The organism is Longimicrobium sp., assembly GCF_036399255.1.
In the GTDB taxonomy this organism is placed as follows: Bacteria; Gemmatimonadota; Gemmatimonadetes; order Longimicrobiales; family Longimicrobiaceae; genus Longimicrobium.
In genome coordinates this window covers 1-54,544 of the sequence record NZ_DASWNM010000076.1, presented here as the reverse complement: position 1 = coordinate 54,544, position 54,544 = coordinate 1, and the positions used below count along the sequence as shown (strand labels likewise).

Here is a 54,544-nt window from a genome sequence, read left to right as displayed (position 1 = left end):
AACGTCCCCGACGCGGAGACGGCGCTCGCGGACCTCCTGGCGCAGTGCGCGGCCAGCGGCTGGGCGCGCGAGCCCGAACCCGATGAACCGCTGATCCCGGGGCTGCGGATGATCCACCTGGAGCGGGAAGGCCGCGAGCGCATGATCAACGTCGTGTCGATCGGCGAAAACGCGATGATCTCGCTGGTGGACAGCGCCCGCGAGTAGGTTCGCGGGGCTGAGGTGGAGGGAGAAACGAGAGCGCCGCCCGCGGATCATGCCGCGGCGGCGCTCTTTCGCTTCCATCGGACGGGCTTTCTGGCCTTGGACGGGCGGCTGCCGTCCGCCCCGGTCAGGTGTGCTTCCGGGGCGCGGGGCACACCTGGTGCTCCGGGTCCCACCACAGCACGCGAAGCACTCCGCCTTCGCGGATGCCGATGATGCGGCGCTTTCCGGTGATCCGCAGCGAGTAGACGTGGTCCGCGTCGTCCTGCTGGATCTCGACCAGACGGTCACGGGCAGGCTTGCCGAGGCGCGCGGTTTCAATGGCGTGGCTGCCGGTCTCCGTGATGGCGTGCCACGTCATCGTCTCCATCTCCTTCATCCGCTGCAGCACCTCTCGCAGCGCATCGCCGCTCAGCGCGCTCCAGCACCAGGGGCCACCCAGGTCAACGATGCGGAACGCCCACAGGGGAAACTCGCCGCCGTAGTCCGGGGCGCCGCCCCGCGGATTCTTGCGGTTTTCTCCCACAAAAGCAGACCGGGGCGACTTGCTGGCGCCCCGGTCCACGAAAGGAGAGGAAGGGCGTTTACCCTTCTTCTCCTTCATCGTCCGGCAAGCTGCTGTAGTACTCGCTCATGGACGCAAGGCTGATCACGGCGTTTCCGCGCTCGCCGTCGGGCAGCCCCCTGCGCGCAAGGCGCCAGGGGTCTTCCTTGTGCGTCATGTCGCTGAGCGTCTGCGCGTTGCGCTGGCCGTAGTACTCCAGGACCGCGTCGACGGTGCTCCGCTGCTCGTCGTCGAGCGCCTTCGCGCTTCCCCGCGGCCACGAACGCACCTCGAACTGTCCGCGGTGCACGTCGTACAGCTCGCGGACCACGGGCCCGTTGGCCCATGCCTCGATGGCTTCGGGAAACAGAGGCTGGTCGTCCCAGACCGTGGACCACGCCTGTGCGTAGTACACCAGCTTCTGCAGCTTCATGGCGGAGAGCGGGCCCTGCCTGCCCACGATGTATGCGGCAACATCATGTGCAGAAACCATCGCTTCCCTCCTTTCCGCTATTCCGTGTGCGAACAAAACCCGAACATCAATCTACGCAGTCCCGTCCAGTCCGTCAAGACTGGACGTCAGGCGAACGCGAGCGACTGCGCGTTGTGGTACTGGTTGGCGGCCTCGATGAAGTCCTCGAACAGCCGCAGGGTGCCCGCGTGGTTGTCCAGCAGCATCTCGGGGTGCCACTGCACGCCCACCAGGAACTGCCCCTCGCGCGTCCCCTCCAGCGCCTCGACCAGACCGTCCGACGCCCAGGCGGTGGCCACCAGCCCCTCGCCCACGCGGTCCACCGCCTGGTGGTGCATGCTGTTCACCATCACCGCGTCCTCGCCCATGGCCGTGTGCAGCCGCGAGTCGGGGGCGATGCGGATGTCGTGCGCCAGGTAGTCGCGCGCCCACCCCGCGCCGGGAAAGTAGTCGTGCTTGATGGCGCCCTGGAACAGCCCCTCGCAGTCCTGCACCAGCGTGCCGCCCGCGGCCACGTTGATCACCTGCAGCCCGCGGCACACGCCGAACACCGGCTTGCCGTCCTCCATCGCCCACCTGGCGAACTGGATCTCCACCACGTCGCGCGGCGGGTCCGTGCGGCCGCACAGCTCGTGGCGCTCGGCGCCGTAGCTGGCGGGGTCCACGTCCACCCCGCCGGCGATGAACACGCCGTCCAGCCGGTCGTAGATGGCGCGCAGCGTCTCGAGGTCGTCGTCCAGCAGCGGCACCATCCAGGGGATCGCGCCCACCTGCGTGCAGGCGTGAAAATACCGCTGGTTCATCACCCACGACGCCGGAAGGTCTTCCGGAATGCGGTCGATGGACTGCAGGGTCTGCGTGGCAATGCCGATGACGGGCCGCTGGCGCATGCTATACAACCTGATGAGGATACGCGACTTACGAAAACGCAACGAATCGGCCGGGGAGGGCAAGATCGGGGCCGCGCGTGTAGTATCGCGCATCCGCCACGTTCCGGCAACCATCCCGTACCCCGCTGCACTACATCCGTTTCCCGCCGCGCACCGGCGGCTCCGGGATCGTCATCCAGCCACGGAGGGGACGCGGCGATCAGATGCCGGCGCGGAAGTGCAGGTCAGTGCCGCCGCTTCTCCCACTCCGCCCGCGTCAGCTTTACCTCTACCCGCCGCGTTCGGATGTCGCCGGGGTCGTCGCGGCTGGGCTGGTAGACCCTGGCGATGAACGGAGGCGGGGTCCGCTCCAGCACGGCGGTGATCTGCGGAAGGCAGCGGAGGAAGTTGCGGGCCTTTTCCTCCGCGGTCAGGTGTCCGCCGGCCAGGCAGAACACCGCCGCTCCGGAGGTCATGATGGCTTCGACCTCCAGCTGGTCGCGCGAGATGCGATGTCGGGCGAGAGGATGGGCCAGCCACGGCGCGCCACCTCGGGCATCCAGGCCACGTCCGCCGCATCCTGCCGAAAGTGGTCCTGGTGCAGGTGAACGACGATCCCTTCGGCGCGCAGGATCGAGGGAAAGATCTTCACGCCCAGGTTGCGGTCCGCGAAGAACTCCAAGGCTACGCCGCGCGCTCGAAGACGATGGCCGCGACGATCCTTTCCTCCGAAAGCCCGTAGTCCGCCACCAGGTCCGCGATGCTTTCGCCCGCGTCGATCCGCTGAACCAGAACGGAGGTCTGGATGCCGGATTCCACCACGGTGGGCCGTCCGAACGCCACCCGAGGATCGATGACCACGGGGGGGGCCTTCTTCTCACCGGGAACCAGCGGGTACAGCCGGATGGGAATGGCGCTGCTGTCCCGCTCCACCCGTTCCAGCTGGGCGGCCAGCAGCTCCTTTACGGCAAGCTGGCCGGACTTGCTCAGGTTTACGAGCTGGCCAAAACGGTCCAGGAAGATGTCACCCCCCGCCGTCTGCATCTCCTTGCTGAGCAGAAGGCGCTGGATGCCCAGCTCGCGCTCGGCGTACGTAATGGCCGGGCGCACGTGCTTCATGGGCACGTCGTGGCGGGTGCGAAGCGCGCGCAGCACGTGCGCCTCGACCAGGTTGTAGAACGACAGCCGCCGGCGGTCCGGGTCCGCGGGCGTGATCAGCGGCTCGAACGCCGCGCCCCCGGTCTGCGCACGCGCGGTATGGCCCGCGACCCAGGAACGGAGGGTCGCGGGCGGAACGTCGATGAAGCGCGCCGCATCCGCGACGCCGTATGCGGGCAGCTCGCGCGGATCACGCCCGTTGTACATCGTCGAAGAAGGCATCTATGCCCTGGTTCGTGGACCCGACACTCAGCACCCGTAAATATACCGAATCGCAGCCAGACCATGCCAGATTTCATGCTTCTGGCGTTCGCGAAGAACTCAGAAGCCGGCGGGGAGGCGCGCGGGGGCCAGCTCGTGGGCAGGGGCGGCGGACGCGGCGGCGGCGGAGTCGTGGCGCACGTGGTTGACGGGGGAGCCGCCGCGCTTGCCCAGCACCAGGTCGGCGTAGCCGTTGGCGGGGTCGCCGCCGGCGCCGCGGATGCGGGCCACGGTGCCGGGGCCGCGGTTGTACGCCGTCAGCGCCTCCTCCTGGTCGCCGTCGTACACGGCGATCAGCTCGCGGAGGTAGCGAAAGCCCAGGCGCAGGTTGGTGTCGCGGTCCAGCAGCTGCGCCCGGGTAATGCCGGGCTGCAGGTACTTGGCGGTGGCCGGCATCACCTGCGTGAGGCCCAGCGCGCCCGCGGAGCTCACCGCGTCGGGGCGGAACGCGCTTTCCACGCGCACCAGGCGAAAGGCCAGCTCGGTCTCGATCCGCTCCGCGCGCGCCGCCCGCTCGATGGCGCCCGCCAGCTCGGTGCTGATGCCGTACCGGCGCGCGTACGCGGCCACCATCCGCTCCCGCGCCTCGGCCGCGCGCGTGGCGGCGACGGCATCGCCCACGCGCGACCACACGGCGGCGGCCACGGCGCGGGTGGGCGGCAGCAGGGCCAGCAGCACCAGCAGCGCCGCCACCCCGGCCGTCCGCGCGGCGGACGGCCGGCCCAGCGGCCCGCCGGCGCGGCGGGGGCTGCGCCGGGGTGCGTTGATGCGTCTGCGCGGCGTGGGACGGCTGGACATCGGCCTCGTCTGGGTCGCTGGATCGCCGGGGGATGCCACCAAGCTACACGGATCACGCTTCATGCGGAACCTTTACGGCGTTTCAGGGGCGTACGAACCGGCGCTCAGGCGAGGCAGAATCACGCTTCGGCACCGCTCGTGCATCCCCGCGCAGCAGAACCCAACCCGGAGGAGGGTCCATGTCATCGTTCGCAACGTTTCTGGTCGGCTACGTAGTCCTGGTGATCGGCCTGGCCATCGCGGCCAGCCTGCTGGGTGTGGAGACCACCTGGATTGCCGTGGGCGTGATCGTGCTGCTGGGAATCGGCATCATCTCGGCCACCAACCGCACCAAGCCGCGCGATCCGCCGCCGCCCAGCACCTACTGAGCGGCCGGTTCGCCTTACGCAGTGCCCGCCCCGTGATGGGGCGGGCTTTTGCCTTGTCACCCATGGAGGAAGCGATGCCGGACGGAGTGCCCGTGGAGTACCCGGTCGAGGTGGCGTGGGAGGGCGGAATGCGCTGGCGCGGCGGGCCGGAGGGTGGCCCCACGCTGCTGACGGACGGCGAGCGCAAGGCGGCGCCCAGCCCGGTGGACACGCTGGTCGTCTCGCTGGCGGCGTGCTCGGCCATCGACGTGGTGGATTACCTTGAAAAGCGCCGCACGCCGCCCACCGCCGCCAGCGTCTCCGTCCGCTTCTCTCGCGCCGCCGAGCATCCGCGCCGGCTGACGGACGTGCACCTGATCTACCGCGTGTCGACGGATTCGCCGCGCGAGCACGTGGAGCGTGCGGTGCAGCTGTCGTTCGACAAGTACTGCTCCGTCGCGGGCTCGCTGGCGCCGGACACGCGCATCGACTGGGAGATCGAGATCTCTCCTCCGGCGGGCGGGGAGTGAGGCGACAGCAGGGAATAGGGAACAGGGAATAGGGAATAGCCGGCACGGGCAGCCGCGCGCTGGCCGCAGGCGGTCTCTCGACCCGTTCAGTTGGTGGGGAAGTCGGTGTACGCGGGGGGGACGGCGGGGGTGAGCCAGACGCCGTTGTCGCTGCGATGGAAGGGGTGGCCGGCGCGGTGCATCTCGCCGGCGCGGACGCGCAGCACTACGGGGCGCCCGTGCCGCCGCCCGACGTTCACCGCCGTGGCCTCGTCCGCGGAAAGGTGCACGTGGGTGCGGCGGCCGGGGATCAGCCCCTGTTCACGGATGGAGTCCAGGTTCCGGTCCGCGGTGCCGTGAAAGAGCACCTCGGGCGGCTCCACGGGCGCCAGGCCCAGCTCTACCGACACCGAGTGGCCCTGGCTGGCGCGGATGCGCAGGCCGTCCGGGCTCAGGGCGAACCGCTGCTTGTCGTTGTCGGCGACCACACGCTCCAGCGTCGGCCGGTCCAGCGCGACACCGGCCCGCGTCGCGGCGGCAAGCAGGTCGTCCACGTCCACCCATCCCGCCTCGTCCAGCCGCAGCCCCACGGACTCCGGCGCGTGCCGCAGCACCCTGCTCAGGAACTTGCTGATCCGAACCAGCGACGCATCCATGTCCTGATCCGCTCTTCTATTGGGATTTGCGCACGCACCACGTGGTCATGGCGCGCAGGTTCTGCACGTTGGTGGTCTTGATGGGGTCCAGCAGCACGCCGCCCAGCGCCTCCGTCCGCGCCAGCAGCCCGGCCTCGTCCACCAGGAACCGCTCCGAGCCGTCCGGCAGGTAGTGGCGGCCGCCGCCCAGCGGCCGCACGCGCGCCTCGATGCCGATGCTGCTGGCCAGCCGCGCGAACAGCAGGCCGCCGGGCCGCAGCACGCGCCACATCTCGTCCACCATCCGCCCGAAGTGCGCCTCGTCCGCCGCAAAGTGCAGCACCGCGCTGCTGATCACCGCGTCCATCGCGGCGTCGGCGAACGGCAGCGCATCCACCTCCGCCACCTGGAAGTTCTCCGCCGGCAGACCGGGCGCGAGCTCCGCCGCCAGCCGCCGCACCCGCTCCACCGACCGCGCATCCCGATCCACCCCGTGGACCGCAAACCCGCCGCGCAGCAGGTAGACCAGGTTGCGCCCGCCGCCGCATCCCGCGTCGAGCACCGTGCGCACGCCGTCGAAGCGCCCGCGCAGCAGCTGGTCGAACAGGTAGATGTCGATGTCCCCGAACGCCTCGCGCAGCGCGGCGGAGGGCGGAGCACCGGATGCGGCGGCGGTGGGCGTCATCGGAGGTTCGCTGGATGAGATCGATGCCCGTGTGCGTCTGGAACCCTGACGCGCGGGCAGATAGGTCGGGCGTTCCGAACGTCTGCCTACCCCAGCACGGCGGCGCCGGCGGTGGCGCCGGCGCCAAAGGAGACCAGCAGGATGGGGCGGCCGTCGGCGGCGCGGCCCGAGCGCAGCGCCTCGTCCAGCGCAATGGGGACGGTGGCCGCGCCGGTGTTGCCCAGCCGGTCGATGTTGACGTACACGCGCGCCGGGTCCAGCCCCATCTCGCGGATCAGCGCCTCGATGATGCGCAGGTTGGCCTGGTGGGGGACGACCAGGCCCACGTCGTCCAGCCCCAGCCCCGCGGCGCGCAGCGCGGCACGCGCCTGCTGCGCCATGGTCCGTACGGCGGCCCGGAACAGCCGCGTCCCCTCCATCCGCAGCAGGTGCGAGCGCTCTTCCAGCACCCGCGCGTCGAACGGGTGCAGCGAGCCGCCGCCGTCGCGCTTGAGGGCGTCCGCCAGCCGCCCGTCCGCCCACCACGAGGTGGCGCGCACCGCCCGCGGCCCGGCCCCCCGCGCCAGCACCGCCGCGCCCGCCCCGTCGGCGAACAGCGGGCCGGTGGAGGGATCGGTGCGGTCCGTCACCGTCGACAGCTTTTCCACGCCCACCACCAGCGCCACCTCGCCGCGCCCGGCGCGCAGGAGCGAATCCGCCAGCACCAGTGCGTAGATCCACCCCGCGAACCCCGCCTCCACGTCGAAGCACGCCGCCCCCCACGCGCCCAGCGCCGCCTGCAGCTCGCACGCGGTGGGCGGGGTAAGGTGGTCCGGCGTGGTGGTGGCGACGATGATCACGCCGACGGCGTCCGCCCGCACCCCCGCGTCCGCCAGCGCCGCGCGGGCCGCGTGCCCCGACATGGACGCCGCGCCCTCGTCGTCCGCCGCCACGCGCCGCTCGCGGATGCCGGTGCGGCGGACGATCCACTCGTCCGTCACCCCCGCCAGCGCGGCCACCTCGGCGTTCCCCAGCACCCGCGCCGGCAGGTACGCCCCCGTGCCGGCCAGGCGCACGGGGGCGGATGGATCAGCGCCCATCCGCCCCCGCTTCGCCATCGATCAACGCCACCCCACTCGTCCGCACGACGCTTCCCGTCACCGCAGCGCGCGGTCGATGAGCGCGTCAAGCCGGGGCTTGGGCAGCGCGCCCAGCTCGCGCCCCACTTCGGCCCCGCCGCTGAACGTGATGAGCGTGGGGATGGAGGCGATGCTGAACTTGCGCGCCAGCATGGGGTTGGCGTCCGTATCCACCTTGGCCACCAGCACCCGGCCGCTGCGCTCGCGGGCCACCTGGTCCAGCACGGGCGCCATCATCTTGCAGGGCCCGCACCAGTCCGCGTAGAAGTCCACCACCACGGGCACCGCCGAATCGGCCACCACGCGGTCGAACACGGCGTCCGTCAGCCGCATGGGCCGGTCGAGCACGATGGGGTTGCCGCACGCGCCACATTTGGGCCCGTCCGCCGCGCGGGCCAGGTCCACGCGGTTCAGGCGCCCGCAGTGGGCGCACGCCACCGTCGCCTTTTGCTGCGCCGTCTGCATTACTGCCCTCCTTCTCCCGTTCCCCGCTCCACCGGGTACTCCTCGCCCCGGCGGCTCCAGTCGATGAACGAACCGTCGTACATCACCACCGGGCGCCGCAGGTAGCGGGCCTGGTAGTAGATGTGGCTGGCCTGCACGCCGGTGCGGCAGTACGCCACGATGGTGTCGCCCAGCGCGGCGTCGGCCAGCGTGAACGGCGCGTGCAGCACCTCGGGCGAGCGCAGGCGCAGGTCCTGGTCGCTCACCAGCGCCGTGCGCCAGAAGATGTTGTGCGCGCCGGGAATGTGGCCGGGGCGGGTGATCCCCTCGCCCGGCGTGTCGCCCGTGAACTCGGCGGGCGGGCGGGCGTCGATGAGCACGATGGTGCTGTCGTTGCCCAGCCGCTCGCGCACCCAGTCGGCGTTCACCACGATGTCGCGCCGCGCGCGCACGGTCAGCGCGCCCGGCCGCACGCTGGGCGCCTCGGTGCTGACGGGATTGTTTTCGCTGCGCCAGCGCTCCAGCCCGCCGTCCAGCAGCGCCGCGTCGGTCTTGCCCAGGTAGTCCAGGGTAAAGAACGCCCGCGCCGCCGCCAGCCCCGCCAGGTCGCCGTAGAGGACCACGCGCGAGTTGTCCGAGACGCCCAGCGCCTCGAAGGTGCTTTCCAGCTGCTCCACCGGCGGCAGTTCGTTGGGCACCCCGCCCTGCTCGGTGACGATGGAGGAAAGCGGCAGGAACCGCGCGCCGGGAATGTGGCCCGCGTCGTACGAGGCACGGTCGCGGCCCACGTGGATGATGACGGTGCGCGGGTCGTTCAGCCGGCGCGCCAGCCCCTCGGTGCTCACCAGGAGCGAGTTGTCCCACTTGGGGAGCGGGTTGGTCTTGGGCATGGACACCAGGCAGCCCGCCGTGGCGGCCAGGATGGCTGCGCTGGCAAGCAGGGAAAACGGCTTTCGCATCGGCGGTCCTCGCGTGTGTTCGCGGATATCGGTTGGCGTGCTGCCCTGAGCGTTACGTCACGCAACGCCATGGCGCAAGGGAAGGGCCGGAAGGTTCCGTAAATGAGACACCCGGGCGCGGGGAGACCCTTACGTGAGCGGGTGAAGGGGTGAGCGGGTGAGCGGGTGAGCGGGTGTGGGCGCGAGTGGGGCGTGCTCCGGCCCAGCACGGGCGCACAAGCACGGGCGGCTAAAGCCGCACGCTGGGACTGCGATAAGCCCCGCCCAAGGCTCGCAAAGCTCGCCCGGCGGGGCTTCACCTGCTCGCGTCCGCGGGGCCGGCGCGCCGGGCGAGTGCCGCGACGATACCGGCGGAAAGCGTGGGAGGTGTTTGCGACGTTTGTACCCTCTCCCACTTGTGGGAGAGGGTGCGAGCCTAAGCGAGCGGGTGAGGGTCCCAGCGGACGCAGCGCGATGCGTTTTCGATGGATTGACCTCGTGCGGCGCGGCGAGGTATCATCCGGCGGTCATCTCACGGGACCATCCCCTGCGGAGTCCGCGATGCGCAAGCCATTCGCCCTGCTCCTGGTCGTCATGCTGATCGCCGTGACGGCGTGGTGGACGATCGAGAACTTCGCGGTTTCGATCGTGCCTGGATGGCACACGCCGATCCTGGCACCCTGGTCGGTCCTCGCCCTCCTGGGTATCGCGGTGCTGCTTGGGATCGCGTTTGTGACCCTGTTCAAGCTCCTGGGCGGCGGGAAGAGCTCCCGCTAGACCGTTTCACGGACGAAGCCCCGTTCGGCGAGCGTGAGCGAGCCGAGACGGGGCTTCTGGCATTTCTAGCCGCGGGCTTTAGCCCGTGGCGGCCTCCCCGCCGGAACCCTCCGCCGAGGCGAGCAGCTCGCTTACGGGAAAAAGGGTGTGCACCGCGTAGCCACGCGCCTCGATGGCCTCGCGGCCGCCGCCCTCGCGGTCCACCAGGGCGATGATCCCCAGCACGATCCCGCCCTCGGCTTCCACCGCATCGCAGGCCTGCAGCGCGCTCTTGCCGCTGGTCACCACGTCCTCGACGACGACCACGCGCGCGCCGGAGGCGAAGCACCCCTCCACCCGCTTGCCGGTGCCGTGCGCCTTGGGCTCCTTGCGCACCGAAAAGGCGTGCACCGGGGCGCCGGCCAGCCACGAGGCGTGCGCGATGGCGTACGCCACCGGGTCCGCGCCCATCGTCAGCCCGCCGACGGACTCGGGCGCCAGGCCGGCGGTGCGCAGAAGCTCCAGGCCCAGCCGCCCCACCAGCGCCTGCCCCTCGGCGTGCGTGGTGGTGGTGCGGCAGTCGATGTAGTAGCGGCTGCGCGCGCCCGACGCGAGCACGAAGTCGCCCGTGCGGAACGAGCGCTCCAGCAGCAGCGCCTTCAGCCGGTCGCGGTCGCTCATGGGGCCACCGGCGGCGGCGTGGGGAGCGCCACCCACTCCTCCAGCGTGCGCGGCGCCGGATACGGCTCGCCGAACTTTTCGTGCAGCGCCTGGATGGCGGCCACCACCCCTTCGTCGCTGCGCACGTCCGAGTCTCCCCCGAACTCCAGGAACTCGATGTACGTGTCCTTGTGGTCCGCCGAGGCGAACGCCCACGCGTGGGCCCCGCGCAGGCTGGCGGCGTGGTGCAGCTTGGCCCACAGCTCCGCGTACTCGGGTATGCGGTCCTGCGGCACGTGGCGGCGAATGCTCACCAGCCGGCGGAGCGTGGTATCCATCGGAAAACCGACCATGGACGTGAGTGAGTGCGATTCGCGAAATCCCCGGACCGGCCGCTGGACGTCGGGGGGGCTGGGGGATGATGATCATCATCCCCCGTGCTCCCCGCCCGCTCCCGCGCGTTCTCCCGGTCAGCGCGCAACTTCGACAGCCGCTCCATCCGCCGCAAGAGCGGCGCGGCGGACCTTTTGCGCAGGGAGCCCGGTATCCCGCGCATGCCACGGATCGGGCGGTCGCCTTCCGCCGCCCGATCCGGCGATTTGCATCACCCGACAAGGATCACACGTCCTTTGCGATATCCAGCTCGTTCCATCCTCCGCTCCCGCGCGCTTCCATGGCACGCGGCGCTCTTCATCGCCCTCCTGGCGTGCCTCGCCCTGCCGCGCGCGGCGAATGCGCAGGAGACGGCGACGGTCGTGGGCCGGGTGCTGAGCCCGGCGGGCGAGCCGCTGGCGGGCGCCACGGTGACCGCCACGCCCGCGGGCGGGGGCCGCGCGCGCCGCACCACCTCCGGCGACGACGGGGCGTACCGGCTGACGGGGCTGCGGCCCGGTGCGTGGACGCTGCGCGCGTCGCGGCTGGGCTACGCCTCCGCCGTGGAGCAGGCGACGCTGGCGGCGGGGGAGCGGCGGGTGGAGCTGCGGCTGGGCGACCAGGCGCTGGTGCTGGACCCGGTTGAGGTGCGCAGCCGGCGCGACACCGAGCGCGAGCGCACGCGGTTCGAGACCGAGGCCGGTGTCACCACGCGCGTCATCACGGGCGACGAGATCAAGATGCTGCCGGGGCTGGGCGAGGCCGACGTGCTGCGCGCGGTGGAGGTGCTCCCCGGCGTGGTCACCACCTCCGATTTTTCCAGCGCCTTCAACGTGCGCGGCGGATCGTCGGACCAGAACCTGATCCTGCTGGACGGCTTCACCATCTTCAACCCCTTTCACCTGGGCGGCCTGTTCAGCGTCTTCAACTCCGACGTCATCGCCCGGGCAGAGCTGCTGTCGGGCGGATTTGGCGCGGAGTACGGCGGGCGCGTGTCGTCGGTGCTCACGGTCGAGACCGACGCGGGCGACGGGGAGTTCGGCGTGGACATGGGCGTCTCGATGCTGGCCACGCGGGTGGCGGTGCGCTCCGGGCTCCCCGGCGGCATCGCCCGGGCGCTGGGCGGCGAGCGGGGGCAGGCGTACGTCTCGGGGCGGCGCTCGTACTTCGACGCGCTGCTGCGGCCGGTGACGGACTTTCCCTATCACCTGACGGACCTGCAGGCGGGCGCCACGATCGAGACGGGCGGCGGCGGGCGGCTGCAGCTGACCGGCTACCTGGGCGAGGACGTGCTGGATCTCTCGGACTTCGACCCGCCGGGGGACGATGACGACGCGGGTGACGTCCTGCGCGTGCGCTGGAACTGGGGGAACGACCTGGCCGGCCTGCGCTGGACGCAGCCGCTGGGCTCGCGCTGGGTGTCGGAATCGCGGCTGAGCTTTTCGCGCTACGCCGAGGCGCTGACCTTTCCGGACTTCGACGACACGCGCTTCAGCTCCAGCATTACGGAGGCGGCGTTCCGGCAGGACTTTACCCGCCAGTTCAGTGGCGCGCTCACCGCCCAGGCCGGCGGCGAGGTGACGCGGATGGAGTACGGCAACCGCGCCGACGCCGGCGGCACCACCTTCTTTGCCAACGGGCGCGACGGGATCTTTGGCGCGGCGTACGGGCAGCTGCGGTGGCAGCCCTCGGCCGCGTGGATCGTGGAGCCCGGCCTGCGCGCGGACCTGGCCCGCGGCGGCGCCGGTGCCTGCGGGGACGGCGACGTGCCGGCGGTGGAGGACGCGGGCGAAGGCGGCACCTGCCTGCTGCTGTCGCCGCGGCTGGCGGTAAAGCGCTTTCTGGGGTCGCGGAGGGACGCGGCGGTCAAGGTGGCCGTGGGGCGCTACGTGCAGTTCCTGCACTCGCTGCGCGACGAGGCGCTGCCGGTGAGCAACGACCGCTGGATCCTGGCGGACGGCTACGTGCCGCCCGTGGTGAGCGACCAGGTGCAGCTGGGGGTGGAGAAGTACTGGGGCGACACGTGGTACGCATCGGCCGAGGCGTACTACCGCTCCTACGACGGCGTGACGGACCTGAACCCGGCGGACGATCCCAACTTGGCCAGTGACGACCTGCTGCGGGGCGACGGCCGCTCGTACGGGCTGGACCTGCTGGTGCGCCGCAGCACCGGCCGGCTGACGGGGTGGACCACCGTCAGCCTGCTGCGCGCGGAGCGCACCTTTCCCGACCCGCTGGCCGCGGGGTTCGAAGGGGTGCCGCAGACGGTGACGTTCTCGCCCGTCTTCGACCGGCGGGTGGACGTGGACCTGGTGCTGCAGTACGACCTGCCGCGCGCGGTGCAGGCGGGGCTGCGGTGGAACTACGGCAGCGGCACGCCGTACACGCGCCCCGCGGCGCAGATCGTGGGGTTCGAGACGGACGTGGCCGACGGCGGCTACCGCCTGCCGCGCCCGGAGGGCGAGGACCCCGACGTGCCGTACTACGTGGTCCCCGGCGACCGCAACCGCGAGCGCTACCCCGCGTACCACCGCCTGGACCTGACCGTGCGCCGCCCCTACGTGCGCCGCTGGGGCACGTTCACCCCGTACGTGCAGGTGCTGAACGTGTACAACCAGCGCAACGTGCTGTTCTACTTCTTCAACTACGACAAGAGCCCGCCCACCCGCAGCGGCATCAGCATGTTCCCCCTGCTCCCCAGCATCGGCGTGGAGGCGAGCTTCTGATGAAGCACGAAAAAAATCCTGTGGAAGTACAGCCGCGTAAAACTACGGTATACAGACCCAAATCTCGTGACGAGATTGCCCGCAACATGGCGGCAATTCGATCAACCGAGAACCGCATTGAGTCAGCGTTGCGAAGCCGAGTCCACAAGATGGGCTTGCGATACCGGAAATACGTTAAAGAGCTTCCCGGCAAGCCAGACTTTATCTTTCCGAAAGAGAGAATTGCCATCTTTGTAGATGGCGATTACTGGCACGGCAGAATCATTATTGAAGAAGGCCTTGAGGCGCTTGAGGCGAGACTCCAAACCCCGAACAAGCAGTATTGGCTAAAGAAGCTCGCTGCCCGAGTTGTCCGGGACCGTGCAGTTACGCTCGCATTGGAGGAAAGCGGTTGGGTGGTGCTACGCTTTTGGGAATCAGATGTAAAGAAGGATATTGAACGGGCTGCAGGGTTAATCGCAGATCAAGTGCGTGCGCGGCGCGCACCCAGATAATAACCGGTCAACCGGCGGAAGGCTCGACGATCTGTTTCAACCAATCCGAAAGGCTGTACAGCCTTTTGCTTTTGATCCGGTCAAGTACAGCGGCAGCCGAGCGTTGAGGTGAAGGCCCATACGCTGCCACTAGTCCATCAGTATTCACATGTACAACGTGAGAAAACAGAAGCCTGTTCCCTCGTAAATTGTCGCAGGCAGCGACCAACCGGGCCGGATCAAACTCGTTTGTCACCAACACGTAGTCAAACTCCTGCCCCGCCTGTTCTAATCGCTCATACACATCGTAATCAGTAACGAACTGCTCCTCGCGATCAGCACGAATCGACCACTTGGCAGTAACCAGCGTGCGATGACCAGACGCTGGTTTCACAATAGCCAAGTCAACGCGCTTTGCCTTTTCGTTACCTCTGGATGGATAAAATCCCGGCAGGTCCTGCAGTAGCTTTCTTGTTTCTGCTGTAATTGGCTCAGACGGTGTTAGTCTGCTGACGATCGACGCCAGCACATCTTCAAAACCTTCTCCGACTAGGTTCTTTCGTTTGTTTTCTTGTGTCAGATATGTGTGGATCCGGTCGGTAAGCGCCCGCCATATGCTTGCGGTCGGCTGCTCTTGCAGGTATGCGCCTAACTCCTCCCGAATTAACGAGACAAGTTCGGGATCATCGCCGGGCTCCGGAAATCCCAGCCCCTCGTAAGGTGCCCTTTGTGCCTGAGCGGAAACGACATCCCTTCTCTGCTGCGAGTTCACAGCGCTTGCCAAGTCCTCGATAGCTCGCTGGAACAGCCAGTCGATCTGATCTGCAAGGCGCGCCGGTGTGGTACCCAAGGCGCTCGCAACCCAGGCATGGAAAGCGAGCGAGCGTCCATACCAGCGCCGCCCGGGCTGGCTTTTGTCGCTCTCATAACAATGTGCAAGCCCGGTCGTTCTGTCGATCCACAGGAGCAGGCGGTACACATGCTCCCATGCATCGGTTGCGGTGGGAGCAGGGTGCGCCGCAAACCATACGTCGAGCAGGCGTTTCCGATTCTCCGATCCGAACGGGTTGAGTACAACCGACGGAGCCGGGAGGGAGGAAAATGATTCCTGTGACAGGTGCGTCTCCTAAGCTGTATGCCGTCTGACAAGCATGTCGCTCATTGCTTGCTGCAGAGCCACTGCAGCAGCCCGCGCGAGCAATGGCGGAACTGCGTTCCCTACTTGCCGGTAACGCGAGTGAGCCGGACCGCCATCAACCCGATTGGGTACCGATCCTTGGCGGACGTCAGTAGTGAAGACAAAACGATCCGGGAATGACTGGAGGCGCGCGAACTCCCTAACGGAAAGCGAGCGCGGGAATTGATAATGATAAGCGGAATCGGCCTTCGTGTTCAGAGTCCACGCCCAAATTCCTGGGTGCAAGCGGCGATATGCATAGAAATGGCGGCGCGAAAGCTTGCCGGAGCCATTGTCTTGGCCCCAGCGTTGTCCTGTTATATACCTCTGCAGCAGCTTTTCTTCCAGATCTCTATAGTTCCCGCCTGGTGGAATGTTCTCTAGCCGGAGGCGAGTGTCGTCCTGAATACGAGGGACCTGCACGTTGATGACGAGATCTCCGGCGTCTTCACGCATCAGACGCTGGTATGCGGATGCTGGGGAGCGTAGACGCTCATATGAGAGAACGTCTTTTCGATTCCCTACCGGAAGATCGGATAGGTCTGAGAGAGCCTGCTCCACCGTCACAACCGCGGGATCAGCGGGATCGGCAAGCGCAGTGCCTACTCCAATTCTCAAGGCATCTTCCTGAACAATCACCTCGTAATGCGTGTTCGCAGCACCCTGCCGCCGCTGGAGACCGATTCGTTCGGTAGCACCCGTCCCCTGAAGAGCAGGAGGATCACATCTGAGTGAATGATGGACTCCGAGAAACAGCAGGCGCTTCCGAGTTTGGGGCACACCAAAGTCGGCGGCGTCCACAACCTGCGGTATGACCCGGTATTCCCCATTCAACGACAGATCACGAACAATTTGGTCCCGCACTCCCATCTGATCCATCCCCGTGACATTCTCCATCAAGAATGCATAGGGAAGTGTGCGGCTTACAATGTCAACGAACTCTCGGTATAAAGAATTTCTCGGATCGTCAATGATGCGGACATGGTTGCGCACTTGAGAGTACGCTTGGCATGGAGGTCCCCCTACGATGACGTCGGCCGAACTAGCTACCTCGAGGATTCTTTTGCGAACCTCTGCCGTCCGAATGTCCCCCACGACTGTTGTGGCTTCAGGGAAATTTCGCGCGTAAGTCGCGGCGGCATCTGGGTCAATTTCCAGTCCGGCAACGATGCTGTAGCCTGCTTGGCGGAATCCTTCGGAAATGCCTCCAGCTCCCGCAAAGAGGTCGATGACCCTGTACGGAGTACGCTGAGGGAAGGCATCTCGCTCGCGAACTAGCGCGATTGTCCTCGAAGGCACCGTCTCTCACTAGCAGGTTTGCAGCACGGCAATCGCGCTGGCGTGGATAGCTAGGATGTGGCTGTCCAGAGGACATGCACAGAATCCAAATTAGCGGGGGCCCGGTTCCAGCGCTATATCCGTTTTCAGTTCTGTGTCGGGGGGCGTCCTCTGGGACTTCAAATTATTCGGAGGCGAGTGTGAGCCGGCTTGCGAGGTAAAGAAGAGGCCGCCGGCAACGCATTGTAGCGCTCCTCACGGGCTGCACATCGCGGAGGTGGCGGTGGCGCCCGGACGACCGGATAGTGGTGGAAAAACGAGAGGACGCGGAGGCGTGCTGCCTTCTCCGCGTCCTCTCTCCGTTCCTCCGCGTGAGATCCCTCTCGGTCCGCAGCCCGGTGTTCGTGCGGGACCGGCCGCGGCCTACTCGGCGACGGGGGCCTGCAGCTGGAGCGCGGCGGCCGCGCGCTGCACGACGGGCGTGGTGCCGGGCGCGCACGTCTGCACGAGGATGCGCGCCGCGGCGGTGCCGTGCGACGAGGGGGAGCGGCGGCCACTCGACGGGCTCGCCGCGGTCTGCGGGGCGTACATCGCGGTGACGCGCAACGTGCGGGTCGCCTCGCCGGCGTCCAGGATCGCGACGGTCAGCCGGTCGTGGTACACCACTTCGGAGAGCGGGGAATTGCTGGCGACCGTCGTCTTTTCCGCGGCGATGAACCCGGCGCCCTGGTCGGCGTTGGTCACGTTGAAGCCCATCTCGTTCACCGTGCGAAAGGCGCAGCCTCGCGGCCGGCGCCCCGCGCGGCACGGACCGCGCGGGGGATGCCCGTGTAGAAGCAGGGCTCGGAAGGATGACGCGGCAACCGCACTAGGGCAGGGAATGCAGTTGAGGACGATGATTGCGACGGCCGCCGCAGCACTCGCGCTTTCCGCGTGCACCATCGCGGACGTGACGGTGGCGCCGGGGGACGACCGGCTGGTGGTGGAGGCGGTGCTGCGGACGGACACGCGCGGGCAGTTCATCCTGCTGCACCGCGGGGTGCGGTCGGGCGTGGCCGAGGGCGAGGTAGACGCGACGGTGGTGGTCACCCGCGGCGACGGCGTCAGCATTCCCTTCTACGAGACGGCCGACCCCTGCTACGCCATCGACTCGGCCTACCTGCAGGCGGAGGACCCGGTGGACATCCGCGGCACCTGCTACGCCTCGCCGCGGTCGCTGGGCAACTGGGTGGTCCCCGGCGCCACGTACGACCTGAGCGTGCGCACCCTGCGCGGGGAGGAGGCGCGGGGGCGCACCACGGTGCCGGGCGCCTTTACGCTGCGGGGCGTGTCGGTGTCGCGACTGGAGCACGAGCCGGCCCTCCCCTGCACGCTCCCGCCGCTTACGCCGCTGCCGCTTACCTGGACGCAGGCGGCGGGGGCGTGGGGATACATTGCCCCGCTGCGCATCTGGGGGCTCAGCCGGGTGCTCCCCGACACCTTCAACGCGCCGGACCCGCTGCAGCTGGTGGGTGTGTCGGTCTCCGCGGCGGACACGTCGCTGGTGCTGCCGGGCGAGTTCGGCGTGTTCGACAGGTTCGACTACGACCAGAACCTGCTGCGGCTGCTGCAGACGGGGCTGCCCGCCGGCACCACGGCCCGCGTGGTGATCGCCGCGGGGGACCGCAACTACATTAACGGCGTGCGCGGCGGCTCGTTCAACCCCTCGGGCCCCATCCGCATCTCCAGCATCGTGGGCGACGGCGTGGGCGTGTTCGGCTCGCTGGTGCCGCTCACCACCATCCTGGAGGTGGGCACGCCCGGCCCCGGCGCCATCCGCTGCGGCGAGTACCAGGAGGCGTCGCCGCCCGTCGTGGGCTCCGCCCCGTGAGATGAATCCCGAGTTCCGGTGTGTCCCACCCCAAACGTGGTCTCATTCAGATTCTCGGCCCGATTGTGCGTTCTCCCACAGCCCGTCTCATCCTCATGCCAGATCCTGAAAAAGAATGATCGTACAGAGGAACAGAGTCAGACAGAGGAAACGAGATCATGCTTCCACTCGCTTTCTCTGTCTGACTCTGTTCCTCTGTACCCTACAGGTGTTGCTTTTCCGGGTCTGTATCAGCTCGGAGAAAAGAGAGAGGACGCAGATGAAAGTCTCATCCGCGTCCTCTCTCCGTTCCTTCGCGGGATGCGTTTCTACATGCTGAACGCGTAGACGATCATCACCGTGGCGCGGACGATCTGCTCGCCGGGGTTGATGGGGGTGGGCGCGCTCTGGGCCACCGCGTCCATCATCATCTCCTGGCGCGCCATCACCGGCGGGCCGTAGCCCACGTCCAGCGTGGCGGCCTCGCGGATCATCCCCAGGCTTACCCCCATGGCGGCCGCCAGCGCCTCGGCGTCGGCGCGGGCGCGGCGGGTGGCGTCGGCGATGGCCTGCTGCCGGTAGCGCGCGGGGTCGCGCAGGCCGAAGCGCACCCCGTGCACGCGGTTGGCGCCCGCCCCCAGCGCCGCGTCGATGATGCCGCCCACGCGCGCGATCTCGTAGGTGGTGGCCGAGACGGTGTTCATCACCCGGTAGCCGCGGATGCGGGGCTCGCCGCCCTGCTCCACCGGCCGCGGGTCGTAATCCGGGAACACGTTGTAGTCGCGCGTCTCGATGCGCTCGCGCGGCACGCCGGCGCGCACCAGCGCGGCGATCACCCGCTCCATAAGCTGCGCGTTGGCCGCGGCCGCCTCCTGCGCGTTGCCGGCGGAGGTTTCCACCGCGAAGTCCGCCATGGCCTGGTCGGGCGCGGCGCGCACCTCGCCCGTCCCGGTCACCCGGATGGAGGGGTGCGGCGCGGGGGGCGGCACCTGGGGCTGCGCCGCCGCGTCCGTGGACAGTCCCAGCACGGCCGCCGCGGCGGCCAGCATCGTCGTCATCTTCATCCCGTTCCTCTTGTTCTGGATTGCGTGCGCGCCGCACCGTCGCGGCTCGCGTGCAGGTACCCGCCGCCCCGCGCGCAGGTTGCGCGCCGCAGGGGAGATGGGGGAAAAGAGGTGGGCCCGGAGCGGGGAGGCTCCGGGCCCGGATTGGGGGGCGGACAGCGTCAGACGGCGTGGAGGGCGGGTGCTGCGGTCGACGAGGAAGGCGGGGTGGTGCGGATGCTCTGAAGACTTCGGGCCACCGTTCGCTGACCCCCCCGGGTCAGGTGCCCCAACTGGGCGCTTGCGGCCTCCTTAAGGGCAAGGCCGGGGCCAGGGTGCCAGGATCTACAACGTCGTTGATGTACAACGACTTACAGAACACTTGCCACGGCGAGGGCGGGATTTCGTGGGGAGAAGAGGGGACGATGTGAGACGTGGATGCCCCATAGGTGTTTTCACCTGTATACAAAACGCGACGAGACATACGAGAAAACAGGTACGTGAGTGTGCCTGAATCCGGAATTTTGCCTCTGTTACCGCATCAGCCACGGGTGCGGAAACGGGCGAGGTGGACGGACAGGGGTCCCGCCGCCCGTCCGGGGATGGTAAGTTTGCGCGCGGGCGGCGGATGCGGCCCGGCGGCTCCACGGTGATCGAGGTACGGCGGATGGCGGGAAAGAAGTACGGGATCCGGGAAGTGTTCGCGACGCTGCAGGGCGAGGGCGCGCAGGCGGGAACGCCCGCCGTGTTCCTGCGCTTTGCGGGGTGCAACCTGGGCTACGACGTGTGCCCCTGGTGCGACACCGACTGGGTGAAGGCCGCGTACACGCTGGACCTGGAGGGAACGCTGGACTTCGTGCGCGCCACGGCGGAGCAGGGGTTTGGCGGAGAAAAGCCGGGGCTGCTGCTGGTGGCCACGGGCGGCGAGCCCAGCCTGCAGTTCGACCGGCCGCTGTCCGACGCGCTGCGGGCCCGCGGCTACCGCATCACCATGGAATCCAACGGCTCGCGCCCCGTGGACCGCTCGCTGGTGGACTGGCTGACCGTTTCGCCCAAGCAGGCGCAGTTCGCCCAGAAGGAAGGCGACGAGCTGAAGCTGCTCTATACCGGCGGCGCCGCGCCTGGGATCACGCCGGACGTGGACGCGGTGCGGCGGATCGCGGACGGGACGCGCTTCGGGCAGTACTTTCTGCAGCCGGTGGACGTGCCCGTGCTGGGCGGGCCAAACTATGGCGAAACCATCGCGGCGGTGATGGAGCTGGGGCCGCCCTGGCGAATGTCGGTGCAGACGCACAAGGTGGCCGGGATCCCGTGACGCCTCCCGTGCTCCAGGGCTGAGGCGTGCGCGCGTTCTACACGGACCGCTTCGTCCTGCCGCTGCCGGTGGGACATCGTTTCCCGATGGTAAAGTACGCGCGGCTCCGCGAGCGCTGCCTGGCCGAAGGCGTGCTGCGCCCAGGTGACTTGATCGAGCCCTCCGCGGCCGCGTGGGACGCGCTGGCGCTGGTGCACGAGCCCGCGTACCTGGCCGCCGTCCGCGAGGGGGCGCTGACGCCGCTGGAGCAGCGCCGCATCGGCTTTCCGTGGAGCCCGGAGATGGTGGAGCGCTGCCGCCGCTCCACGGGCGGCACGCTGCAGGCCGCGCGGGCCGCGCTGGACGAGGCGGCGGCGCGCGGCTGGGGCGTGGCGGTGAACCTGGCCGGCGGCACGCACCACGCCTGCCCGGACCACGGCGAGGGCTTCTGCGTCTTCAACGACGCCGCCGTGGCCATCCGCGTCCTGCAGCGCGAGGGGCGCATCCAGCGCGCGGTGGTGCTGGACTGCGACGTCCACCAGGGCAACGGCACCGCCGCCGCCTTCCGCGCCGATCCCTCCGTCTTCACCTTCTCCATCCACGGCGCCAGGAACTTTCCGTTCCGCAAGGAGCGCGGGTCGCTGGACGTGGAGCTTCCCGACGGCGTCGGCGACGACGTCTTTCTGGCCGCGCTCGAGATGCACGTCCCGCAGATCCTGGACGATTTTCGCCCGGAGCTGGCGGTCTACCTGGCGGGTGCGGACCCGTGGCGCGAAGACCGCTTCGGGCGGCTGGGGATGAGCAAGGAGGGATTGATGGCGCGCGACCGCCTGGTCCTGGGCGCCTGCCGCGACGCCGGCATCCCCGTGGCCGTGGCGATGGCCGGCGGCTACGCGCGGGACACGGAGGACACGGTCGACATCCACGTGCGGACCATCGCAATCTGCGCGGAGATGTGGGCATGGGATAGTGCCTAGTGCCGGAGTACCTAGTGCCTAGGGATAGCACCTGTGCCAGAGTACCTGGTGCCTGGTACCTTGCTGCTGACACTCTCGGTACTCGGTACTCGGTACTCTGGCACTAGGTACTTCTCCTCCCTCACCGCGAATCGTTGACCCGCCGGGCGATCCGCGCCGCCACGCCCATCGGCAGCATGCGCGCGAAGGTGCTCGTCACGCGGTTGGCGAAGCCGGGGGCCACCTGCGTCTTGCCCGCGTCGAACGCGGCCAGGCCGGCCTGCACCACCGCTTCCGCCGTCAGCACGCCGGGCTGGCCCAGCTGCACGCGCGTGCCGGCCACCGCCTGGAATCCGGTGGGCGTGGGCCCGGGCGAAAGGCAGAGGATGCGCACGCCGGAGCCGCGGTTCTCCTCCGCCATCGCCTCCGAGAGCGAGAGGACGAACGCCTTGGTGGCGGCGTAGACGGACTTCATGGGCACCGGCTGGAACGCGGCGACGGAGCCCACGTTGATGATGCCGCCCGACCCGCGCGGCCGCATCTGTCCCAGCGCCAGGTGGGCCAGCTGCAGCACGGCCGTGCAGTTGAGCGCCACCATCTCTGCCTGCCGGTCCGCCGGCAACTCGTCGAAGCGGCCGTGCAGGCCAAAGCCGGCGTTGTTCACCAGCAGGTGGATGGGGCCCTCGGCGCCCGCCTCCGCCTCCGCCTCCGCCTCCGCCCACGCCCGCGCCGCCTCGCCGGGGCGCGACAGGTCCGCGGCCACCACCGCCGCGCGCACGCCGTGCCGCGCCTGGATCTCCCCCGCCAGCGCCGCCAGCCGGTCCGCGGAGCGCGCGCAGAGCACGACGTGCATCCCCCGCCCCGCCAGCGCCCTCGCGAACGCCTCCCCGATTCCCATCGACGCGCCCGTCACCAGCGCCCACCGCCCCCGGTAGTCGAAATGTCGGCTCATCATCTCTCCCGGCGAAGTGACCTGCGGATACGACACGGCCCGCAAACGGTTGACCATCGCGTGCGGGCCCTTGATGATCCGCCTCCAGGAGCGAATGAATTCGCCGCTGGAACAGCGCGAAATCCGCCTGCGCGGATTGTGGCCGCGAGATCCGCGCGCGCGACGGATCACCAGGATGCGGACGGTAGATTCCTCGGTCGCGCGCCGGGTCCAGGGGTGGCGGACGGTGCGGTGCGGCGCTCCCTCGGAATGACAGAGTGGGGTGCGGAGCGGGGGCTTGGCATCACCGCCCGTGCGCGGAGCGCGCCCATGGGGTTGAAGCCTTCAGGAGCGAATGAATTCGCCGCTGGAAAATCGCAAAATCCGCCTGCGCGGATTGTGGCCGCAAGGTCCGCACGCGCGACGGGTCACCAGGATGCGGACGGTAGATTCCTCGGTCGCGCGCCGGGTCCAGGGGTGGCGGACGGTGCGGTGCGGCGCTCCCTCGGAATGACAGAGTGGGTGCTGATGGTGTGCAGCCGGTGCGCATACCGTGCGCGGAGCGCGCCCATGGGGTTGGAGCCTTCAGGAGCGAATGAATTCGCCGCTGGAAAATCGCAAAATCCGCCTGCGCGGATTGTGGCCGCAAGGTCCGCGCGCACGACCGGTCACCAGGATGCGGACGGTAGATTCCTCGGTCGCGCGCCGGGTCCAGGGGTGGCGGACGGTGTGGCGCGGCGCTCCCTCGGAATGACAGAGTGGGGTGCGCAGCGGGGACTCGGCATCACCGCTCCCGTGCGCGGAGCGCCCATGGTGTTGAAGCCCCGCCTGGCGAGCTTTGCGAGCCTTGGGCGGGGCTTGTGGCCGTTCCAGCCGCGGGCTTTAGCCCGCGTGCTGAGGCGCCGCACCCCCTACCAGCTCGGGTCCGTCTCGAACAGGCTGTCGATCTGGTCCGCGGGGACGGGGCGCGAAAAGAAGAAGCCCTGCCCGTACTCGCATTTCAGCGTCCGCAGCTCGCCCAGCAGCTCGGCGTTCTCGATCCCCTCGCTCACCACCGCCACCCCCAGCGCGTGCGCCATCGCCACGATGGTGCGCACGATCTGCAGGCCGCCGCAGTCGGGCCCGCTGACGAACGAGCGGTCGATCTTGAGCGCGTCCAGCGGCAGACGGTGCAGGTAGCTGAGCGACGAGTACCCCGTGCCAAAGTCGTCCACGTGCAGCTGCACGCCCAGCGCCTTCATCCGCCCCAGCGTCTCGATGACCCGCGACGAGTGCTGCAGGATCACGCTTTCGGTGATCTCCAGCTCCAGCGTTCCCGGCGCGATGCGCGTCTTGACCAGAATGGCCTTTACCCGCTCTACCAGGTCCGGCTGCGCGAGCTGCCGGGCGCTCAGGTTCACCGCCATCTTCAGCGCCTCCCCGCCGGGCCGCTCCTGCCAGCTCCGCAGCGTGCGGCACGCCTCCTCGAGCACCCACAGGCCGATGGGCAGGATGAGCCCCGTCTCTTCGGCCATGGGGATGAAGTCGTCGGGGAGCACCAGGCCGCGCTCCGGGTGCTGCCAGCGGGCCAGCGCCTCGAACCCCGAGATGCGCCCCGTCGCCAGGTCCACGACCGGCTGGTAGAACACGCGCAGCTCGCCCCGCTCCAGCGCCCGCCGCAGGTCCGTCTCCAGCTGCAGCCGCGCCATGGCCTCGGCGTGCATGGCCGGGTCGAACACGTGGTAGCGCCCGTCGCCCGCCTCGCGCGCGCGGATCATGGCGATGCCGGCGTCGCGCAGCACGTCCTCGGCGCGCTCGTACACCGGCCCGCTCAGCACCACGCCCACGCTGACCCCCGAGAACACCTCGCGCCCCGCCGCGCGCAGCGGCTGCACCAGCATCTGCCGCACGCAGGTGGCCACGCGCGTGGCCTCGCCCACGCCGCGCACCCCGTCCATCAGAATGGCGAACTGGTCGCCGCCCACGTACGCCACCATGGCGTCCTCCGGCGCGCACTCGCGCAGCCGCGACGCCGCGCCGGCCAGCAGCTCGTCGCCCGCGGCGCGGCCCAGGCTGTCGGTGACCAGCTGGATGCGGTCCAGCTCCACCGCCAGCACCGCGAAGCGCTGGCCGTCGCGGCGGGCCAGGTCCAGCGCCAGCTCAAGCCGGTGCGCCAGCAGCCCCCGGTTGGGGAGCTGCGTGACCGGGTCGTAGAATGCGTTGCGCAGCAGCTCGCGCTCCAGCCGCTTGCGGTGCGTAAGGTCTTCGCAGCAGGTCACCAGCGCCACCGGTCGCCCCGCCGCGTCGCGCACCACGTCCGAGCGCAGCAGCACGGGAAAGACGGAGCCGTCCTTGCGCACGTTCACCGTCTCGCGGCTCCAGCTGGTGGCCTCGTTCATCCGTTCGGCGTCCAGCGGGCGCGCGTTCTTCGCCGGGGCAAAGACGCGCGCGTGGCGGCCCACCAGCTCGTCGGGGGTGTAGCCGTGCATCCGCGCGTCGGCGGGGTTGCTGTACAGAATGCGGCCGCGCGTGTCGGTGATGGTCACGCCCAGCTGCATGGTTTCCACCGCCTTGCGCAGCATCCGCAGGTTCACGCTGCCGCGCGCGCTCTGCGCCGCCCGGGCCAGCGCCTGCTCCATGGCCGGCGTTCCGTCGCGCGACGACACCAGGAGCGAGGCAAAGCGGGCCAGCGAGGCCAGCAGGTCCACCTCCTCCGCCGTCCACGCGCGCGGGCGCTCGTCGGCCACGCACAGCGCCCCCGCCATCCGCCCGTCCGCCCGGCGAAACGGGATCCCCGCGTACCCGATCTCCCCCAGCCACACCGCGGGGTCGCGCCGCACCGCCGGGTGCTCGCGCGCGTCCTCGATGAGCAGCGGTTCGCCCGAGAGCACCGCCACCCCGCACAGCGAGCGCGCCAGCGGGGCCTCGCGCCGCGGGCGCCACGCGTCACCGGCGCTCCCCGCGCTGAACGGCCGCTCGGCGTCCACCAGCGAGATCACGGAGACGGAGGTGTCCAGAAGGCGCGCGGCAAACCCCGCCAGCCGCTCGAAGCCGGCCTCGGGCGTGTCGGAGGAGTAAAGGAGCGTGCCGAGCTCTGCGCCGCCGGCCGCGTGCAGAAGCATCACGGGCGTGCCTGGGATCTGAGGGGGACAGCCGCGTTCCGGAGATGGCGCAGGCAGGATGCGTGCGCGTTCGCCGGAAAGGGAGGGAAAAGGATTGGGTGTGGATGATGACGACGAATAGTAACGGCCGGTCACACCACGCGGAATGGTTTTCGTAAACAAAGCGTCCACCCCGGCGCCCCGGCGTCCGCACCGTTCCTTCAGGTTCGTTTCCGATATGGATTTCCGTGGATGAGGGGCAAGATGCGTACACGACCATTTACAGGAGAAAAGCACCGGCCGCAACGCCGGATTCCGGTGTTTTCCTCATGAAGCGGTACGGAGCCGGCGGAAGCCGTCTTTGTTCTCTTCTCGCGATCTGCACGTGAACAGGCGGAACGCATCGCGGCGATCGACAAAAAGAAGTCTCACCCAGAGGCCGCAGAGGCCACAGAGGAAATTTTCCCTCTGTGGCCTCTGGAACCTCTGGGTGAGACCCGTCTTTTTGTGGGGATTACTGCTGGCAGGGCGCGTTGGGGTCCTGCCGCGGCCCGTTCACCACCAGCCGCGCCGGCCGGTTGGCCACCTCCGTCGCGATGTCGCGAAGGAACGACGCCACGCGCGCGGAGTGGTCGTAGTCGATGTACTGCGGCTCGTCCGTCACCATGTGGTAGTGCGGATGGTATCCCAGCGAAAAGTAGGTGATGGGAATGCCGAACCGCGCGTACATGAAGTGGTCGCTGCGGCAGTAGCGGTTGGCCGGGTGCCCCGCCGTGTCCCACGCGTAGTCCGGCTGCATGGGCGGGGTGCGGCGGCCGTTCAGCGCGTCGATCAGGTCGCCCAGCTCCGTCGAAAGCCGCCGCGAGCCGATCATCTGGATGCTGTACGGTCCGCCGCCCGCCACCTCCGACGCGCGCCCGTGCCCCACCATGTCCATGTTCAGCACGGTGACGATGGAGTCGCGCGGCACGGTGGGGTTCTCGCTGAAGTGCTGCGAGCCCAGCAGCCCCGCCTCTTCGGCCGTGTGCGAGATGAACAGGATGGAGCGCCGCGGCCGCTCGCCGCGCGAGGCCAGCTCCTCGGCGATCTCCAGCAGCGCCACCGTGCCGCTGCCGTCGTCGTCCGCGCCGTTGTAGATGCTGTCCATGCGCGTGCCGTCCGCGCCCAGGCTGTCGCGCAGCGCCCGGATGCGCGCCCACTGCGCCGGCGTGGGCGTGCCCACGGGGTCGTTGGCGCCCTGCGGCCGCATGACCGTGTTGTACGCCACGGTGCTGTCGTGGTCGAACGCCCGGTCGCTGATCCCCTCGTGGTCGTTGTGCGCGCTGATCCCCACGTACTGCCGGTTCACCGCCGGGTCCGAGCCGCGCAGCACGGCGATCACGTTGCGCGCCGGCGCGTCCACCGGGCGCGGGGCGTAGTTGAAGCCGCCGCTGACCCGCGCGCGCCCCGCGGCGCCGGGCTGCAGGGTGGCCGGCGCGGCGCCCAGCATGCGCTGCGCCACGGCCGCCGTCACCAGCAGCCCCGCCGGCCCGCGCGTGGGGATCTGGCTGATGTCCAGCAGCCCCGACTGCTGCGCGAACGGCAGGTTGCGCAGCCCCTGCGACGAGATGTCCAGCGACGCCACCACGACGGCCGCCGCGCTGGGAAGCCGCGGCTGCGGCGCCAGCCAGACGCGGTAGTTGGTCTGCCCGTTCACCACCGGGGGAAGCACGACCACGATCTTGCCTGCCGCCTGCGCGTCGCTGATCATCGCCCCGCCCAGCGTGCCGCCAAAGATTACCGGGGCGTTCTGCACCTGCATCTGCGGCACGTACGCAAAGCGCGACTCCATGTGCGGCAGCGGCACGTAATCCTGCCCCAGCTGCAGCGCCGCCCCATCCACCGAGAGCGACGCGCCCGGCGCCAGGCGCGTGACCGTGAGCGGAATCGTCTGGAAGAAGGTGCCGTTCTCCCCCGCGGGCTCCAGCCCCATGCGGCGGAACTCGGCGGCGATGTACTCCGTGGCCATGTAGTTGCCGCGGTGCCCCGCCTGCCGCCCCATCATGCTGTCGTCGGCGATGGTGTACAGGCGGCTCATCATGTCCTGCGCGGTGATCTGCGCCGTCGTGGGCCGCGCGGCGTACCGCGGCGGCAGCGCGCCGGACGCCGTCTGCGCGGCGGGCGCGGGTGCCTGCGCCGGGGCCGGGATGGACTCGGAAGGCTGCGCCGCGGGCGTACAGCCGGACGCCAGCGCCGCCAGCGCCAGCGTGGCGCGCGCAAGGGATCGGTTGATGGGCACTGCTCTCTCTCGCTCTGGTCTGCCGGTGTTGATGGGATACCGGCGAAGATACAGCCGCCGCCCCGCGCGGCAAGCTCGGAAAAGGATGCGCCTCACGCAGACGCGCGGAGGCGCAGAGAGCCGTGCACTCTCCGCGCCTCCGTTTTCCCAGGTGATGTAGATGGAACAGGGCGTTGGCCTGGCTTCCTGAGTCCAGCGGCCGCTCAACCCACCCCTGCTGGTGAAAACAGCGTTGTCATTCCGAGGCCCGGCCACGCTGCAATCGGACGATCCCGCCGCGGGTTGCAGGGCCGAGGAATCTACTGTCCGCTCGCGCGAGGCCGGACGCGGCAGCCCGCGCCACCACCGCGGCGGCGAAACAGCCAGACAGGGCCAGTATGGGGCGTCGCGGCAGTCTACGAGGAGGCGGAAGGTAGATTCCTCGGTCGCGCACCGGCTTCTGTGATCGCCCAAGGTGCCGAGTGGGCGCTCCCTCGGAATGACAGATTGGGGTGGGCCGCGTTTCCATTCCTGCTGGATGAAAACGGTGTTGTCATTCCGAGGCCCGGCCACGCTGCAATCGGACGATCACGCCGCAGGCTGCAGGGCCGAGGAATCTACCTTCGGCTCGCGCGAGGCCGGACGCGGTAGCCCGCGCCACCGCTGCGGCGGCGAAACAGCCAGACAGGGCCAGTGTGGGGCGTCGCGGCAGTCTACGAGGAGGCGGAAAGTAGATTCCTCGGTCGCGCACCGGCTTTTGTGATCGCCCAAGGTGCCGGGTGTGCGCTTCCTCGGAATGACAGATTGGGAGGGCCAGGTTTTCCATGCAGTCCAGCGGCACTCCGCCCACGGGCGGTTCCGCAACATCCATCAGGGCTTTCTCTGGCCGATCAGACCGTCAGCCCTCCGTCACCGGGTCGTTCACCTGGCCGATGAACAGCAGGGCGCCCGTGGTGTCGTCGCGGATGGCGAAGATGAACGGGCGATCCACGGTGAACTCCCTCGTTCGAGGCGGGCCACCCCGGGTCTTGACCTCGACCAGCGTCACGGCCGCGGCTTCGGTGCCTTCCTCGTTCACCTCGATGAACACCTTCTGCAGCACGGCGCTTACGTAGGGCTCCTCCGCCGCCACGTACTTCGCGGGCAGCATGGCGTCCAGCTCCGCGCGTCCGGCGGCGAACGCTCTCTTCATTCCCATCACCGCCAGAGGCTCCTTCAGAGAGGACATCCCGTTCAGCCGGTACCGGGGCATGGCGACGCGCACCTCCTGCGTGCGGAATTCGGCCATCCATCCCCGCCACGCCTCCACCGCCAGCATCTCCCGCAGGCCCGTGAGCCCCTGCTGGTGATCGGGCAGCAGCACGTACATGGCGATGCGATCGCCGCGGTACGGGAGCCGCACGGCCTGAAAGCCGCCGCCGCGCAGGTAGCCGCAGCGGCCGGTGCGCGACATCATCGGCCGCTCCACCGGGCCGGACGGGGCGTGGAAGGTGCCGGGGCGCGTGGCCGCCGCGCTGAACTCCTCCTTCCAGCGCCCCTTGAAGTAGACCGCGTTCAGCAGGCAGAGGATCACCAGGGGATTGATCGGGTCGCGCATCATCTCCTTGATGCGCCCGCCCGTGCTGCGCGAAACCCACTCGTTGACCGGCCCCGCAGTGCCGAGCGCGGCGGCTTCCGCGCCATACGAACGCCGGACCCCCTCCACGAACGCGGGCAGCAGCGGCGCCCGCGCCCACAGCGAGTTGGCCAGGGCCAGCTCCACCTCGTCGTTCTCCAGCGCGGCGGCCAGGGCGGCGTTGGCCGCGTTCAGCGCGTCCAGCCGCAGCCCCGTCGCCAGCGTCTGCTCGATCTCGGCCAGCGTGTCGCCGGTGGTGCCGTTGGCCAGCATGCCCAGCGCCAGCCCGGCGCTCAGGGGCGAAACGACGACGTTGCCCTCCGGCGCCGCATGGCCCAGCCGCCGGAACAGCTCCATTCCAAAGGCGGCGTAATCCACGCCCCGTGGCACCGCGGGGGCGCGAGACGGTCCGTCCGCGTTGATGGTCTGCTGGTCCATGTGCCGATCGTCCCCCGTGCCGATGCGATTGCCAGGAAAACACGAGCCCGTGCCGCACAAGGTAGCGCGGCACGGGCTGGTTCGGCCAATATTTTCGTGCGGCGGATTCCGATCTTTCCGATCAGTCCTCGGTGACGGGATCGTTCACCTGGCCGATGAACAGCAGGGCCCCCGTGGTGTCGTCGCGGATGGCGAGGATGAACGGGCGGTCCACGACGAACTCGGCGGGCGGCGGGGGCGCGCTGGTGGCGCGCATCTCGATGCCGGTGACGGCGGCGGCCTCGGTGCCCTCCTCGTTCACCTCGACGAACACCTTTTGCTTGGCCTCGCTCACGTACACGTTGCCGCGCGCCAGGTACTCCGCCGGCAGCAGCGCGCCGAAGTTGGCGGCCGTCTGGCTGAACGCGTCCGTCATCCCCAGCGCCGCCAGGGGCGCGTTGAGGCGCGACTCCACGTTCACGCGGTACTTGGGCATCACCACCCGCACCTCGCGCGTGCCGAATCCCTCCATCCACCCGGCCCACGCCTGCGGGGTGAGCCCCCGCCGCAGCGCCGCCACGCCGGACGACGCGTCCGGCAGCAGCACGTACATGGCGAAGCGGCCGCCGCGGTACGGCAGGCGAACGGCCGAGAAGCCGTCGCCGTCCAGATAGCCATACGAGCCGGTGCGCGTCATCATGGGCCGCTGCACGGTGCCGCGGGGGGCGCGGAAGGGCAGGGGGCGGGTGGCGGATGCGCGGAACTCGTCCTGCCAGCGGCCCTTGAAGTACACCGCGTTCATCAGGTACATCACCACGTCCCCGTCGATCGGCGGCTCCACCATCCGCGTGATGCGCCCGTTGGTCTTGTCGCTCACCCAGCGGTTGATGCGCGCCGCCGCCTGCGGCGAGCTGAAGTCCAGCGCGGCCACCTCCGCCTGGTAGTAGCGCTGGTTGCGCTCCATGAACGAGGGAAGGAACGGCACCCCCTGGCGCGCCCACAGCGAGTTGGCGATGGCCAGCTCCACGTCGCCGCTGCGCAGTGCCTGGGCCAGCGCGGCGTTGGTGCCGTTGAGCCCGTCCAGGTCCATCCCCGTCCCCAGCGCCTGCTGGATTCCGGCCAGCGTTTGCCCCTGCGCGCCGTTGGCCAGCATGCTCACCGCCAGCCCCGCGCTCAGCGGAGAGACCACCACGTTCTGGTCCGGCCGCGCGTCGCCCAGCTGGCGGAACAGCCCCAGCCCGAACGCCGCGTAGTCGGCCGGCGCCAGCGCGGGGATCTGCGCCGGCGGCAGCTGCCACGGGGTGGTGTCCAGCGGGCGTGCGTTCGCGGCGCTCTTTGGCGGCTCCTTCATCGGGGACTCCTGGGCTGACACGCACGCGGCCGCCAGCGCGGGCAGCGCCGCCACCATGAGCGGACGAAGAAGAAAGCTGCGCATGGATCACTCCCGGAAGACGCTTCTGTCGATTGGTCGGCCCAAGTGTACCCGGCGCATGGGGGTAGGGGTTCCGCGGCGCGGACATTTGCGACGGACGGGGAGTGCGGGAGTGCGAAAGTGAGTGCGTGAGTGCGTGAGTGCGTGAGTGCGTGAGTGCGTGAGTGCGGGAGTGCGTGAGTCGACGGAAGAGGAAGTTGATGGGGATTGCGGCAACACTTCGATGCTGGCTCAACTGCCTTGCGGTTTGGATCTCGCATATCTGGATCACGGCGCTACGTCATTCCTCCTCCGGTCGCTACGCCAATCCTACTATCATTTCTACGTCGATTATATTTACAATTCTACGCTGATCCTACTATACTCCCTACGCCAATCCTACTGCCCAGCTGGTTGTGTCAATGATCCTGGAGGATGTTCATGGCGGAACGCAGCCCGCGCGATGAGGCGCTCGCATGGTGGGAAGAGCAGATCGAGCGCGAAAAGTACGCAGGCGCCGCGGAGGATCTTCCCCCCGCGGCCGCTGAAAGATACCTGCGCGACAACGCGCTGCTGGCACTGACGCCGGGCGGATGGGGGTGGGTGGTTCTGGGCCCCGCCCATCCCGAGGCCGACTCGGCGCTACGCCAGAACTACTGGCGTCTGGTCAGTGAGGCGCTGCGGATCTATGCGCCCGCCGTCATCGACAGGATCTCAGCGGTGCGCCTGTACATGGGCGAGGCGTCCACCCCGCCGCTGCTGCACGTAACCCATGCGTCCAGCGCCAGCGAGCGAAAGCTGGAGGTGGTTCCCGGCCTCACCGTTTACCTGCGCCCGGCGGCGCCTCGGCCAGAGCCCCGCATCGTCGCGGAGGAAATGGTGGTGGACGGCGTTACCCTGCACGTTTCTCCACCGGTGCGCGTGCTGCTTTCGCTTACGGTAACGGACATCCGCGACCATCGCGACCTGGTGCTCACCTGGCTGCAGAGCCTGGTGCTGGCGCAGCCGGAGCTGGAGCAGGCGTACGAACGCAACCCTCGTCCCGTGCTGCTGGAGCGCATCGGGCACCTGGCCGAGGCGGTGGGCAACCGGCGCCTGGCGGAGCAGGTGCGCAGAATCGCGACGGCATTCCATCGCACGCGCCCCAGCCGCACGCACACGGGGGTGGGGCGGGACCTGGTGATTCCGCGCTACATCTCTGCCCAGCCGTCGCTGCGCGAGCCGTGGCTGGACCGCTTTCGCGCCAAGCTGGCCCGCGCCGCCGAAGTAAGCGCCGAAGTGATCCGCGAAACCGGGGTGGACCTGTCGCCCGCGCCCGTCGATTCCATTCTGCGCCAGGCGCGCACGGCCAAGGCGGAGGACACGTACCACTCCACCACCATCGAGGGCTACCGCATCACGCGCGAGCACGTGCGGGCAGTGCTGGCCGGCACCGCGCTCGACAGCCCCGACCGGGCCGAGATGGAGCGGCTGATGGCGCTGCGGGGCTACTCCCAGGCGTTCGAGCGCACGGTGGCGTTCGCCGCGGAGGCCGACGGCGGCGCGCGGCTGTCGGAGGGGATGGTGCTGGACCTGTTCGTGGAGCTGTGGGGTCCGTCGGTGGATGCCGAGATCATGACGGCCGCCGAGCTGCGCGGATGGCGGCAGGCGCCCGTGTACATCCGCGGCAGCGCCTACGTGCCGCCGGCTCCGGGAAAGGTGCCGCAGATGATGCGCGTCTGGGCCGATTCGCTGAACCAGCTGGAGATGGACGCGGTCTCGCGCGCGGCCGTGGCGCACTGGGCCTTCGTGCACGTGCACCCGTTCATGGACGGCAACGGGCGGCTGTCGCGCCTGCTGATGAACCTGATCCTGTGCTCGGCCGGGCTGCCGTGGACCATCATCCGCGCGGAGGAGCGGCGCGAGTACTTCGACGCGCTGGAGCAGGCGGACATTCGCGAGGACTACGCGCCCTTCGCGCGGTTCGTGGCCACCCGCGTGGCGCGCGCCGCGGAGATGAGGTAACGGATTGGCGTAGCGCAGTATGTAGGACTGGCGTAGCGGGAGCAGTAGGATTGGCGTAGCATGGAAAGTAGGATTGGCGTAGAGAAAATAGTAGGATTGACGTAACGGCATCAATCCGCCTCGCCAATGCCTTCGAGTGCGGCGCGGACCCAGTCGACGAGGGGGAGGGCGGCGCGGAAGGAGTCGGTGACGTACGCGAGCGCGCCGTCGTGGGTCAGGGCGCGGGCGTCGGTCTCGCGCCAGACGATGAAGCTCTTGCGCTTGATGTACTCGATGAGCGGCGTGTCTTCGCTGTAGCCGCGCGGCGGGCGCTTCAGGCGGTCGTCGCCCTGCAGATCGCCGAAGGTCTTCTTGAAGCCGCGCGCCCGCAGCACCTTCTGCAGCCGCTCGGGGTGCTCGGCGATGGAGGTGCGCAGGCGCGCCAGCGGCTCGGCGGGCGGCATCCAGACGCCGCCGGCGGCCAGCAGCGTGCCTTTCTCGTCCACCTCCAGGTAGTAGCCCGGTGGCGCGCCGCGGCGGTTCTGCTCGCTGACGTACGCGCTGAACGTGGTCTTGTACGGCGACTTGTTGGCGCTGAACCGCACGTCGCGGTAGATGCGGAACAGGCAGTCCTTTGGGTCCTTCCACCGCACGCGCTCGTCGAAGTCCGCCGTGCGCTCGATCACCTCGCCGATGAACGCGCAGAAGTCGTCACGCAGGGCCTGGTACGCGGGGCGGTGCGCCTCGAACCACTCGCGCCGGTTGTTCTGGGCCAGCTCCTCCAGAAAATCGGCGAGCCGCGGAAAATCCATCATCACGTTCGGGAGTGGGAGAGGCGGCCCGGGTGGATCCAGGCGCCGCCGGACACCTGTACGAAACCGGCCCTCTCCACGCAAGGTGGAGAGGGCCGGTCCCGCTGGCCGCCTGCCCGTGTCAGGGCGTGCCGGCGGCGCGGCGCACGCGCTCGGCGCGCTCACGGCCTTCGGCGGAGGTGTCGAACCAGCGGTGGTAGTCGGCGGACGACACGGCGACGGAGATGGCGCCCGACGACGGCCCCACACGAAGCCACACCGACCCGCCGTCCGGCGTGGGCCACACCATCTCGGCAAAGGCGCGCCCGGCCTGCACCTCCTGGCACAGGTCGCCGCCGCGCGGGTTGTGCGCGCCGCCACGCGGGGTCACCCCCGGGAACAGGGCGGCCACGCGGCCGCGCATCCGCTGCCAGAAGGCGTTGCACGGCTCGTCCGCGCCCACCAAGCCGGTGCTGTTGCTGGCCCGGATCATTCCGCGCGTGCGGTGCACGGTGAACACCACGCCCTGCCCTCCCCGCGAATAGATCAGGTCCACCATGTCGGGACCCACGTTGCGGGTGTCCTCCAGCACCGGCTCGCCAAAGGCGCGCACCACGTCCTGCCGCGACGCACCGAAGGGAATCTGTACGGCCGGCTCCCGGGGGTTCCACAGGCGGCTGTCGTAGCCGGCGGGCGCTGCGGCGGCCGGCGGTGCGGCGGGTGCAGGCGCGGGCGGCTGGGCCTGCGCCTGCGCGGCGGGCTGGTCGCGCTGGGCCCGCCAGTCGCGGAAAAAGGCGGTTTCCTGCGTGAACACCACCCGGCCGTCCGCGGGGTCGATGTAGACCGACGAGCCCGCGTTGTTCACCGGGTCGGTCCACGTGTAGCGGGCGCTGGCGCGGCCGGCGCGCACCTCTTCGCACAGGTTGCCCGCGCCGGGGTTGTTCTCCCCGCCCTGCGGCGTGATGTCGTCGTAGCGCCGCTGCATGCGCCGCACGTACTGCTCGAACACGCGGGGGCAGCGCTCCGCCGCCAGCGTGGGAACGGACTTCGCCAGGAAGTGCGAGAAGCCCTGCCGCTCGTGCACGGCCACGGTCCACTGCATCCCCTCCCAGTCCACGAAGCGCATGAAGGTCATGCCGCGCTCGGTGGTCTCCGACTGCGGCGTCTCGCGCCAGTAGCGGGTGACGGTGTCGCGCGCGGCGCCCCACCGCAGGTTGTCGAAGCCCGTAATCACGGCGCGCGGCGTCTGGGCGGCGGCCGGCGCCGCGGCCAGCGCCAGGAGCACGGCCGCGCGGGAAAGGAAAGAGACGTTCATTGGATGCGGAGCCTGGTCTGCGAAGAGGATGTAGTGGATCGTCGGATGGGACGAAGAAGGTAACAGCATCCTCCAGATCCCGGAAGTCCCATTCCCACAACGACTTGATGTCTCGAAACAAAGAAGGGGACGCGAAGGAGCTCCTCCGCGTCCTCTCTCTTTTCCTCCGCCGCCTCCGCGTGGTGCTTTTCTCGTCAGCTCGTCTCCGCCCAGAACTGGGCCAGCAGGTTGCCCGCCACGCGCAGGCGGTACGCGGCGGTGGAGCGCACGTCGTCGATGGGCTGGATCTCCTGGTGCAGCACGCGCTGCGCTTCCTCGATGGACGATCCCAGCGCCAGCGCGTTCTCGGTCTGCGGCAGGCGCACGACGGTGGCGGCCACGCTGCCCAGCGCGATGCGGGGACGCGGGGCGCGCACGCCGGCGATCACCACCTTGCTGATGGCCTGCGCGGCGCGGGTGCCCACCTTCCGGAACCACTGCGCGCCCTCGACCGGCGGCACCTCCACCGCCACGATCAGCTCGTCGGGGCGGATGACGGTGGCGCGGTAGCCGGTGTACAGCTCGTTGAACGCCACCCGCCGCTCGCCCTCCAGGCTGCGGAGGACGACGACGGCGTCCGCGGCGGCCAGCACCGGCAGCGAATCGCCCGCGGGCGATCCGTTGGCGATGTTGCCGCCGATCGTCCCCCGGTTCTGGATCTGCACGCCGCCCACCTCGCGCGAGGCGGCGACCAGCATCGGCAGGTGCTCCCAGACGATGGGCGAGCGGCCCAGCTCCGTGTAGGTGGCGAGCGCGCCGATCCGCAGCGTCCCATCGTCCCCCACGCCGATCCCGCGAAGCTCGTCCAGGCCCCACAGGTTGATGAAGCGCCGCGCCGGCTGTGTGCCGAACTGCAGGCCCACGAACACGTCCGTGCAGCCGGCCAGCGGCATCAGCGGGGCGTGCTGCTGCAGCATCCCCAGCGCGTCGTCCAGCGAGCGCGGCTCCAGCAGGTCCAGGGTGGATACGGCCGTCCTCACGAGGCACCCTCCACCGCGCGGTAGATGGCCTCGTAGCCCGTGCACCGGCACAGGTTGCCGGCCAGCCCGTGGCGAATCTCCTCGAACGAGGGGTTGGGCCCCAGCGCCACGGCGGCCATGATCATCCCCGGCGTGCAGATGCCGCACTGCGCGCCGCCCAGCTCCGCGAACGCCTTCTGCAGCGGGTGCGCGCCCTCCAGCCCCTCAATCGTCACCACCTCCGCGTCCCGCACCTGCGCAAAGGGGACCAGGCAGCTGACGACGGGCATCCCGTCCACCAGCACCGTGCAGGCGCCGCACTCGCCCTCGCCGCAGCCTTCCTTGCTGCCGGTGAGCGCGCACTCCTCGCGCAGCACGTCCAGCAGGCGCTTCATGGGCGGCGCGTCGACCTGCGCCTCACGGCCGTTCAGCGTGAAGCGCATCGAACCTCCATCACGGCCTCGGGAATGGCGGGGATGTCGCGCACGTCCAGCCCCATGTGGCGAATGGCGTTGACCACCGCGGGCGCGGGGCCGTCGATGGGCATCTCGCCCACCCCCTTGGCGCCGAACGGGCCGTAGCTGCTGGGGTTTTCCAGGATCACCACGTCCAGCCGCGGCGTGTCGAGCGTCGTGGGGATCGTGTAGTTCGTGAGCTGCCCGTTGGCCATGGCGCCGTCGCGCATCACCACGTGCTCGTTGAGCGCCCACCCCACGCCCTGCGCGGTGCCGCCCTCGATCTGCCCCGTCACCATCACCGGGTGGATGGCCTTGCCGATCTCGTGGATCACGGTGACGCGCAGCGGGCGCACCTCGTACGTCACGGGGTCCAGCTCCACCTCGGCCACGTCGCACCCCCAGCCGTACGCCGCGTACGCGTCGCCGCGATACTCGGTGTCGTCCCAGGTGATGTCGTGCGGCTTGTCGTACTGGCGGGTGACCAGCAGCGGCCCGTGCAGGCGCGCGTACTCCCGCGGATCCATGGCCCCGATCTTCTCCCGCATCTCTTCCGCGCACTTCTGCAGGATGCCGCCCACCACCATGCAGGTGCGCGACGCCACCGTGGGCCCGCTGTCCGGCACCTGCGAGGTGTCGGGCTGCTCGCACTCGATCTCGGCGTACGGCACGCCCAGCGCGTCCGCGGCGATCTGCGAGAGCATGGTCCGTGTGCCCTGGCCGATTTCGGCGCTGGCGACCAGGACGCGCACGCCATCCTCCCGCGCCTCCAGCGAGACCTTGCTCTTCAGGTGCACCTCGCCGCTGCCGGTAAAGCCGGAGCCGTGATAGAAGAGCGCCAGGCCGATCCCCTTGTTGGTCCCCGCGTACTCGGCGCGCTTGCGATGGAAGTCGCTGCGCTCCACCGCCGTCCGGAGCGCCTCCACCGCGCTGCAGTCCTCGCCCATCCGCTGGCCGGTGGCGGTGGTGTCGCCGGGGCGCAGCGCGTTGATCTCGCGCAGGTGCACGGGGTCCATCCCCAGCGCCTCGGCGATGCGCTCCATGTGCACCTCCATCCCGAACTGCGTCTGCGGCGCGCCAAAGCCGCGAAAGGCGCCGTTGGGCGGGGTGTTGGTCATCACCGCGCGGCCCGACGTCCGCACGTTTTCGCAGCGGTACGGGCCGGCGGCGTGAATGCAGCCGCGGGAGAGCACGACGGGGCTCAGCGTGACGTAGGCGCCGCCGTCCATCAGCACGTCGATGTCCATCGCCACCAGCCGCCCGTCCCGCGTAAGGCCCGTGCGGTGGCGGATGACGGATGGGTGGCGCTTGGTGGTGGCCACCATGTCTTCTTCGCGGTCGTAGATCAGCTTGACCGGCCGTCCCGACTTGCGCGCCAGCAGCGCCGCGTGCCCCGCGATGACGGAGGGATACTCCTCCTTGCCGCCAAACCCGCCGCCCGTCTCGCTCTGCACCACGCGCACGCGGTCGTCGGGCAGGTCCAGCAGCGCCTTGAGGGCCTTGTGCACGTAGTAGGGGCACTGCAGCGAGCCGTGCACCGTCATCCCCCCGTTGGCTTCGGGGATGGCGATGACGCCGTTGGTCTCGATGTAGACGTGCTCCTGGTAGCCGGTGCGGTACGTCCCCTCGACGATCACCTCGGCCGTCGCCATCGCCGCGTCCACGTCGCCCTTGCGGATGCGGATCTCCTTGAAGACCACGGGCGACGACTCGGCGTCGAAGATGGGGATGTCGCGCTCGTACTCGATCTCCACCTTCGCGGCCAGCAGCGTGTCGCGGTCCTCGTGGGCCAGAAGCAGGATGGGCTCGGCCTGGTGGTTGATCTCGCCGGTGGAAAGGAACGGCTGGTCGGCCTCGATGAGCGCCACGTAGTTGCACTTTTCGCCCGGCACGTCGCCGGCCTGGACGATGGTGAAGCCGGTGGTGTCGAAGTCGAAGCGGATGGACTTGATGCGGCCGCGCGGAATGGTGGAGCGGATGGTGCGCCCGTGCAGCATTCCCGGAAAGCGCAGGTCGTCCACGTACTTCGCGGCGCCGGTCACCTTGGGGATGCCGTCCTTGCGCGGCACGTTGGTTCCGACGGATGGAGTCACGTGGTTCCGGGTGCGGGGAGTGGGTTTGCGGTCGCCTGGGGGCTTTTACGAGAAATAACCGTTTGGGGCGAGCTAGGGAATAGGGAACAGGGAATAGGGAATAGCGGGACAGGGGACAGGGGACAGGGAACAGCGAGCGGGACGGCGATGGGGTTGCTTGTCGGATGCGGGCGGGGGGCGTATGCTGTGCGGACAGGCCGCATCGGCCGATATCGAACCCCCTGAGCCCGGAAACGCACCGTGTCCATCATTCCGCCCATCCGCATCGACTATCCCGACTGGGTGGATTCCGTGGTGGACTGGGAGCGCCGCTACACATCCGACGAGGAGCGGATGCGGCTGGCGATCGCGGTGAGCCGCGAAAACGTGGTGCGCGGCACGGGCGGGCCGTTTGGCGCGGCGATCTTCGAGATGGAGAGCGGCCGGCTGGTGTCGGTGGGAATGAACAGCGTGGTGCGGCTGAACAACTGCACGCTGCACGGCGAGATGATGGCCTTCATGACGGCGCAGGCGCGGCTGGGCTCGTTCACCCTGCGCCACGAGGGCGGCCCGGCGCACGAGCTGGTGACCAGCTGCGAGCCCTGCGCCATGTGCCTGGGCGCCACCCTGTGGAGCGGCGTGCAGCGCCTGGTCTGCGGCGCCCACCGCGACGACGCACGCCGCCTGCGCTTCGACGAAGGGCCGGTCTTTCCGGAGTCGCACGCGTACCTGGAAGAGCGGGGAATCCAGATCGTGCACGGGATGCTGCGCGCGGAGGCCAACGAGGTGCTTGAGCTGTACCGCTCGTCCAGCGGGCCCATCTACAATGGCTGATACAGATTTGTGAGGCCCATCCTTTGGTGATTCAGGGATGAACGTGAAGTTGCTGGTCGCGCTCGTCGCGGTGTGCGGCGTGGCGGCGTGCAATCGCGGGGCGCCGGCGCCTCCCGCTCCGCCGGCGAAGGAAGCGGCGGTGGCGAGCGACTCGATCCCGGTGTCCGGCGTGACGCCGGAGATCGCGTCGGTGTATCGCCTGGCGCGCAACCCGGGCGGGGTGCGGGTCGCGCTCGACAGCCTGGGCGCGCTGACGGAGCGCGACGAGGAGCTGCGGCTGCGCGGGCACGAGCTGGCCCACGCGCTGGGCCGCTTTGCGATGGCGGAGCGGAGGGACCTGGCGGTGCTGGGGGAGTGCACGCCGGTGTTCCAGTCCGGCTGCTTCCATGGCGCGCTAGAGGGCTTCTTTCTAGTCGGCGGCGCGGTGGACCAGGCATCCGTCCGCCGGATGTGCGCGGAGCGGCCGGCGCGGGGGCAGCCCGGCTACGAGCTGGTGGAGTGCTGGCACGGCCTGGGGCACGGGCTGATGGTGCACTTCAAGGGCGACTTTCAGCGGGCCCTGCCCCTGTGCGACCACCTGCAGACGGCCACGGGACGCCGCGAGTGCCAGGACGGCATCTTCATGGAGCGGGCGATCCGCGCCGTGGGGACGGAATCCATCCAGGTGGGCGACGGCCCGGCAATGGGGAGTGTGAGCGGCGGGCAGGCGAGCGGTGGAGACGCGGGCAGCGGCCACGGGGGAGGCCACGCGCATGGGGGCGCGCACGGCGGGCACGCGGCGGCGCCGTCCGCCGCGCCGAAGTCCAAGGCCGAGCTGCAGCAGCTGTGCGGCGCGGTGGATGCGCGCCACCAGCCTTCGTGCTGGGCGTATCAGCCCATCGCGCTGTTCCAGATCCACGGCGTGAATCCACAGGCGGTGCTGCGCGCCTGCGATGCGGCACCGGCCGCGGCGGTGCGCGACTGCTACCGCGGCTTCGGCAAGCAGTACCTGGGCGCGGTGGATGGCGACGCGGCCGCGATGATCGCCGGGTGCCAGCAGGGCAGCCGCGCCCTCGCGGCGGACTGCATGCTGGGCGGCGTGGAGTTCTTTACCGACCTGGAATGGACCATCGAGCCCGGCGCCGCCTTCTGCGCGCAGGTGCCGGCGGACGCCAAGGGTGCGTGCTACGGCCTCATCGGCCAGCGGGTCGCGCTGGTCCACCCCGCGCCGCGGCAGGCCGAGGCGGCGTGCCGGCGGGTGGAGGCGGGCTTCGTGCAGGCGTGCCTGTCCGGGGCCGGCATCGCGGACCGCCGCTGACGCTGATCGCCGTCTGACCGGGGAATCACCTGGTGCGGGCGCACGGGTGCCTGGGCCGCCGCAAACCGCTGGGCCGCCGAGTCCGCGCAGGCGGACTTTGCGATTTTCCAGCGGCGAATTCATTCGCTCCGCAGGCGGACGGCACGTAGCCCGACCGGAACGCCATCCGCCTCGCGCCGCATCCGACGAATCTCATCAACCGACATCCATGCCCAACCCGACCCTTTCGGACCAGGACCTTGCCTCCGCCGCGGCACCGCTGCGCGAGGCCAACCTGGCCTTTGCCGCGCGCTACCCCGGCGAGTCCGGCCGCCGCCAGCCGGTGCACGTGGTGTACGGCGGCGCGCAGCTGTTCAAGGCCGAGTCCACGCGCCGCCTGGGCCAGATCGCCCTGCGCGCGCTGGACGAGTACGCGCCCGACGCGGCCACGCTGGCAGCGGCCGTGGGCCTGGCGGACCCCGCGCTGGCGGAGACGGTGTACGGGCGCGTCGTCGAGAAGCTGCGGCGCGAGGCGGTGGAGGACTTTCGCATCGACTTCGAGGACGGCTACGGCAACCGCCCCGACGCGGAAGAGGACGGCGACGCGGTGCGCGTGGCCGAGGAGCTGGCGCGCGGGATGGAGGCGGGAACGCTGCCGCCCTTCATCGGCATCCGCGTAAAGACGCTCAACGAGGAGCTGCGCGGCCGCAGCATCCGCACGCTGGACCTGCTCCACACGGCGCTCGTGGAACGGACGGGCGGGCGGCTGCCGGACAACTGGACCGTCACGCTGCCCAAGGTGACGGTGCCGCAGCAGGTATCGTACTTCGTCGCGGTGCTGGAGCGGCTGGAGCGCTCGCTGGGGCTGGCGGAGGGGACGCTGAAGTTCGAGCTGATGGTCGAGGTGCCGCAGGCCATCATCGGGGCCGACGGGCGGTGCGCGCTGCCGGGATTTCTGGACGCGGCCGGCGGGCGGATGATCGCGGCGCACTTTGGCACCTACGACTACACGGCGGGCGTGGGCGTAACCGCGTCCCAGCAGCGCATGCGCCACCCCGCGTGCGACTACGCGCGCCACGCCATGCAGGTGGCGTTCGCGGGCACGGGCGTGTGGCTTTCCGATGGATCGACCACGGTGATGCCCGTTCCCGTGCACCGCGCGGCGGAGGGCGCCACGCTGACGGCGGAGCAGGCGGCGGAGAACCGCGAGAGCGTGCACCGCGCCTGGCGCATGCACTACGACGACGTGCGGCACTCGCTGGTGCACGGGTTCTACCAGGGGTGGGACCTGCACCCGGCGCAGCTGCCCACGCGCTACGCCGCCGTGTTCGCGTTCTTCCTCGAGGGGCTGGACCTGGCGGCGCAGCGGCTGCGCAACTTCGTCGACAAGGCCGCGCAGGCCACGCTGGTGGGCGACGTGTTCGACGACGCGGCCACGGGCCAGGGCCTGCTGAACTACTTTGCCCGCGGCATCAACTGCGGCGCGCTGACCGAGGACGAGGCGCGTGAGATGACGGGCCTGACGCTGGAGGAGCTGCGCGGCCGCTCGTTCCTCCAGATCCTGCGCAACCGGCAGGGGTGAGCCGCAGTCGACAGGCAAGCATGGCCTCACACAGAGTCAGCAGAGTTAGCAGAGGGACGCCTCTGTTGACTCTGCTGACTCCGTGTGAGGCCATGCTTTTTCAGGGTTTGGTAGGCGAACGAACAAGCCAGCCCCGCCGGAGCACGCTTCCGGCGGGGCTGTTCGTCTCTGCCGCGGACTACGAAATCGAGACGTGCCGGTAGGGCAGGAGCGCGGGCTTGACGAGGGCAGGATTGTCGAGGCGCTGCGTTCCCAGGATGTGGCTCACACGGTCTCGTGCGCGGTCGAACACCGCCCAGCAGAGTTCGCTGGTGTCCCACCGAGACCGGTACTGGATCCCGTCGACATCCTTCAGCTCTTCGTGCACCCGGCGCGCGAAGTCACGGCATTCGGCAGCGTCGGGACCCGAGATCTCGTGCGCGCTGACGCCAAAGCTGGAAAGTCCCTTCCCCTCCAGCTGCAGCATCCGCAGCGGCTCCGTGACCGCAATGGCCGCCATGCCGCGCACCTGCAGGGCGGAACGGGGAATGATGGGAACCTTGAGTCCGCGCACCAGCGTCTCGAGGATCGCGACGCCGGGCGTCGCGCCGAAGTAGCACGTCCCGTATTCCCCGGCCGGCGCGTCGAAGCGTCCCTGCGGCGGCTCGCCAGCGGCGGGGCCGAACCACAGGGGATCGTACGCCAGCCGATGCACGCGCCAGAGCACCTGCGTGACCGGCACTTCGACGAGCGGTGGATCATCCAGCAGCCGGATGGGCATCAGCCGGCGACGTGCTCGCCGTAGGTTTGCAGCCGATGGACGGCATCGCGCAGCACCGCCGGATCATCCAGGTGCTCCAGCAGCAACCCCGAGCCATCAGGCGTGTCGTCCACCAGAATGGAGAGCACGGTCCACGCATCGACGCCCGAACCTGCTTTCACGACCTCGGGCACTCCCGCGCGAACACGTCCTCCATCGGCAAACTGCAGCGCGGGAAAACCCCACTGTCCACCAGGGAGCGGCACGGCCAGCAGCTTGTGACGCTCTACCCGCTGCTTTACGCCCGGGACGCTTATGCCGAGGATCGCCGCCGCTTCGGACGACGAGAGCAGCCCTCCCACCAGTTCCGCGATCCGGTTCTTTGCCTCGGCCCCGCGCAGCAGCAGCTCCGCCCAGTCATCATCGGCCGTAGCCCTCGCCTCCGGTGTCGCAACGAGAATTTCCGCGATGGTTTCAGCGGGCGATTGGGCCTCGACCACCCGGAGGATCTCGTCGTCGCTCATGCGCTCCAGCGAGAGCCACAGCCACCGCTCCATGCGGTTCATGAGGGAAGCGCGCACCGCACCCGCGTGCAACCGGGAGGTCTGGCCACGCGACGCTCCCCAGCGCGACGGGTGGCCGGCGCCAGTCGCGCCGTGTGAAGAACCCCAGGCGTTCTCCGCGCTTTCGTAGCTAATTCCTGAATACCTGTCGAGCGAAGCGGGCTGTTCTTCCACGAAGCCCGTGTCAGGGTCTACACGTTCGGCGCGGCCGGCAGGCGTCCAGCGGCTGGTGGATCCTGCTTTCTCTTCAATCACGCCAGTCTCTGGATCGATCCGTTGTTCAGCCACGGGAATCTCCAATGTCTACCTGCTGATCTGACGGGGCAGCCCCGCAATCCCTATCAGTTGTTGCGCTATGCACGACTTCGTACAAGTGCAATCTACATGCGTGGTGCCATTCCCACAATCAGATCCCGATCAGGATGCGTTTACACAGTGAGCGCATACCAACCGAACGCCAACAGCCCCGCCGGAGCTTCCCGGGCGGGGCTGTGTCGTATCGCGCAGCGTGGCTGGACTACCGCAGGTGCGGGATGTGGCGGCCGCGCAGCACGTCGGCGACGGACTTGCTGGCCATGAACTCGCGCCAGGCGCGCCACTTCTCCGGGTTTGCGCGCTCCTCCACCACGAACAGGACGGGGCTGCCCACCAGCAGGAGCAGCGCGGCGGTGGATGCGGGGGAAAGCGCCCAGAGGTCCACGCCGGACGCGAAGAGGTACGCGGCGAGCGCGCAGCCGGCCGCGCCCGTGACCATCGACGCCGTGGCGTACTTCAGGCCCGTGCGGCGCCACACGATGGCCGCGCCCACGGCCAGCTGCGCCGCGATCAGCGCAAAGGCGGCCGACGCGCCCAGGGGCTGCGGAGCCAGGATCAGCAGAACCAGCAGGGGGATGCTTACGAACAGTCCGTAACGGGTTCCAGCGTTCATGGGATCGCCTCCATGTGCTCGAAGTCCATCGCGTACGATCGTCAGGCTTTCGCTGCAGCCGGCGTGCCCTGACGACGGCAGCCGCCGACCCTGGAAAATTTACTGTTCATCCGCATCGCCCATCAAGATCCAGCGGCCCGGCAGACCATCGTCCTTCCGTTCCGTCCATTACGAAGAACAGCCGTCCGGATTGCGCGGCTCACCTCATCGCCCTTCACCCCGGCAGGGGCGGCTGGCGGAGGCGTCGGCGGCGCGCTGGGCCGCCTCGTTGGCGTTGGGCACGGGGGCAATGCGGTCGGTAACGCAGATTCCGGTGGGAGTCACCTTGGCGACGGCCAGGTACGATGTGGTACGCTCCGGGTTCTCCGGATTCTCCGACGCGTTCACCCGCACGATGAGCGCGATGGGCTGCTCGCCGCGCAGCCGCCACTCGGCGCGCGGGCCCAGGCTGCTGAAGGCGCCGGTGATCACACCCCAGTAGTTGAGCGGGTGCGTCTTGCCGTCGGGCGTGACCACGTCCACCGACATGCGCGCGTCGTCATCGTGCACCAGGAGCGCATGGCCGGCGGTGCCGGGGCAGCGGGAGGTGGTGCCGCCCGTCTCTTCGTGGGTGCGCAGCACGCGGCACTGGCCGGGCGCCAGTGAGGTGTACACGCTGCGGACCTCGGGCTCCGCTTCCGCCTCTACCCCGTGCCCCAGGGCCGGCGGCGGCGGAGTGCCGGGCGGCAGCGTGGAGCCGGACGGCGGCGCGTCGGGAAGGCGCATGCACTCGGCCGCCTTCACCACCGTTTCCGCCTGGCTGGGCTGGCGGTTCGCGGCGGCCATGCACGCGGCGTACGTCATCGTTGCCGGATTCGCGTTCGCGGCGGACGCGGACTCGTCCTGGCCGGATCGCTCGCTGCCGCACGCACCGGCCAGACACAGCGAAACGGCGAAACAGGCGTGCGGGATGCGCATCAGGGACCTTGCTTTGAAATAACGGGCCTCGGGCGTAGACGCTGTGGAGCACGGCTCCGGCCGCATCATCCTGCATCCGGCTGATCAGTACGAGTCGTCGTCGTCCATCAGCATGCCGTGGTCGGGGAGTTCCGTCTCCGCTTCGGCCGACAGGATCTCGTGGGCCAGCTCCAGATCCGACTCGCGGACGAGCACGCGGATGCCGCCCAGGGCGCCGCTGAGCTCCGGACGGATACCGGCCACGTGAGAGTCGGGGAGAAACGTGTCGATCCCCTCGGCCTCCAGCACGGCGACGATCACATGGGCCTCGTGCAGCCAGCCGCAGTTGCGCACCACCACCCACTCCTCGGGACGCGGCATCACCATCTGGATTTCTCCCGCAGAAGGACGACGAAAGTTACGGACCCCTGGGGCATTACGGGCGATGCCGCGGCGGAGTTGCGCAGCTTACCCCGCGCACACGCCGAGCGCGCACGGGCAGCCCGCAGACGCGTACGCGCGGGCAAGCTCGTTCGCGTTCGCCGCCGAGACCGGCGTGGTGGAGGCGCATCAGGGACCTTGCTTCAAGAAAACGGGTCTTGTCGTTTAACCAACTATAAGGGTGGTAAAGCAGCTATGGTTCGACACCTTCAAGATGGGCCGCGAACTCGCTCCATGAGACGCGCATCCCGGCGAGGATGCGGGCGACCACCTTCAACGTGGGATTTCGCTGGCCGCGCTCGACGTCGCCGAGATAGTTGGCGGTTACGTCACCGCGCTTGGCGGCTTCCTCGATAGTGAGGCCGCGGTCCTGGCGAAGCCGGCGCAGCACGGCGCCGAACGGGGGATCGCGATCGAAGTCAGTCATGCGCGGACGCTACCGCCCGAAGTGCGCCGGTGTCCACCAACTATCAGGGTGGACCCATTTCAAGGAGGATGCGATGATCACTGCTGACGAGAACGGAAGGCTTTGCTCGCCCACACGGCTGCTGGAAATGCTGACGGCACGCTTCGGCGCGTTTGAGGCAATCGCCTGCCTCTCCATCGAACTCGACCGCAAGGGTCCGGATGAGCGCCTGCCGGTGGATGCGGCCACCGCAGATGCCCTCCTGGAATTCGCAGACGACCTGCGGCAAGCGTGTCACGCGGCATCCACGTGGGCGAGGCTCCGCGACCCGGAAGCATGATGAGCCGGGGCTACTCCACCCGCCCGCCCTGGGCGATCCAGCGGCCCAGGAGGGCGCGTTCTTCGGGGGTGATGTGCGTCTTGTTGGCGGGGGGCATGGTCTGCGTGTCCACGGCGCGGGCGCGGATGCGCTCGATGCGGGCGCGCACCTGCTCGGGCGTGTCGAACATCACCCCCGCCGGCGCGGGGCCAAAGGTGAGGTCCGCGGGGCTGGCGCTGTGGCAGACGGTGCAGCGCTTCTGGATGACGGCGTTGGCCTGGGCGAAGGGGACGCGCGCTCCCTCGGCCCCGGATGCGGCGGACGCGCGCGATCCCATGGCGCCCACCAGGTACAGCGCGGCCAGCGTGGCGGCGATGGCGCCGGCGAGCGCGGGCTTCCAGCGCGGCCATCCAAAGCGGACGTTCAGAATGTGCCGCACAAGCGCGCCGCCCGCGGCCACGATGCCCAGCAGCAGCCAGTTGAGCCGGTGCCCGTACAGCCCCGGAAAGTGGCTGCTGAGCATGAGCACGATCACCGGAAAGGTGATGTAGTTGTTGTGGATGGAGCGCGACTTGGCGCGTTTGGCGTACGCCGGGTCCGGCTGCCGGCCGGCTTCCACGGCGCCCACCAGCTCGCGTTGCGAGGGCATGATGTGATGCGCCACGTTGGCCGCCATCAGCGTGCCCAGCATGGCCCCCACGTGCAGGAACGCCGCGCGCCCGCTGAACACCTGCGCCAGCCCGTACGCCACGCCCACCACCGCCAGCCAGCCGATCAGCGCGCCCGCCGCGCCGGCGCGGTCCAGCACGCGGGCCAGCAGCGTGTCGTAGACGATCCATCCCCCCACCACCACGCCGATGCCAATGCCGATGGCCGCGCCATGGCTGAGCCCCGACGCCGACGCATCCAGCAGCAGCGCACCGCTGCTCAGGTAGTAGACCACCACCAGCAGCGTCGCGCCGCTTAGCCAGGTGGTGTACGCCTGCCACTTGAACCAGTGCAGCGGGCGTGCGCGGTCCCACCCCCTCGCGTCCTTCTGCACGTAGTAGAACGCGCCGCTGTGCAGCAGCCAGATCTCGCCCTGGATCCCCTCCGTGCCGTCCTTGGAGGGCTCCAGGTTGCGGTCCATCCAGTTCCACAGCATGGAGTTGCCGATCCACATGATCCCGGCGATCACGTGCACCCAGCGGAACACCAGGTCCAGCAGCTCCCTTGCGCCTGCGTCCATGCGTGGTCCTGCGGATCAGCTTCCGCGGTAGGTGGAGTAGCCAAAGGGGCTCAGCAGCAGCGGGACGTGGTAGTGCTGCCCGCCGTCGCGGATCTCGAAGTCGATGGAGACGCTTGGATAGAACGCCTCCACCCCCGCGTCGCGAAAGTACGGGCCGGTGTCGAAGACCAGCCGGTAGATGCCCGGCTGCAGCGGCGCGTCCGCGGGCAGCAGGTCGCGCAGGCGGCCGTCCGCGTCGGTGCGGCCGTGGGCCAGCTCGGCGCCGCCGCGCTCCAGCCGCACGGCGATGCCCGCCGCCGGCCGCCCGCGCGAGGTGTCCAGCACGTGCGTGGTGATGCCGCTCATGGGGTGCGACCGTGTTGGATGGGAATCAAAACGGATTCGTGGCGTGGCGACCGGGTTCGAACTGCGTCCGCCGGGTGCCCCTCCCCCGGCCCCTCCCCGTTCGTTCCTCACGGAGAGGGGAGAATTCGATTGCGCTCCGACGGATCACGCTGTGTCGGCGGGGCGCCCCCTCCGGCTCGCTCAGGCTCGCCACCTCCCCCAAAACTGCTGGGGGAGGTTGGGGTAGCGGCTGGAATCGTGGCTCGGCGACCGGGTTCGAACTGCGTCCGCCGGGTGCCCCTCCCCCCGGCCCCTCCCCGTTCGTTCCTCACGGAGAGGGGAGAATTCGATGCGCTCCGACGGGCTGTGGGTCGCGTCACCCTATCCCGCGCACTTCGCGGGGGAGGGCCGGGGAGGGGGGCGCCGTCGGACGCAGCTCGATCCATGCCGACGATCCTCAGTCCCTGCCCCACCCCAACCTCCCCCAGCAGTTTTGGGGGAGGTGGGCGAGTAATGCGAGCCCGGAGGGGGCGCCTCGCCGACGCAGTGAGGTCCCCGCCCTCACTTCCCCGCGTCCAGCAGCTTCCGCAGGCGCAGGCGGGTGATCTTCGCCTGCTCCCCGGCGGCCACGCGGAGCTCCGCGTCGGGCTCGTTCCGCAGGCGGTCCGTGAGGATGGACAGCAGCTCATCCGCCGACCGGCCCGTGGCGCAGACCAGGTAGATGTGGCCGAAGCGCTCCTCGTACGCGCGGTTGCCATCCGCCAAGGCGCGGCGGGTGGCCTCCGCGGCGGCGTCCATGCCGGCCTGCTCGCCGCGCGACCAGCCCTGCTCGCGCTGCGTCTGCCCCGCCTCCGCCTTCCGTTCGCCGATGCGCGGATGGCTGCGAAAGGCCTCCAGCCAATCCTGCTCGCCCAGCGCCCACCACACCTCGTCGGCGCCATCGAACAGCGTGTCTTCGCCGGCGAACGGGCGGAGCGCCGCCATCCGCCGCGACCACGCGCGCGATCCGCAGCAGGTGAGCAGCTCCGCCTCCGCATCCGCGGCGGGGAGGGCGTTCAGGCGCGCGAGGCCGCTCACCGCGCGGGCGGCGACGCGAAGGTGCCGAACAGCCGCAGCCGCGCCACGCCACCATCCGGAAAGATGTTCAGCCGCGCGTGGGTGACGGGACCGATCGGTCGCACCTCGTCCTCCCACAGGTGCCGCGTGTGGGGCTGCAGCGCGGTTTCGTCCAGGAGCGGCATCCAGCCGGCCGATTCGCCCGTCAGCTGCTCGGGCGTGGCGTCGGGGGCGTGCAGGCCTTCCAGGGTGCAGCGGCCGGGGGCGTTGCCCTTGAAGTGGTCCGTATCCAGCTCGACGCGGTGAATGGCGCCGGGCGCGGCCAGCCGGACGATGCTCCAGTCGTGGCCCGGCCCGCGGCGGCGGCGCGTTTCCCATCCATCGCCCATGAACCGCGAGCGGCCGGGAAGGATGAGGTTCTGCCGGTGGCCAAAGAACATGTCGCTGCACATCGGCACCCATCCGCCGTTCTCCAGCGCGGCCAGGTCCACCTCGCCACCCGCCAGCGCGAACCGCGTCCACCGCGGACGCGCCCACCCGTGCACACGCAGCCGCGCCACGCCGCCGTCGGGAAAGATGTTCAGGCGCAGGTGCGTGACGGGGCGGTCGACATCGACCTCGAAGCGGTTCTTCGAATCGCCCTGCAGTGCGGACTGGGGAAGGAGGGGGAACCAGTCCGCCTCTTCCGCCAGCCAGCGCGGATCGGGAAGGCCGGGCGCCTCGCACCCCTCCACCGAGCAGCTTTCGGGGTAATTGCCGCGGAAGAAGGCGGTGTCCACCACCAGCCCCCGCACCACGCCCGGCAGCCCCAGGCGCACGATGCACCAGTCGTAGCCGGGCTCGCGGCGGCGGCGGGTCTCCCAGCCGTCCATCCACTTTCCGCGCTCGGTGTACTCGTGCTCGCGCCACTCGGCCGGGTCGGGCTTGAGCAGGGCCTCCTTGGGCGCAAAGAACTCGTCGTTGGCCAGCAGCACGGCGCCGCCCAGGCGCTCCGACGCCAGGTCCACCAGCTCTTCGAAAGGAATCATCACGCGGGGCGGAGGAGGGTGCGGCCGGCGGGCCCGGGGGTGAGCTGGCCGCGATGGTAGATCCTGCGGCCTCGAAGGTACGTGGCCGCCACCACGCCCGGAAGGGTGGCGCCCGCGTACGGCGTCACGTGGTGGCGGTGGTGCAGCTTCGCCGGATCGACGGTGAACTCCTCGTCCGGCAGCCAGACGACGAAGTCCGCGTCCCGCCCCGCGGCGATGGCGCCCTTGCTGCGCTCCAGACCGGCCAACCGCGCGGGGGCCTCGCACATCCACCGGGCGAGATGGACCGGCGTGTATCCCCGCTGGCGCGCGCCCTTCCACGCCACGGAAAGCGTAAGCTGCAGCGACGCGATGCCGCCCCACGCGCGCAGAAAGTCGCCGTCGTCCAGCCCCTTCATCTCCGGCGGGCAGGGCGAGTGGTCGGTCACGATGAGGCCGATTTCGCCCGCGCCGAGCGCATCCCACAGCCGCTCGCGGTTCTCGCGGTCGCGGATGGGCGGCGCGCACTTGTGGTCCGTGGCGCCGTCGCGAATGGACTCCGCGGCGAAGTGCAGGTAGTGCGGGCAGGTCTCCACGGTGACCGGTAGCCCGGCCGCGCGCGCCTCCCGCAGCAGGGGAAGCGAGTCCGCATCCGCGAGGTGCACCACGTGGACGCGCGCGCCGGTCTCGCGGCACAGGCGTACCAGCAGCTCGATCGCCCGGTGCTCCGCCTCCGCCGGGCGGCTGGCGAGGTAGACGGCGTAGTGGCGGCCATCCAGCTCCGCCACGGCGAGCGCGCCGCGCGCCAGCGGCTCCGGCAGTTCCGCATGGGCCAGCAGCGGCGCGCCCAGGCCGGCGAGGACCGGCATCGCCGCGCGCAGGTCGGCCTCGGCGACGTAGCCGAACTCGTCCACGCCGGAGGGGCAGAGAAAGCACTTGAAGCCCAGCACCCCCGCGTCCCACAGCGGGCGCAGGTCGTCCGCGTTGCCGGGAACCACGCCGCCCCAGAACCCCACGTCCACGTGCAGCCGATCGCGCGCGGCATCCAGCTTGGCCCGGAACGCGTCTGCCGTGGTGGTGGCGGGGATGCTGTTGAGCGGCATGTCGACCAGCGTGGTGACGCCGCCGGCCGCCGCGGCGCGCGTGGCGGTCTGGAACCCCTCCCACTCCGCGCGGCCGGGCTCGTTGACGTGGACGTGCGTATCCACCAGCCCCGGCATCAGCACCGCGTCGCCCACCTCCTGCACCGGCGCGCCGGGCGGCACGTCGTCGTAGCCGGTGACGGCGGTGATGACGCCGCCGCGCACGTGCACCGCCGCCGGCCCCATCGCGCCGCCCGCCACGACGCGCCGCCCGCGCAGGACCAGGTCCGCGGATGCGGCGCCGGGGCCCGCGTCATCACCTGCGATCAAAGGAATTTCGTGGGGTTCAGGGGGCGTACGCCGGCCGGTCGAGTGCCTTCATGATCGGTCCTCCGGGCCCTGCGCTGCAAGTCCGGGCGTGCGTCTGAATCCAACCGGCACCACTTCGCGTACGATGCGCGCCCACAATGGATTGTGAGGATGCGGCCCCACCGTGCCGCTCCCATCCAACCAATCCGCACCCTGTCCGATCACCATCGAACGACGGAGTTGACGATGATCGCACGCGCGCGTTTCGGTTGGAAGCCGGGGATGATGATCGTGACCCTGGCCCTGGCGGCGCTCCCGGCCGCCGCACAGCAGCCCCAAGAGGCCCGGCTCGATTCTCTGAGTCGGCGTGTCGCGAATGTCGAGAGCGACGTAGAGTCTGCGGCATCGGGCATTCGGGCGCTCGCGGATGACGTCCGCAAGCAGAGGAATGATGTCCGCGAGCTCCAGAAGGATGCCGCCGCGCAGGACGATAGTTCTGGCGTACTCCTCGTGGTCCTGATCGGGGCGTTCTGCGCGCTGTGGGCGCAGAACACCGGGCGCAACCCGTGGCTGTGGTTCTTTCTGGGCGTGTTCTTCCACTGGATCACGCTGCTCGTTCTTCTGGCGAAGAACGCGGGCGACCGCACGTCCCTCCCGCCACCTTCGGCCGCGCCGGTTCCGCTCCCGGCCAGCACCGGATGACCCGGTTACGCGACGACGAACGGGCACGGCCGAATGGAGCGGCCGGCCCGTTCGTGCTTCGTCCGTGCCGTTACTCGGCCTTGCGGGCGTTCTGCGTGTTGTAGAAGTGCACCATCCGCAGCGCCTCTTCGGACAGGCTCTTGGCGTACTGCTTGCCCGCCTCGGGGCCAAAGTTGCGGATCATCAGCATCACCCCGTTCTCGCCCAGCACCTGGGCCACGGCGGCGGGGTTGATCTTTTCGTCCTGGCACTGCTTGAGCGCATCGTGCATGATCTTGCGCGCGGCGCGCAGGTGCCGCTCGATGAGCTCCTTCTGGGCCTGCTGATCCACTGCGATATCTCCTGAAGAACTCGGCTCGATGTCGGGTGTTGTTGCCGGCCCACAGCTTACCGCCGCTCGTGGGCGCGCGCAAACGCATCCGGGCCCAGCCTCCCGCCAGAGGCTTCGAGGCGGTAGGTTGGGCGCTCTGCATCGACCCCAACTGATGGATGGAGCCCGTCCGTGAACGTAAGCCATACCCTTCTCAAGCACCGCGTCCCCGGTCTTTCCGCCGACCCGGAGCAGGTGGCCGATGCGCTGCGCCGCGCCGGCTTCGAGGTGTCTTGCATCGAGCCGCTAGCCGAGCTGCTGCGGCCGATCGTCGTCGCCAGGGTGGAGTCCGTCACCCAGCACCCCAACGCCGACCGCCTGAAGGTCTGCGTGGTGAACGACGGGACCGAACAGTCTCTGCAGATCGTCACGGGTGCCAGCAACGTGGTGGCGGGCGCGTACTATCCCGTCATCCGCAGCGGCGTCCGGCTGCCGAACGGGACCAAGATCAAGCGCGGCAAGATGCGCGGCGAGGTTTCGGAAGGAATGCTGGGCTCCGCGGACGAGCTGGAGCTGGGCACCGACCACGCGGGGCTGCTGACGCTTCCCGGCGCGCCCGCGCCCGGTACGCCGCTGCCGGAGGTGATCGAGACGCCCGGCGTGGTGTTCGCCATCGACGGCAACCCCACGGTGGACGAGATCGTCCGCGCGCTGGGCGGCGAGGCCCCGGAGCCCGAAGCGCCCGCCCCGGCGGGCTGAGAGGTGTTGCGAAACGCTCGAACGCACGACGAAGCGGTGACTTCCCGAGGGAGCGCACCACGGGCAACCAGAAGCCACACAACCGATTGCGCGCGACCGAAGGATCTACTCCGCCCTGCGACGGGGCCGACTTCAGGACGTGGAGCCGGCCCCGTCGTTCTGCCGGAGCGGTGAATAGAACATCCGGCCGCACCTCCCGATCTGTCATTCCGAGGGAGCGCCGCGCGGTACCGTCCTCCGCTCCAGATCCGGCGCGCGACCGAGGAATCTACTTTCCGTCTCCTCGTGGCCTGCCGCGACACCCCGGACGGGCCCCGTCTGGCGGTTGTGCCGCCGCACGCATGGCGCGGGCTGCCGCGTCCGGCCTCCAGGAGGCCGAGAGTAGATTCCTCGGCCCTGCAACCCGTGGCGCATTCGTCTGGTGGTGGCGTGGCCGGGCCTCGGAATGACAGCCTGGTTTTCATCCGGCATGCTGACCATGCGCCGTGGGACCACGGCGGTCACGCGGAGGAAAAGAGAGAGGACGCGGATGAGACGCTTATCGGCGTCCTCATCTTTTCCACCCGCACCCCGGAGATCTGTCATCCCGAGGCCCGGCCGCGCCCGGACCACCCCCTCGCGCCGCGGGTCGCAGGGCCGAGGGATCTACTTTCCGTCTCCTCGTGGCCTGCCGCGACACTCCGGACGGGCCCCGTCTGGCGGTTGTGCCGCCGCACGCATGGCGAGGGCTGCCGCGTCCGGCCTCCAGGAGGCCGAGAGTAGATTCCTCGGCCCTGCAACCCGTGGCGCATTCGTCTGGTGGTGGCGTGGCCGGGCCTCGGAATGACAGCCTGGTTTTCATCCGGCATGCTG

Annotated in this window: 56 protein-coding genes (1 of these 56 cut by a window edge); 16 read left to right on the top strand and 40 right to left on the bottom strand. The window is 69.6% G+C overall.

What is annotated here, in order from left to right; translation table 11 throughout:
- On the top strand, positions 1–207 hold the 3' portion of the coding sequence (locus tag VGC13_RS12350; RefSeq protein WP_331125570.1) for a hypothetical protein. Its footprint begins 321 nt before the window's first position; only the last 207 of its 528 coding nucleotides appear in the window; its start codon lies off the left edge, out of view; its stop codon occupies positions 205–207.
- A 124-nt stretch (positions 208–331) separates the two neighbouring features.
- Here the strand turns inward: VGC13_RS12350 and VGC13_RS12345 are convergent, their stop codons facing one another.
- From VGC13_RS12345 to VGC13_RS12315, 7 genes are all read right to left on the bottom strand, one after another.
- Positions 332–808 carry a hypothetical protein gene (locus tag VGC13_RS12345; RefSeq protein ID WP_331125569.1) on the bottom strand — a complete coding sequence of 159 codons (477 nt, stop codon included), beginning with the start codon at positions 806–808 and terminating at the stop codon, positions 332–334.
- Complete coding sequence (locus tag VGC13_RS12340; RefSeq protein ID WP_331125568.1) at positions 789–1,241, bottom strand: Panacea domain-containing protein; 453 nt, start codon at positions 1,239–1,241, stop codon at positions 789–791. Before VGC13_RS12340 ends, VGC13_RS12345 begins: the two co-directional genes overlap by 20 nt.
- An 86-nt stretch (positions 1,242–1,327) precedes the next feature.
- Entirely contained in the window at positions 1,328–2,110 is a 783-nt protein-coding gene (locus tag VGC13_RS12335) for a gamma-glutamyl-gamma-aminobutyrate hydrolase family protein (RefSeq protein WP_331125567.1), read from the bottom strand.
- A gap of 224 nt (positions 2,111–2,334) precedes the next feature.
- Positions 2,335–2,565 (bottom strand): hypothetical protein, encoded by a 231-nt coding sequence (locus tag VGC13_RS12330; RefSeq protein WP_331125566.1) that lies wholly within the window; start codon positions 2,563–2,565, stop codon positions 2,335–2,337.
- On the bottom strand, positions 2,562–2,771 hold the full coding sequence (locus VGC13_RS12325; protein WP_331125565.1) for a hypothetical protein: 210 nt from the start codon (positions 2,769–2,771) through the stop codon (positions 2,562–2,564). The genes VGC13_RS12330 and VGC13_RS12325 overlap by 4 nt, the downstream gene beginning before the upstream one ends.
- Positions 2,772–2,773: 2 nt before the next feature.
- Positions 2,774–3,469, bottom strand: coding sequence for a DUF433 domain-containing protein (locus VGC13_RS12320; protein WP_331125564.1), 696 nt, complete (start codon positions 3,467–3,469; stop codon positions 2,774–2,776).
- Positions 3,470–3,568: 99 nt separating this feature from the next.
- Positions 3,569–4,306: a transglycosylase SLT domain-containing protein gene (locus VGC13_RS12315; RefSeq protein ID WP_331125563.1), complete on the bottom strand. Its 738-nt coding sequence runs from the start codon at positions 4,304–4,306 to the stop codon at positions 3,569–3,571.
- A 179-nt stretch (positions 4,307–4,485) separates the two neighbouring features.
- Between VGC13_RS12315 and VGC13_RS12310 the strand changes: the two genes are divergently transcribed.
- Together VGC13_RS12310 and VGC13_RS12305 are read left to right on the top strand one after the other, a co-directional pair.
- Positions 4,486–4,674 carry a hypothetical protein gene (locus VGC13_RS12310; RefSeq protein ID WP_331125562.1) on the top strand — a complete coding sequence of 63 codons (189 nt, stop codon included), beginning with the start codon at positions 4,486–4,488 and terminating at the stop codon, positions 4,672–4,674.
- 74 nt (positions 4,675–4,748) lie between these two features.
- Positions 4,749–5,183, top strand: coding sequence for an OsmC family protein (locus VGC13_RS12305; RefSeq protein ID WP_331125561.1), 435 nt, complete (start codon positions 4,749–4,751; stop codon positions 5,181–5,183).
- A gap of 86 nt (positions 5,184–5,269) precedes the next feature.
- On the opposite strand, the gene VGC13_RS12300 is transcribed toward VGC13_RS12305, so the two are convergent.
- The 5 genes from VGC13_RS12300 to VGC13_RS12280 all read right to left on the bottom strand — a co-directional run bounded on the left by VGC13_RS12300 (position 5,270) and on the right by VGC13_RS12280 (position 9,003).
- Complete coding sequence (locus tag VGC13_RS12300) at positions 5,270–5,818, bottom strand: RNA 2'-phosphotransferase (RefSeq protein WP_331125560.1); 549 nt, start codon at positions 5,816–5,818, stop codon at positions 5,270–5,272.
- Positions 5,819–5,834: 16 nt separating this feature from the next.
- The gene (locus VGC13_RS12295; protein WP_331125559.1) at positions 5,835–6,482 is read right to left on the bottom strand and encodes a class I SAM-dependent methyltransferase; all 648 of its coding nucleotides are present in this window, start codon (positions 6,480–6,482) and stop codon (positions 5,835–5,837) included.
- Positions 6,483–6,568: 86 nt separating this feature from the next.
- On the bottom strand, positions 6,569–7,579 hold the full coding sequence (locus tag VGC13_RS12290; protein WP_331125558.1) for a beta-ketoacyl-ACP synthase 3: 1,011 nt from the start codon (positions 7,577–7,579) through the stop codon (positions 6,569–6,571).
- 39 nt (positions 7,580–7,618) lie between these two features.
- Positions 7,619–8,065 carry a thioredoxin TrxC gene (gene trxC, locus VGC13_RS12285; RefSeq protein WP_331125557.1) on the bottom strand — a complete coding sequence of 149 codons (447 nt, stop codon included), beginning with the start codon at positions 8,063–8,065 and terminating at the stop codon, positions 7,619–7,621.
- Positions 8,065–9,003: a sulfurtransferase gene (locus tag VGC13_RS12280; RefSeq protein ID WP_331125556.1), complete on the bottom strand. Its 939-nt coding sequence runs from the start codon at positions 9,001–9,003 to the stop codon at positions 8,065–8,067. The genes trxC and VGC13_RS12280 overlap by 1 nt, the downstream gene beginning before the upstream one ends.
- Positions 9,004–9,543: 540 nt before the next feature.
- Here VGC13_RS12280 and VGC13_RS12275 point away from each other — a divergent pair.
- Positions 9,544–9,759: a hypothetical protein gene (locus VGC13_RS12275; protein WP_331125555.1), complete on the top strand. Its 216-nt coding sequence runs from the start codon at positions 9,544–9,546 to the stop codon at positions 9,757–9,759.
- Between the two features lie 78 nt (positions 9,760–9,837).
- Here the strand turns inward: VGC13_RS12275 and pyrE are convergent, their stop codons facing one another.
- Both pyrE and VGC13_RS12265 read right to left on the bottom strand, forming a co-directional pair.
- Positions 9,838–10,419 (bottom strand): orotate phosphoribosyltransferase, encoded by a 582-nt coding sequence (gene pyrE / locus VGC13_RS12270; protein WP_331125554.1) that lies wholly within the window; start codon positions 10,417–10,419, stop codon positions 9,838–9,840.
- Positions 10,416–10,736, bottom strand: coding sequence for a hypothetical protein (locus VGC13_RS12265; protein ID WP_331125553.1), 321 nt, complete (start codon positions 10,734–10,736; stop codon positions 10,416–10,418). The genes pyrE and VGC13_RS12265 overlap by 4 nt, the downstream gene beginning before the upstream one ends.
- A gap of 291 nt (positions 10,737–11,027) precedes the next feature.
- Between VGC13_RS12265 and VGC13_RS12260 the strand changes: the two genes are divergently transcribed.
- Both VGC13_RS12260 and VGC13_RS12255 read left to right on the top strand, forming a co-directional pair.
- On the top strand, positions 11,028–13,496 hold the full coding sequence (locus VGC13_RS12260) for a TonB-dependent receptor (RefSeq protein WP_331125552.1): 2,469 nt from the start codon (positions 11,028–11,030) through the stop codon (positions 13,494–13,496).
- The gene (locus VGC13_RS12255; protein ID WP_331125551.1) at positions 13,496–13,990 is read left to right on the top strand and encodes a very short patch repair endonuclease; all 495 of its coding nucleotides are present in this window, start codon (positions 13,496–13,498) and stop codon (positions 13,988–13,990) included. Before VGC13_RS12260 ends, VGC13_RS12255 begins: the two co-directional genes overlap by 1 nt.
- A 7-nt stretch (positions 13,991–13,997) precedes the next feature.
- Here VGC13_RS12255 and VGC13_RS12250 read toward each other — a convergent pair whose 3' ends face one another.
- The 3 genes from VGC13_RS12250 to VGC13_RS12240 form a co-directional block, all read right to left on the bottom strand.
- Positions 13,998–14,948 (bottom strand): hypothetical protein, encoded by a 951-nt coding sequence (locus tag VGC13_RS12250; RefSeq protein ID WP_331125550.1) that lies wholly within the window; start codon positions 14,946–14,948, stop codon positions 13,998–14,000.
- A 147-nt stretch (positions 14,949–15,095) separates the two neighbouring features.
- Positions 15,096–16,445, bottom strand: coding sequence for a DNA cytosine methyltransferase (locus VGC13_RS12245; protein ID WP_331125549.1), 1,350 nt, complete (start codon positions 16,443–16,445; stop codon positions 15,096–15,098).
- A gap of 402 nt (positions 16,446–16,847) precedes the next feature.
- Complete coding sequence (locus tag VGC13_RS12240; protein ID WP_331125548.1) at positions 16,848–17,189, bottom strand: hypothetical protein; 342 nt, start codon at positions 17,187–17,189, stop codon at positions 16,848–16,850.
- 121 nt (positions 17,190–17,310) lie between these two features.
- Here VGC13_RS12240 and VGC13_RS12235 point away from each other — a divergent pair, with 121 nt between their 5' ends.
- The gene (locus VGC13_RS12235; protein WP_331125547.1) at positions 17,311–18,294 is read left to right on the top strand and encodes a DUF4249 family protein; all 984 of its coding nucleotides are present in this window, start codon (positions 17,311–17,313) and stop codon (positions 18,292–18,294) included.
- Positions 18,295–18,602: 308 nt separating this feature from the next.
- Here VGC13_RS12235 and VGC13_RS12230 read toward each other — a convergent pair whose 3' ends face one another.
- Positions 18,603–19,337 (bottom strand): SIMPL domain-containing protein, encoded by a 735-nt coding sequence (locus VGC13_RS12230; protein ID WP_331125546.1) that lies wholly within the window; start codon positions 19,335–19,337, stop codon positions 18,603–18,605.
- A gap of 628 nt (positions 19,338–19,965) precedes the next feature.
- Between VGC13_RS12230 and VGC13_RS12225 the strand changes: the two genes are divergently transcribed.
- Together VGC13_RS12225 and VGC13_RS12220 are read left to right on the top strand one after the other, a co-directional pair.
- Complete coding sequence (locus VGC13_RS12225) at positions 19,966–20,631, top strand: 7-carboxy-7-deazaguanine synthase QueE (protein ID WP_331125545.1); 666 nt, start codon at positions 19,966–19,968, stop codon at positions 20,629–20,631.
- 26 nt (positions 20,632–20,657) lie between these two features.
- Positions 20,658–21,587 carry a histone deacetylase gene (locus VGC13_RS12220; protein WP_331125544.1) on the top strand — a complete coding sequence of 310 codons (930 nt, stop codon included), beginning with the start codon at positions 20,658–20,660 and terminating at the stop codon, positions 21,585–21,587.
- 121 nt (positions 21,588–21,708) lie between these two features.
- On the opposite strand, the gene VGC13_RS12215 is transcribed toward VGC13_RS12220, so the two are convergent.
- From VGC13_RS12215 to VGC13_RS12195, 5 genes are all read right to left on the bottom strand, one after another.
- On the bottom strand, positions 21,709–22,518 hold the full coding sequence (locus VGC13_RS12215; protein WP_331125543.1) for an SDR family oxidoreductase: 810 nt from the start codon (positions 22,516–22,518) through the stop codon (positions 21,709–21,711).
- Positions 22,519–23,408: 890 nt separating this feature from the next.
- Entirely contained in the window at positions 23,409–25,598 is a 2,190-nt protein-coding gene (locus tag VGC13_RS12210) for a putative bifunctional diguanylate cyclase/phosphodiesterase (RefSeq protein ID WP_331125615.1), read from the bottom strand.
- Positions 25,599–26,091: 493 nt separating this feature from the next.
- Positions 26,092–27,855 (bottom strand): M20/M25/M40 family metallo-hydrolase, encoded by a 1,764-nt coding sequence (locus VGC13_RS12205; RefSeq protein WP_331125542.1) that lies wholly within the window; start codon positions 27,853–27,855, stop codon positions 26,092–26,094.
- Between the two features lie 877 nt (positions 27,856–28,732).
- Positions 28,733–29,887, bottom strand: a complete 1,155-nt coding sequence (locus VGC13_RS12200) for a serpin family protein (RefSeq protein ID WP_331125541.1) — start codon at positions 29,885–29,887, stop codon at positions 28,733–28,735.
- A 121-nt stretch (positions 29,888–30,008) separates the two neighbouring features.
- Positions 30,009–31,301, bottom strand: a complete 1,293-nt coding sequence (locus tag VGC13_RS12195; protein WP_331125540.1) for a serpin family protein — start codon at positions 31,299–31,301, stop codon at positions 30,009–30,011.
- Between the two features lie 417 nt (positions 31,302–31,718).
- On the opposite strand from VGC13_RS12195, the gene VGC13_RS12190 reads away from it, so the two are divergent.
- The gene (locus VGC13_RS12190; protein ID WP_331125539.1) at positions 31,719–33,281 is read left to right on the top strand and encodes a Fic family protein; all 1,563 of its coding nucleotides are present in this window, start codon (positions 31,719–31,721) and stop codon (positions 33,279–33,281) included.
- A gap of 110 nt (positions 33,282–33,391) precedes the next feature.
- Here the strand turns inward: VGC13_RS12190 and VGC13_RS12185 are convergent, their stop codons facing one another.
- From VGC13_RS12185 to VGC13_RS12165, 5 genes are all read right to left on the bottom strand, one after another.
- Positions 33,392–34,075: a DUF2461 domain-containing protein gene (locus VGC13_RS12185; RefSeq protein ID WP_331125538.1), complete on the bottom strand. Its 684-nt coding sequence runs from the start codon at positions 34,073–34,075 to the stop codon at positions 33,392–33,394.
- Between the two features lie 118 nt (positions 34,076–34,193).
- Positions 34,194–35,366: a hypothetical protein gene (locus VGC13_RS12180; RefSeq protein ID WP_331125537.1), complete on the bottom strand. Its 1,173-nt coding sequence runs from the start codon at positions 35,364–35,366 to the stop codon at positions 34,194–34,196.
- A gap of 194 nt (positions 35,367–35,560) precedes the next feature.
- The gene (locus tag VGC13_RS12175; RefSeq protein WP_331125536.1) at positions 35,561–36,385 is read right to left on the bottom strand and encodes an FAD binding domain-containing protein; all 825 of its coding nucleotides are present in this window, start codon (positions 36,383–36,385) and stop codon (positions 35,561–35,563) included.
- Entirely contained in the window at positions 36,382–36,807 is a 426-nt protein-coding gene (locus VGC13_RS12170; RefSeq protein WP_331125535.1) for a (2Fe-2S)-binding protein, read from the bottom strand. Before VGC13_RS12170 ends, VGC13_RS12175 begins: the two co-directional genes overlap by 4 nt.
- A complete protein-coding gene (locus tag VGC13_RS12165; protein WP_331125534.1) occupies positions 36,792–38,912 on the bottom strand; it encodes a xanthine dehydrogenase family protein molybdopterin-binding subunit in 2,121 nt (706 codons plus the stop codon). Before VGC13_RS12165 ends, VGC13_RS12170 begins: the two co-directional genes overlap by 16 nt.
- A gap of 240 nt (positions 38,913–39,152) precedes the next feature.
- On the opposite strand from VGC13_RS12165, the gene VGC13_RS12160 reads away from it, so the two are divergent.
- From VGC13_RS12160 to VGC13_RS12150, 3 genes are all read left to right on the top strand, one after another.
- Positions 39,153–39,725: a nucleoside deaminase gene (locus VGC13_RS12160; RefSeq protein ID WP_331125533.1), complete on the top strand. Its 573-nt coding sequence runs from the start codon at positions 39,153–39,155 to the stop codon at positions 39,723–39,725.
- A gap of 37 nt (positions 39,726–39,762) precedes the next feature.
- On the top strand, positions 39,763–41,022 hold the full coding sequence (locus tag VGC13_RS12155) for a hypothetical protein (protein WP_331125532.1): 1,260 nt from the start codon (positions 39,763–39,765) through the stop codon (positions 41,020–41,022).
- A 208-nt stretch (positions 41,023–41,230) separates the two neighbouring features.
- Entirely contained in the window at positions 41,231–42,583 is a 1,353-nt protein-coding gene (locus VGC13_RS12150; protein ID WP_331125531.1) for a DUF6986 family protein, read from the top strand.
- A 178-nt stretch (positions 42,584–42,761) separates the two neighbouring features.
- On the opposite strand, the gene VGC13_RS12145 is transcribed toward VGC13_RS12150, so the two are convergent.
- The 6 genes from VGC13_RS12145 to VGC13_RS12120 all read right to left on the bottom strand — a co-directional run bounded on the left by VGC13_RS12145 (position 42,762) and on the right by VGC13_RS12120 (position 46,617).
- Positions 42,762–43,343 carry an RES family NAD+ phosphorylase gene (locus VGC13_RS12145; protein WP_331125530.1) on the bottom strand — a complete coding sequence of 194 codons (582 nt, stop codon included), beginning with the start codon at positions 43,341–43,343 and terminating at the stop codon, positions 42,762–42,764.
- Positions 43,343–44,185 carry a hypothetical protein gene (locus VGC13_RS12140; RefSeq protein WP_331125529.1) on the bottom strand — a complete coding sequence of 281 codons (843 nt, stop codon included), beginning with the start codon at positions 44,183–44,185 and terminating at the stop codon, positions 43,343–43,345. The genes VGC13_RS12145 and VGC13_RS12140 overlap by 1 nt, the downstream gene beginning before the upstream one ends.
- A 217-nt stretch (positions 44,186–44,402) precedes the next feature.
- Complete coding sequence (locus tag VGC13_RS12135) at positions 44,403–44,813, bottom strand: hypothetical protein (protein WP_331125528.1); 411 nt, start codon at positions 44,811–44,813, stop codon at positions 44,403–44,405.
- Between the two features lie 204 nt (positions 44,814–45,017).
- Positions 45,018–45,656: a hypothetical protein gene (locus VGC13_RS12130; protein ID WP_331125527.1), complete on the bottom strand. Its 639-nt coding sequence runs from the start codon at positions 45,654–45,656 to the stop codon at positions 45,018–45,020.
- A gap of 198 nt (positions 45,657–45,854) precedes the next feature.
- Complete coding sequence (locus tag VGC13_RS12125; protein ID WP_331125526.1) at positions 45,855–46,136, bottom strand: putative signal transducing protein; 282 nt, start codon at positions 46,134–46,136, stop codon at positions 45,855–45,857.
- 247 nt (positions 46,137–46,383) lie between these two features.
- The gene (locus tag VGC13_RS12120) at positions 46,384–46,617 is read right to left on the bottom strand and encodes a helix-turn-helix transcriptional regulator (RefSeq protein WP_331125525.1); all 234 of its coding nucleotides are present in this window, start codon (positions 46,615–46,617) and stop codon (positions 46,384–46,386) included.
- A gap of 73 nt (positions 46,618–46,690) precedes the next feature.
- Between VGC13_RS12120 and VGC13_RS12115 the strand changes: the two genes are divergently transcribed.
- Positions 46,691–46,936, top strand: a complete 246-nt coding sequence (locus VGC13_RS12115) for a hypothetical protein (RefSeq protein ID WP_331125524.1) — start codon at positions 46,691–46,693, stop codon at positions 46,934–46,936.
- A 10-nt stretch (positions 46,937–46,946) separates the two neighbouring features.
- On the opposite strand, the gene VGC13_RS12110 is transcribed toward VGC13_RS12115, so the two are convergent.
- From VGC13_RS12110 to allB, 5 genes are all read right to left on the bottom strand, one after another.
- On the bottom strand, positions 46,947–48,143 hold the full coding sequence (locus VGC13_RS12110; protein ID WP_331125523.1) for a urate hydroxylase PuuD: 1,197 nt from the start codon (positions 48,141–48,143) through the stop codon (positions 46,947–46,949).
- 15 nt (positions 48,144–48,158) lie between these two features.
- Complete coding sequence (uraH, locus tag VGC13_RS12105) at positions 48,159–48,488, bottom strand: hydroxyisourate hydrolase (protein ID WP_331125522.1); 330 nt, start codon at positions 48,486–48,488, stop codon at positions 48,159–48,161.
- A gap of 540 nt (positions 48,489–49,028) precedes the next feature.
- Positions 49,029–49,544, bottom strand: a complete 516-nt coding sequence (uraD, locus tag VGC13_RS12100) for a 2-oxo-4-hydroxy-4-carboxy-5-ureidoimidazoline decarboxylase (RefSeq protein ID WP_331125521.1) — start codon at positions 49,542–49,544, stop codon at positions 49,029–49,031.
- Positions 49,541–50,551 (bottom strand): allantoicase, encoded by a 1,011-nt coding sequence (gene alc, locus VGC13_RS12095; RefSeq protein WP_331125520.1) that lies wholly within the window; start codon positions 50,549–50,551, stop codon positions 49,541–49,543. The genes uraD and alc overlap by 4 nt, the downstream gene beginning before the upstream one ends.
- Positions 50,551–51,858 carry an allantoinase AllB gene (gene allB, locus VGC13_RS12090; RefSeq protein ID WP_414682989.1) on the bottom strand — a complete coding sequence of 436 codons (1,308 nt, stop codon included), beginning with the start codon at positions 51,856–51,858 and terminating at the stop codon, positions 50,551–50,553. Before allB ends, alc begins: the two co-directional genes overlap by 1 nt.
- A 309-nt stretch (positions 51,859–52,167) precedes the next feature.
- Between allB and VGC13_RS12085 the strand changes: the two genes are divergently transcribed.
- On the top strand, positions 52,168–52,623 hold the full coding sequence (locus VGC13_RS12085) for a hypothetical protein (RefSeq protein ID WP_331125518.1): 456 nt from the start codon (positions 52,168–52,170) through the stop codon (positions 52,621–52,623).
- 70 nt (positions 52,624–52,693) lie between these two features.
- Here VGC13_RS12085 and VGC13_RS12080 read toward each other — a convergent pair whose 3' ends face one another.
- Positions 52,694–52,954 (bottom strand): hypothetical protein, encoded by a 261-nt coding sequence (locus tag VGC13_RS12080; RefSeq protein ID WP_331125517.1) that lies wholly within the window; start codon positions 52,952–52,954, stop codon positions 52,694–52,696.
- 171 nt (positions 52,955–53,125) lie between these two features.
- Between VGC13_RS12080 and VGC13_RS12075 the strand changes: the two genes are divergently transcribed.
- Positions 53,126–53,692, top strand: a complete 567-nt coding sequence (locus tag VGC13_RS12075; protein ID WP_331125516.1) for a hypothetical protein — start codon at positions 53,126–53,128, stop codon at positions 53,690–53,692.
- Positions 53,693–54,544 lie beyond the last annotated feature (852 nt).

What these genes read in the sequence shown, in the direction of transcription:
- VGC13_RS12300 (WP_331125560.1), bottom strand. Translation starts at nt 5,818, where the DNA reads ATGGATGCGTCGCTGGTTCGGATCAGCAAGTTCCTGAGCAGGGTGCTG.
- VGC13_RS12340 (WP_331125568.1), bottom strand. Translation starts at nt 1,241, where the DNA reads ATGGTTTCTGCACATGATGTTGCCGCATACATCGTGGGCAGGCAGGGC.
- VGC13_RS12170 (WP_331125535.1), bottom strand. Translation starts at nt 36,807, where the DNA reads ATGCGCTTCACGCTGAACGGCCGTGAGGCGCAGGTCGACGCGCCGCCC.
- allB (WP_414682989.1), bottom strand. Translation starts at nt 51,858, where the DNA reads ATGGGGCCGGCGGCGGTGCACGTGCGCGGCGGCGTCATCACCGCCGTC.
- VGC13_RS12310 (WP_331125562.1), top strand. Translation starts at nt 4,486, where the DNA reads ATGTCATCGTTCGCAACGTTTCTGGTCGGCTACGTAGTCCTGGTGATC.
- VGC13_RS12115 (WP_331125524.1), top strand. Translation starts at nt 46,691, where the DNA reads ATGATCACTGCTGACGAGAACGGAAGGCTTTGCTCGCCCACACGGCTG.
- VGC13_RS12180 (WP_331125537.1), bottom strand. Translation starts at nt 35,366, where the DNA reads ATGAACGTCTCTTTCCTTTCCCGCGCGGCCGTGCTCCTGGCGCTGGCC.
- VGC13_RS12345 (WP_331125569.1), bottom strand. Translation starts at nt 808, where the DNA reads ATGAAGGAGAAGAAGGGTAAACGCCCTTCCTCTCCTTTCGTGGACCGG.
- VGC13_RS12315 (WP_331125563.1), bottom strand. Translation starts at nt 4,306, where the DNA reads ATGTCCAGCCGTCCCACGCCGCGCAGACGCATCAACGCACCCCGGCGC.
- VGC13_RS12110 (WP_331125523.1), bottom strand. Translation starts at nt 48,143, where the DNA reads ATGGACGCAGGCGCAAGGGAGCTGCTGGACCTGGTGTTCCGCTGGGTG.
- VGC13_RS12290 (WP_331125558.1), bottom strand. Translation starts at nt 7,579, where the DNA reads ATGGCGAAGCGGGGGCGGATGGGCGCTGATCCATCCGCCCCCGTGCGC.
- VGC13_RS12190 (WP_331125539.1), top strand. Translation starts at nt 31,719, where the DNA reads ATGGCGGAACGCAGCCCGCGCGATGAGGCGCTCGCATGGTGGGAAGAG.
- VGC13_RS12120 (WP_331125525.1), bottom strand. Translation starts at nt 46,617, where the DNA reads ATGACTGACTTCGATCGCGATCCCCCGTTCGGCGCCGTGCTGCGCCGG.
- VGC13_RS12155 (WP_331125532.1), top strand. Translation starts at nt 39,763, where the DNA reads ATGAACGTGAAGTTGCTGGTCGCGCTCGTCGCGGTGTGCGGCGTGGCG.
- uraH (WP_331125522.1), bottom strand. Translation starts at nt 48,488, where the DNA reads ATGAGCGGCATCACCACGCACGTGCTGGACACCTCGCGCGGGCGGCCG.
- VGC13_RS12185 (WP_331125538.1), bottom strand. Translation starts at nt 34,075, where the DNA reads ATGATGGATTTTCCGCGGCTCGCCGATTTTCTGGAGGAGCTGGCCCAG.
- VGC13_RS12130 (WP_331125527.1), bottom strand. Translation starts at nt 45,656, where the DNA reads ATGACGTACGCCGCGTGCATGGCCGCCGCGAACCGCCAGCCCAGCCAG.
- VGC13_RS12280 (WP_331125556.1), bottom strand. Translation starts at nt 9,003, where the DNA reads ATGCGAAAGCCGTTTTCCCTGCTTGCCAGCGCAGCCATCCTGGCCGCC.
- VGC13_RS12210 (WP_331125615.1), bottom strand. Translation starts at nt 25,598, where the DNA reads ATGCTTCTGCACGCGGCCGGCGGCGCAGAGCTCGGCACGCTCCTTTAC.
- VGC13_RS12145 (WP_331125530.1), bottom strand. Translation starts at nt 43,343, where the DNA reads ATGCCCATCCGGCTGCTGGATGATCCACCGCTCGTCGAAGTGCCGGTC.
- trxC (WP_331125557.1), bottom strand. Translation starts at nt 8,065, where the DNA reads ATGCAGACGGCGCAGCAAAAGGCGACGGTGGCGTGCGCCCACTGCGGG.
- VGC13_RS12335 (WP_331125567.1), bottom strand. Translation starts at nt 2,110, where the DNA reads ATGCGCCAGCGGCCCGTCATCGGCATTGCCACGCAGACCCTGCAGTCC.
- VGC13_RS12195 (WP_331125540.1), bottom strand. Translation starts at nt 31,301, where the DNA reads ATGCGCAGCTTTCTTCTTCGTCCGCTCATGGTGGCGGCGCTGCCCGCG.
- VGC13_RS12320 (WP_331125564.1), bottom strand. Translation starts at nt 3,469, where the DNA reads ATGCCTTCTTCGACGATGTACAACGGGCGTGATCCGCGCGAGCTGCCC.
- VGC13_RS12085 (WP_331125518.1), top strand. Translation starts at nt 52,168, where the DNA reads ATGATCGCACGCGCGCGTTTCGGTTGGAAGCCGGGGATGATGATCGTG.
- VGC13_RS12125 (WP_331125526.1), bottom strand. Translation starts at nt 46,136, where the DNA reads ATGGTGATGCCGCGTCCCGAGGAGTGGGTGGTGGTGCGCAACTGCGGC.
- alc (WP_331125520.1), bottom strand. Translation starts at nt 50,551, where the DNA reads ATGATTCCTTTCGAAGAGCTGGTGGACCTGGCGTCGGAGCGCCTGGGC.
- VGC13_RS12295 (WP_331125559.1), bottom strand. Translation starts at nt 6,482, where the DNA reads ATGACGCCCACCGCCGCCGCATCCGGTGCTCCGCCCTCCGCCGCGCTG.
- VGC13_RS12265 (WP_331125553.1), bottom strand. Translation starts at nt 10,736, where the DNA reads ATGGATACCACGCTCCGCCGGCTGGTGAGCATTCGCCGCCACGTGCCG.
- VGC13_RS12150 (WP_331125531.1), top strand. Translation starts at nt 41,231, where the DNA reads ATGCCCAACCCGACCCTTTCGGACCAGGACCTTGCCTCCGCCGCGGCA.
- VGC13_RS12135 (WP_331125528.1), bottom strand. Translation starts at nt 44,813, where the DNA reads ATGAACGCTGGAACCCGTTACGGACTGTTCGTAAGCATCCCCCTGCTG.
- VGC13_RS12305 (WP_331125561.1), top strand. Translation starts at nt 4,749, where the DNA reads ATGCCGGACGGAGTGCCCGTGGAGTACCCGGTCGAGGTGGCGTGGGAG.
- VGC13_RS12330 (WP_331125566.1), bottom strand. Translation starts at nt 2,565, where the DNA reads ATGACCTCCGGAGCGGCGGTGTTCTGCCTGGCCGGCGGACACCTGACC.
- VGC13_RS12230 (WP_331125546.1), bottom strand. Translation starts at nt 19,337, where the DNA reads ATGAAGATGACGACGATGCTGGCCGCCGCGGCGGCCGTGCTGGGACTG.
- VGC13_RS12255 (WP_331125551.1), top strand. Translation starts at nt 13,496, where the DNA reads ATGAAGCACGAAAAAAATCCTGTGGAAGTACAGCCGCGTAAAACTACG.
- VGC13_RS12275 (WP_331125555.1), top strand. Translation starts at nt 9,544, where the DNA reads ATGCGCAAGCCATTCGCCCTGCTCCTGGTCGTCATGCTGATCGCCGTG.
- VGC13_RS12215 (WP_331125543.1), bottom strand. Translation starts at nt 22,518, where the DNA reads ATGAGCCGACATTTCGACTACCGGGGGCGGTGGGCGCTGGTGACGGGC.
- pyrE (WP_331125554.1), bottom strand. Translation starts at nt 10,419, where the DNA reads ATGAGCGACCGCGACCGGCTGAAGGCGCTGCTGCTGGAGCGCTCGTTC.
- VGC13_RS12200 (WP_331125541.1), bottom strand. Translation starts at nt 29,887, where the DNA reads ATGGACCAGCAGACCATCAACGCGGACGGACCGTCTCGCGCCCCCGCG.